This window comes from Isoptericola sp. NPDC019571 (genome assembly GCF_044389385.1).
Classification (GTDB): domain Bacteria; phylum Actinomycetota; class Actinomycetes; order Actinomycetales; family Cellulomonadaceae; genus Isoptericola; species Isoptericola nanjingensis.
Map to the genome: position 1 here is coordinate 110,908 of NZ_JBIRXZ010000006.1, position 55,184 is coordinate 166,091.

General features: G+C 73.6%; 55 protein-coding genes, 2 tRNA genes, 1 other RNA gene and 1 riboswitch (2 of these 59 only partly in view). Of the genes, 22 read left to right on the forward strand and 36 right to left on the reverse strand.

What is annotated here, in order from left to right; genetic code table 11:
• The 3 genes in view from ACH443_RS12460 to ACH443_RS12470 are tightly spaced (at most 50 nt apart) and all read right to left on the reverse strand, a layout consistent with a single transcriptional unit that may run on beyond the window.
• On the reverse strand, window positions 1-577 hold the beginning of the coding sequence (locus ACH443_RS12460; RefSeq protein WP_430590483.1) for a sensor histidine kinase. Its footprint begins 677 nt before the window's first position; the window shows 577 of its 1,254 coding nt (coding positions 1-577); its start codon is at window positions 575-577; its stop codon lies beyond the left edge, outside the window.
• A 50-nt stretch (window positions 578-627) separates the two neighbouring features.
• The gene (locus ACH443_RS12465; RefSeq protein ID WP_430590484.1) at window positions 628-1,458 is read right to left on the reverse strand and encodes an ABC transporter permease; all 831 of its coding nucleotides are present in this window, start codon (window positions 1,456-1,458) and stop codon (window positions 628-630) included.
• Window positions 1,455-2,432 carry an ABC transporter ATP-binding protein gene (locus tag ACH443_RS12470; protein ID WP_430590485.1) on the reverse strand — a complete coding sequence of 326 codons (978 nt, stop codon included), beginning with the start codon at window positions 2,430-2,432 and terminating at the stop codon, window positions 1,455-1,457. Before ACH443_RS12470 ends, ACH443_RS12465 begins: the two co-directional genes overlap by 4 nt.
• 123 nt (window positions 2,433-2,555) lie before the next feature.
• Between ACH443_RS12470 and ACH443_RS12475 the strand changes: the two genes are divergently transcribed.
• Complete coding sequence (locus ACH443_RS12475) at window positions 2,556-3,080, forward strand: NUDIX hydrolase (RefSeq protein ID WP_429766601.1); 525 nt, start codon at window positions 2,556-2,558, stop codon at window positions 3,078-3,080.
• Window positions 3,081-3,156: 76 nt separating this feature from the next.
• On the opposite strand, the gene ACH443_RS12480 is transcribed toward ACH443_RS12475, so the two are convergent.
• The 7 genes from ACH443_RS12480 to ffs form a co-directional block, all read right to left on the reverse strand.
• Complete coding sequence (locus ACH443_RS12480; protein WP_430590486.1) at window positions 3,157-3,561, reverse strand: VOC family protein; 405 nt, start codon at window positions 3,559-3,561, stop codon at window positions 3,157-3,159.
• Window positions 3,558-4,007, reverse strand: a complete 450-nt coding sequence (locus tag ACH443_RS12485; protein ID WP_430557302.1) for an NUDIX domain-containing protein — start codon at window positions 4,005-4,007, stop codon at window positions 3,558-3,560. Before ACH443_RS12485 ends, ACH443_RS12480 begins: the two co-directional genes overlap by 4 nt.
• Before the next feature lies 1 nt (window position 4,008).
• On the reverse strand, window positions 4,009-6,693 hold the full coding sequence (locus tag ACH443_RS12490; protein ID WP_430590487.1) for a DNA polymerase III subunit gamma and tau: 2,685 nt from the start codon (window positions 6,691-6,693) through the stop codon (window positions 4,009-4,011).
• A 130-nt stretch (window positions 6,694-6,823) separates the two neighbouring features.
• Entirely contained in the window at window positions 6,824-7,486 is a 663-nt protein-coding gene (locus ACH443_RS12495; RefSeq protein WP_430557304.1) for a methionine ABC transporter permease, read from the reverse strand.
• Window positions 7,483-8,697, reverse strand: coding sequence for a methionine ABC transporter ATP-binding protein (locus tag ACH443_RS12500; protein WP_430590488.1), 1,215 nt, complete (start codon window positions 8,695-8,697; stop codon window positions 7,483-7,485). The genes ACH443_RS12495 and ACH443_RS12500 overlap by 4 nt, the downstream gene beginning before the upstream one ends.
• Before the next feature lie 113 nt (window positions 8,698-8,810).
• On the reverse strand, window positions 8,811-9,701 hold the full coding sequence (locus ACH443_RS12505; protein WP_430557306.1) for a MetQ/NlpA family ABC transporter substrate-binding protein: 891 nt from the start codon (window positions 9,699-9,701) through the stop codon (window positions 8,811-8,813).
• Window positions 9,702-10,115: 414 nt separating this feature from the next.
• An RNA gene (gene ffs / locus ACH443_RS12510) (signal recognition particle sRNA small type) lies at window positions 10,116-10,212 on the reverse strand.
• A gap of 159 nt (window positions 10,213-10,371) precedes the next feature.
• On the opposite strand from ffs, the gene ACH443_RS12515 reads away from it, so the two are divergent.
• Together ACH443_RS12515 and ACH443_RS12520 are read left to right on the forward strand one after the other, a co-directional pair.
• A tRNA-Ser gene (locus tag ACH443_RS12515) sits at window positions 10,372-10,456 on the forward strand.
• A 150-nt stretch (window positions 10,457-10,606) separates the two neighbouring features.
• Window positions 10,607-11,374, forward strand: coding sequence for a class I SAM-dependent methyltransferase (locus tag ACH443_RS12520; RefSeq protein ID WP_430590489.1), 768 nt, complete (start codon window positions 10,607-10,609; stop codon window positions 11,372-11,374).
• A gap of 6 nt (window positions 11,375-11,380) precedes the next feature.
• On the opposite strand, the gene ACH443_RS12525 is transcribed toward ACH443_RS12520, so the two are convergent.
• Window positions 11,381-12,685, reverse strand: a complete 1,305-nt coding sequence (locus ACH443_RS12525; protein WP_430590490.1) for a glycoside hydrolase family 6 protein — start codon at window positions 12,683-12,685, stop codon at window positions 11,381-11,383.
• 216 nt (window positions 12,686-12,901) lie between these two features.
• Here ACH443_RS12525 and ACH443_RS12530 point away from each other — a divergent pair, with 216 nt between their 5' ends.
• Entirely contained in the window at window positions 12,902-13,198 is a 297-nt protein-coding gene (locus ACH443_RS12530; protein WP_380320948.1) for a type II toxin-antitoxin system VapB family antitoxin, read from the forward strand.
• Between the two features lie 61 nt (window positions 13,199-13,259).
• Window positions 13,260-13,895, forward strand: a complete 636-nt coding sequence (locus ACH443_RS12535; protein WP_430590491.1) for a LytR C-terminal domain-containing protein — start codon at window positions 13,260-13,262, stop codon at window positions 13,893-13,895.
• Between the two features lie 22 nt (window positions 13,896-13,917).
• On the opposite strand, the gene ACH443_RS12540 is transcribed toward ACH443_RS12535, so the two are convergent.
• The 13 genes from ACH443_RS12540 to ACH443_RS12600 form a co-directional block, all read right to left on the reverse strand.
• Window positions 13,918-15,276 (reverse strand): uracil-xanthine permease family protein, encoded by a 1,359-nt coding sequence (locus ACH443_RS12540; protein ID WP_429766585.1) that lies wholly within the window; start codon window positions 15,274-15,276, stop codon window positions 13,918-13,920.
• A gap of 115 nt (window positions 15,277-15,391) precedes the next feature.
• The gene (locus ACH443_RS12545) at window positions 15,392-18,112 is read right to left on the reverse strand and encodes a Tat pathway signal sequence domain protein (RefSeq protein ID WP_430590492.1); all 2,721 of its coding nucleotides are present in this window, start codon (window positions 18,110-18,112) and stop codon (window positions 15,392-15,394) included.
• Window positions 18,109-18,786, reverse strand: coding sequence for a DUF1961 family protein (locus ACH443_RS12550; protein WP_429766578.1), 678 nt, complete (start codon window positions 18,784-18,786; stop codon window positions 18,109-18,111). Before ACH443_RS12550 ends, ACH443_RS12545 begins: the two co-directional genes overlap by 4 nt.
• Entirely contained in the window at window positions 18,783-19,496 is a 714-nt protein-coding gene (locus ACH443_RS12555; protein WP_430590493.1) for a rhamnogalacturonan acetylesterase, read from the reverse strand. Before ACH443_RS12555 ends, ACH443_RS12550 begins: the two co-directional genes overlap by 4 nt.
• A gap of 1 nt (window position 19,497) precedes the next feature.
• On the reverse strand, window positions 19,498-20,445 hold the full coding sequence (locus tag ACH443_RS12560) for a carbohydrate ABC transporter permease (RefSeq protein ID WP_430590494.1): 948 nt from the start codon (window positions 20,443-20,445) through the stop codon (window positions 19,498-19,500).
• Complete coding sequence (locus ACH443_RS12565; protein WP_430590495.1) at window positions 20,445-21,419, reverse strand: ABC transporter permease; 975 nt, start codon at window positions 21,417-21,419, stop codon at window positions 20,445-20,447. The genes ACH443_RS12560 and ACH443_RS12565 overlap by 1 nt, the downstream gene beginning before the upstream one ends.
• A gap of 65 nt (window positions 21,420-21,484) precedes the next feature.
• Window positions 21,485-23,035 carry an extracellular solute-binding protein gene (locus ACH443_RS12570; protein WP_430590496.1) on the reverse strand — a complete coding sequence of 517 codons (1,551 nt, stop codon included), beginning with the start codon at window positions 23,033-23,035 and terminating at the stop codon, window positions 21,485-21,487.
• Window positions 23,036-23,067: 32 nt separating this feature from the next.
• Window positions 23,068-23,757, reverse strand: a complete 690-nt coding sequence (locus tag ACH443_RS12575; protein WP_430590497.1) for a DUF624 domain-containing protein — start codon at window positions 23,755-23,757, stop codon at window positions 23,068-23,070.
• Window positions 23,758-24,049: 292 nt separating this feature from the next.
• Window positions 24,050-26,161 carry a glycosyl hydrolase gene (locus ACH443_RS12580; RefSeq protein ID WP_430590498.1) on the reverse strand — a complete coding sequence of 704 codons (2,112 nt, stop codon included), beginning with the start codon at window positions 26,159-26,161 and terminating at the stop codon, window positions 24,050-24,052.
• Between the two features lie 41 nt (window positions 26,162-26,202).
• Window positions 26,203-26,934: an HlyD family efflux transporter periplasmic adaptor subunit gene (locus tag ACH443_RS12585; RefSeq protein WP_430590499.1), complete on the reverse strand. Its 732-nt coding sequence runs from the start codon at window positions 26,932-26,934 to the stop codon at window positions 26,203-26,205.
• A complete protein-coding gene (locus tag ACH443_RS12590) occupies window positions 26,931-28,628 on the reverse strand; it encodes a glycosyltransferase family 2 protein (RefSeq protein ID WP_429766565.1) in 1,698 nt (565 codons plus the stop codon). Before ACH443_RS12590 ends, ACH443_RS12585 begins: the two co-directional genes overlap by 4 nt.
• Before the next feature lie 279 nt (window positions 28,629-28,907).
• A complete protein-coding gene (locus tag ACH443_RS12595) occupies window positions 28,908-29,831 on the reverse strand; it encodes an LLM class F420-dependent oxidoreductase (RefSeq protein ID WP_429766563.1) in 924 nt (307 codons plus the stop codon).
• Window positions 29,832-29,882: 51 nt separating this feature from the next.
• A complete protein-coding gene (locus tag ACH443_RS12600) occupies window positions 29,883-30,539 on the reverse strand; it encodes a DsbA family protein (protein WP_429766561.1) in 657 nt (218 codons plus the stop codon).
• Window positions 30,540-30,603: 64 nt separating this feature from the next.
• Between ACH443_RS12600 and ACH443_RS12605 the strand changes: the two genes are divergently transcribed.
• The 4 genes from ACH443_RS12605 to pnuC all read left to right on the forward strand — a co-directional run bounded on the left by ACH443_RS12605 (window position 30,604) and on the right by pnuC (window position 34,041).
• On the forward strand, window positions 30,604-30,843 hold the full coding sequence (locus ACH443_RS12605) for a hypothetical protein (protein WP_430590500.1): 240 nt from the start codon (window positions 30,604-30,606) through the stop codon (window positions 30,841-30,843).
• A 121-nt stretch (window positions 30,844-30,964) separates the two neighbouring features.
• Window positions 30,965-32,125: a class I SAM-dependent methyltransferase gene (locus ACH443_RS12610; RefSeq protein WP_430590501.1), complete on the forward strand. Its 1,161-nt coding sequence runs from the start codon at window positions 30,965-30,967 to the stop codon at window positions 32,123-32,125.
• 10 nt (window positions 32,126-32,135) lie between these two features.
• Window positions 32,136-32,945, forward strand: coding sequence for a TetR family transcriptional regulator (locus ACH443_RS12615; RefSeq protein WP_430590502.1), 810 nt, complete (start codon window positions 32,136-32,138; stop codon window positions 32,943-32,945).
• Between the two features lie 107 nt (window positions 32,946-33,052).
• Window positions 33,053-33,196, forward strand: a riboswitch (FMN riboswitch).
• A gap of 125 nt (window positions 33,197-33,321) precedes the next feature.
• Window positions 33,322-34,041 (forward strand): nicotinamide riboside transporter PnuC, encoded by a 720-nt coding sequence (gene pnuC, locus ACH443_RS12620; protein WP_429766555.1) that lies wholly within the window; start codon window positions 33,322-33,324, stop codon window positions 34,039-34,041.
• A 78-nt stretch (window positions 34,042-34,119) separates the two neighbouring features.
• Here the strand turns inward: pnuC and ACH443_RS12625 are convergent, their stop codons facing one another.
• Window positions 34,120-34,806, reverse strand: coding sequence for a hypothetical protein (locus ACH443_RS12625; protein ID WP_430590503.1), 687 nt, complete (start codon window positions 34,804-34,806; stop codon window positions 34,120-34,122).
• Between the two features lie 50 nt (window positions 34,807-34,856).
• Here ACH443_RS12625 and ACH443_RS12630 point away from each other — a divergent pair, with 50 nt between their 5' ends.
• On the forward strand, window positions 34,857-35,450 hold the full coding sequence (locus ACH443_RS12630; RefSeq protein WP_430590504.1) for a histidine phosphatase family protein: 594 nt from the start codon (window positions 34,857-34,859) through the stop codon (window positions 35,448-35,450).
• Here the strand turns inward: ACH443_RS12630 and ACH443_RS12635 are convergent.
• A complete protein-coding gene (locus ACH443_RS12635) occupies window positions 35,425-36,669 on the reverse strand; it encodes an acyl-CoA dehydrogenase family protein (RefSeq protein ID WP_429766551.1) in 1,245 nt (414 codons plus the stop codon). The genes ACH443_RS12630 and ACH443_RS12635 overlap by 26 nt on opposite strands.
• Before the next feature lie 263 nt (window positions 36,670-36,932).
• Here ACH443_RS12635 and ACH443_RS12640 point away from each other — a divergent pair, with 263 nt between their 5' ends.
• Window positions 36,933-37,415 (forward strand): NUDIX domain-containing protein, encoded by a 483-nt coding sequence (locus tag ACH443_RS12640; RefSeq protein ID WP_430590505.1) that lies wholly within the window; start codon window positions 36,933-36,935, stop codon window positions 37,413-37,415.
• 197 nt (window positions 37,416-37,612) lie between these two features.
• On the opposite strand, the gene ACH443_RS12645 is transcribed toward ACH443_RS12640, so the two are convergent.
• A complete protein-coding gene (locus ACH443_RS12645; protein ID WP_430590506.1) occupies window positions 37,613-38,959 on the reverse strand; it encodes an Nramp family divalent metal transporter in 1,347 nt (448 codons plus the stop codon).
• Window positions 38,960-39,084: 125 nt separating this feature from the next.
• Here ACH443_RS12645 and ACH443_RS12650 point away from each other — a divergent pair, with 125 nt between their 5' ends.
• The 4 genes from ACH443_RS12650 (at window position 39,085) to ACH443_RS12665 (ending at window position 43,879) form a co-directional block, all read left to right on the forward strand.
• On the forward strand, window positions 39,085-40,392 hold the full coding sequence (locus tag ACH443_RS12650; RefSeq protein ID WP_430590507.1) for a glycosyltransferase 87 family protein: 1,308 nt from the start codon (window positions 39,085-39,087) through the stop codon (window positions 40,390-40,392).
• Window positions 40,393-40,510: 118 nt separating this feature from the next.
• Window positions 40,511-42,373: a choice-of-anchor I family protein gene (locus ACH443_RS12655; RefSeq protein WP_430590508.1), complete on the forward strand. Its 1,863-nt coding sequence runs from the start codon at window positions 40,511-40,513 to the stop codon at window positions 42,371-42,373.
• A gap of 56 nt (window positions 42,374-42,429) precedes the next feature.
• Window positions 42,430-43,101: an ANTAR domain-containing protein gene (locus ACH443_RS12660; RefSeq protein ID WP_429766542.1), complete on the forward strand. Its 672-nt coding sequence runs from the start codon at window positions 42,430-42,432 to the stop codon at window positions 43,099-43,101.
• A 73-nt stretch (window positions 43,102-43,174) separates the two neighbouring features.
• Entirely contained in the window at window positions 43,175-43,879 is a 705-nt protein-coding gene (locus tag ACH443_RS12665) for an ANTAR domain-containing protein (RefSeq protein WP_429766540.1), read from the forward strand.
• Between the two features lie 30 nt (window positions 43,880-43,909).
• Here ACH443_RS12665 and ACH443_RS12670 read toward each other — a convergent pair whose 3' ends face one another.
• Window positions 43,910-44,515 (reverse strand): PAS and ANTAR domain-containing protein, encoded by a 606-nt coding sequence (locus ACH443_RS12670; protein ID WP_430590509.1) that lies wholly within the window; start codon window positions 44,513-44,515, stop codon window positions 43,910-43,912.
• Between the two features lie 98 nt (window positions 44,516-44,613).
• Window positions 44,614-45,153, reverse strand: coding sequence for a PadR family transcriptional regulator (locus ACH443_RS12675; RefSeq protein ID WP_429766536.1), 540 nt, complete (start codon window positions 45,151-45,153; stop codon window positions 44,614-44,616).
• 78 nt (window positions 45,154-45,231) lie between these two features.
• Between ACH443_RS12675 and ACH443_RS12680 the strand changes: the two genes are divergently transcribed.
• On the forward strand, window positions 45,232-46,296 hold the full coding sequence (locus ACH443_RS12680) for a serine hydrolase domain-containing protein (RefSeq protein WP_430590510.1): 1,065 nt from the start codon (window positions 45,232-45,234) through the stop codon (window positions 46,294-46,296).
• Between the two features lie 6 nt (window positions 46,297-46,302).
• On the opposite strand, the gene ACH443_RS12685 is transcribed toward ACH443_RS12680, so the two are convergent.
• A complete protein-coding gene (locus ACH443_RS12685; protein WP_430557325.1) occupies window positions 46,303-46,848 on the reverse strand; it encodes a hypothetical protein in 546 nt (181 codons plus the stop codon).
• Between the two features lie 100 nt (window positions 46,849-46,948).
• Here ACH443_RS12685 and ACH443_RS12690 point away from each other — a divergent pair, with 100 nt between their 5' ends.
• Both ACH443_RS12690 and ACH443_RS12695 read left to right on the forward strand, forming a co-directional pair.
• Window positions 46,949-47,485, forward strand: a complete 537-nt coding sequence (locus ACH443_RS12690; RefSeq protein ID WP_430557326.1) for a toxin — start codon at window positions 46,949-46,951, stop codon at window positions 47,483-47,485.
• A gap of 44 nt (window positions 47,486-47,529) precedes the next feature.
• Window positions 47,530-48,129, forward strand: a complete 600-nt coding sequence (locus ACH443_RS12695; protein ID WP_430590511.1) for a dihydrofolate reductase family protein — start codon at window positions 47,530-47,532, stop codon at window positions 48,127-48,129.
• Here the strand turns inward: ACH443_RS12695 and ACH443_RS12700 are convergent.
• On the reverse strand, window positions 48,111-48,347 hold the full coding sequence (locus ACH443_RS12700) for a hypothetical protein (protein WP_430590512.1): 237 nt from the start codon (window positions 48,345-48,347) through the stop codon (window positions 48,111-48,113). The genes ACH443_RS12695 and ACH443_RS12700 overlap by 19 nt on opposite strands.
• Window positions 48,348-48,439: 92 nt before the next feature.
• On the opposite strand from ACH443_RS12700, the gene ACH443_RS12705 reads away from it, so the two are divergent.
• Window positions 48,440-49,063: a hypothetical protein gene (locus tag ACH443_RS12705; protein WP_430590513.1), complete on the forward strand. Its 624-nt coding sequence runs from the start codon at window positions 48,440-48,442 to the stop codon at window positions 49,061-49,063.
• Window positions 49,064-49,073: 10 nt separating this feature from the next.
• Here ACH443_RS12705 and ACH443_RS12710 read toward each other — a convergent pair whose 3' ends face one another.
• Window positions 49,074-49,397, reverse strand: a complete 324-nt coding sequence (locus ACH443_RS12710; RefSeq protein ID WP_429766524.1) for a hypothetical protein — start codon at window positions 49,395-49,397, stop codon at window positions 49,074-49,076.
• Window positions 49,398-49,482: 85 nt separating this feature from the next.
• Window positions 49,483-50,151, reverse strand: coding sequence for a Type 1 glutamine amidotransferase-like domain-containing protein (locus tag ACH443_RS12715; protein WP_430590514.1), 669 nt, complete (start codon window positions 50,149-50,151; stop codon window positions 49,483-49,485).
• Between the two features lie 126 nt (window positions 50,152-50,277).
• Here ACH443_RS12715 and ACH443_RS12720 point away from each other — a divergent pair, with 126 nt between their 5' ends.
• Window positions 50,278-50,841 carry a GNAT family N-acetyltransferase gene (locus ACH443_RS12720; protein WP_430557330.1) on the forward strand — a complete coding sequence of 188 codons (564 nt, stop codon included), beginning with the start codon at window positions 50,278-50,280 and terminating at the stop codon, window positions 50,839-50,841.
• Window positions 50,842-50,902: 61 nt separating this feature from the next.
• Window positions 50,903-51,145: a hypothetical protein gene (locus ACH443_RS12725; RefSeq protein ID WP_429766520.1), complete on the forward strand. Its 243-nt coding sequence runs from the start codon at window positions 50,903-50,905 to the stop codon at window positions 51,143-51,145.
• 84 nt (window positions 51,146-51,229) lie between these two features.
• On the opposite strand, the gene ACH443_RS12730 is transcribed toward ACH443_RS12725, so the two are convergent.
• Window positions 51,230-51,319 (reverse strand) — tRNA-Ser (locus ACH443_RS12730).
• A 145-nt stretch (window positions 51,320-51,464) separates the two neighbouring features.
• Here ACH443_RS12730 and ACH443_RS12735 point away from each other — a divergent pair.
• Complete coding sequence (locus ACH443_RS12735; RefSeq protein WP_430557332.1) at window positions 51,465-52,949, forward strand: glycerophosphodiester phosphodiesterase family protein; 1,485 nt, start codon at window positions 51,465-51,467, stop codon at window positions 52,947-52,949.
• A 60-nt stretch (window positions 52,950-53,009) separates the two neighbouring features.
• Here ACH443_RS12735 and ACH443_RS12740 read toward each other — a convergent pair whose 3' ends face one another.
• Window positions 53,010-54,818 (reverse strand): glycosyl hydrolase family 18 protein, encoded by a 1,809-nt coding sequence (locus ACH443_RS12740; protein WP_430590515.1) that lies wholly within the window; start codon window positions 54,816-54,818, stop codon window positions 53,010-53,012.
• Window positions 54,819-54,948: 130 nt separating this feature from the next.
• On the reverse strand, window positions 54,949-55,184 hold the 3' portion of the coding sequence (locus tag ACH443_RS12745) for a DUF6098 family protein (RefSeq protein ID WP_430590581.1). The gene runs 142 nt beyond the window's last position; the window shows 236 of its 378 coding nt (coding positions 143-378); its start codon lies off the right edge, out of view — the gene reads right to left on this strand; it ends in the stop codon at window positions 54,949-54,951.

Consider the following 55,184-nt stretch of genomic DNA (forward strand, 5'->3'; position numbering starts at 1 on the left):
TCGACGCCCAGAACAGGAGGAACACGTACGCGCCCAGGCCGGTGCCGAGCGCGGACGCGACCGTCCCGGCGGTCGGGTCGGAGGCGAGCCTGACGCCGATGACGACGACCGGCACAGCAAGTCCCACGGTCAGCACGCGCCGGATCGGGGTCGCGACGGCGAGCGCCCCGCACGTCGCCGCCCCGGCCACCGCGATCATCATGCTGCGCGGGTCGCCCATGAGGCCGTCCCCGACGGCCTCGGGCAGCACGACGACGGAGACGACCACGACGGCACCCGTCACCGCGAGCAGCGCAGCGACCACCGGGCGGGGGCGGCGCCGCCCGGTGGTCAGCGGCTCGTCGAACCCGACGTGGATGGTGCCGAGGCACAGCGCCACGTGCACGAGGCCCAGGGCCGCCAGGACCGCCGCCGGGCCGACCGCGGGGACCTCGTCAGTGCCGGCCAGCGCCGCCACCGCGTACAGGGAGAAGAAGGGCTCGAGGAGGACGAACGAGTAGAGGCTCACGCGGGTGTACGTCTCGACCCCGCGCGCACCACCTGCCAGGGCCGTGGCGGGCCGACGACGTGTTCTCACGCCGTCAGCCTGCCATGGTGCCAGGACCGGCCGCCCCGGTGGCAGGTGGGTCACCGACGCGGCTCCCAGCGCATCCACCGCCGGGCGGCGAGCACGCCCACGACGGTCCACGCGGCGAGCACGGCGGCAGGCAGCGCGGCGGCGCCGAACGTCTCGGCGAACGTCACCACGTGGCCGTCCCCGTCGATCCCGCCGGCGCCGAGCAGCATGAGGTCGGTGACCGGGCGCAGCGGGGTGAACGTACCGATCGTGTCGAGCACGCCGCTCGACGCACCGGGCGCTCCGAAGAGGCCGGCGAACGGGATCGCGACGACGAGCAGCGGCAGCGTGGTGAGCTGCGCGGACTCCACGGCGCGGGACAGGCCGGACGTCGCGGCGGCCAGCACCGTGAGCATCGCGGCCCCGCCGAGCACGGCCACGACCATCAGCAGCGGGTTGACGAACGCCGGCGGCGTGAGGAACACCGACACCGCGACGATCCCCAGCAGCGTCTGCGCCAGCGCCACCACGACCGCGGGCACCGCGGTGCCGACCAGGATCTCCGCCCGGGAGCACTCCCCCACGAGGTAGCGCTTGAGCACCAGCTCCTCGCGCCGGGCCACGAACGCGACGGTGAGGTTGTAGTAGACGACGAACGCGAGCGCCATGAACGTCAGCAGGTTCAGCAGGACGGCGCCCGCCGCGGCGGGCGTCCCGTCCCCGACGACGCCGAGCGCGGCGAACAGCCCGACCGTCATCGGCGGGAGGGCGAGCGCGTTGAACAGCGCGGTGCGGTTGCGCACGAGCAGGCGCAGCTCTGCGCGGGCGAGCGCCGCGACGCGGCGGGCGCCGCCGCCCGTGCCCGGTGTGGCCCGGGCGGGGGTGGTGGTCGTGGTGGTCATGCCGCTGCCTCCGTGTCGGTCGTGCGCTGCGCGCCGGGCGTGCCGGCGGTGTCGTCGAGGGCGAGGAACGCCTGCTCGAGCGACGCCGCCCGGGCGTCGAGGTCGTCGAGCCGCAGGCGCCGGGCGTCGGCCCACTGCAGCAGGGTGAGCAGGTCGTCCTGCAGGCGCGTGGTGCGCAGCCGCAGGCGGCCGGTGCGGTCGACGTCGGGTGCGCCGACGAGGCCGGCCAGCGCGGGCAGGTCCGCCACCGCGGGCGTGACGGCCCGGCCGCCGTCGTTGCGCACCACCGCCTCGACGCGGGCGGGCTCGGCGGCGACGACGTCGGCGACCGACCCCGTCCGCACCACGCGGCCGGCCTGCATGATCGCGATCCGGTCGGCGAGCTGCTCCGCCTCCTCGAGGTAGTGCGTGGTGAGCAGCACCGTGGTGCCCGCGTCGAGCATGCCCTGCACCAGCGCCCAGGTGGCGCGACGGCTCTCCGGGTCGAGGCCGGTCGTGGGCTCGTCGAGGAAGAGGAGCTCGGGGTCGCCCAGGGTGGCGAGCGCCAGGTCCAGGCGGCGCTTCTCCCCGCCCGAGAGGCTGGCGACGCGCACGTCGGCGCGGTGCTCCAGCCCGACCGCGCCGAGGACGTCGGCGACCGGTCGCGGGCGCGACAGGGTGCCGGCCCAGGTGCGCGCCGTCTCCGCGACCGTGAGGTCGCCGGAGAACCCGGCGCTCTGCAGCATGATCCCGAGGGATCCCACGACGCGCCGCCGCTCGCGGTACGGGTCGTGACCGAGCACGCGGACCGTGCCGCCGGAGGCAGGCGCGAGCCCCTCGACGAGCTCGACGAACGACGTCTTGCCCGCGCCGTTGGTGCCGAGCAGGGCGACGAGCTCCCCGCGGTGGACGTCGAGGTCGACCCCGCGGACGGCCTCGAACGTGCCGTACCGGCGGCGTGCCCCGCGGACGTGGACGATGGGTTCCGAAGTCATGCCTCCACCCTCGCGGCGGGGCGTCGTCGCAGGTAGTGCCGCCCGTCACCGGGTGACGTGAGCCGCGCACGGGCGGGCCGTGACATCTGTCATGCCGGCCGGCGGGTGCGGCAGGATGCTCGTATGGGCGAGGTCGCGGGGGCCGAGGTCGTGGCGCTGTACGACGAGGCGGGGCGCGAGTGCGGGACGGCGCCACGCGCGCAGGTGCGCGCGGAGAACCTGCGGCACGCGGCCACCGCCGTCGTCGTGCGCAACGCCGCCGGCGACGTCTACGTGCACCGCCGCACCGACACGAAGGACCTGTACCCCGGCCGGTACGACTTCTGCGCGGGCGGCGTGCTGCGCGCCGGCGAGGAGCCGCTCGACTCCGCGCGCCGCGAGCTGGCGGAGGAGCTCGGCGTGACCGGCGTGGAGCTGGCGCCGCTCGGCGTGGCCGACTACGCCGACGACCGCACCCGGATGCGCGAGTTCCTCTTCGAGTGCACCTACGACGGACCCGTCACGTGGCAGCCCGAGGAGGTCGCGTGGGGCGCGTGGGTGCCGGCCGCTCGGTTCCTGCGCATGCTCGACGAGGTGCCGTTCATGCCCGACTCCGTGGCCAACCTCGCCGGCTGGCTGGACGACCTGCGCGCCGCCCTGCCGAGGTAGTACAGGCTTCCGCGAGGTAGTACAGGCTCCCGCGAGGTAGTACAGGCTCCCGCGAGGTAGTACCGGTCCGGGGCGGTCAGCCCGCGACGAGCTCGGCCTCGAAGCCGTCCGCGTCCTCGAGATAGGCGGCGTAGTGGTCGGGGCCGCCGGCGCGCGGGTGCCGGTCCGGGAAGAGGAGCGTCCAGCCGTGCCGGGGTGCGGCGGCAGCCAGCGCGTCGACCTGTGCGCGCGACCCGGCGTGCAGGGCGAGGTGGTTGAGGCCCGGCCGACGCCGGTCGTGGGCTGCCGCGGTCAGCGCGGGGCTCTGCTCGACGACGACGTAGCCGTCGCCCAGCAGCCAGGACCGCCCGTGCTCCCACGACTGGTGCGGCCGGTAGCCGAGCTCGCCGAGGAGCCAGCCCCAGGAACGCACGGCGCGCGGCAGGTCGGGCACCCAGAGCTCGACGTGGTGGATCGCCCCGCGGCGCGGGACGTCGTTCATCCGGCCGGGCGGCGTGCGGCGACGTCGGTCATGAGGTCCGCGGACAGCGGCGCGAGCGGGTGCGGCGCGACCGGGGAAGCCGGGTCGACCCAGACGTGCTCGGCGAGCTCGGCGCGCGTCTCGACGGCGAACCCGGCGGGGAGCGCGACCTCGAAGACGTGCGCGTCGACCACGTGGTCCGGCTCGTTGGCGGCCACGGCGGTCCGGCGCCCGAGCGGGCCGACGGCGGCCGGGTCGACGACGAGGCCGATCTCCTCGGCGCACTCCCGCACGAGCGCGGCGACGGGCTCCTCGCCCGGCTCGATCTTGCCACCCACCTGCATGAACGCCGTCGTGCCGCGCTTGCGCACGAGCAGCGCGCGGCCGTCGTCGCGCACGATGACGGCCGCGACGATGTGCAGCGTGGTGGTGCGGGTCGTGCCGTCGGTGGTGGTGTGGCCGGTCATGTCAGGGCTGCTCCGCGATCTCCTCGATGACCTTCCCGTCGAGCACCTGCACCACGAGCTGCACGCCGACCAGCCCGGCGGACGCGATGTCGGGGTCGTCGGCGGACGGCTCGTCGTCCGCGGGGTTCCCTCCGGACGCGGACGCCCGGGACGACCGGCCCTCCGACTGCTGCGCCTCGCGCACCCGACGCTCGGCGGCCTGCCGCGGGGTCTCGCGCGCGGGCGGCACCGCGGGGGCGGGCGGGGACGACGACGCCGGGGCGGCCGCGGGCGCGCTCGCGACCGGCGGTGTCTCGGGCGCGGGTCGCGGCGGCGCGACGGGTCGGGCCACCGGGGCCGCGACCGGCTCGTCCAGCGGCGGCTCGGGGAGGTCGTCGGGCGGGGGCTCGTGCAGGGAGACGCCGGCGAGCCAGGCCGCGTCGGCCTCGTCGACCGAGGCGACCTGTCTCGCCTGCTGCTGCGGCTGCGGGGTCCGCGGGGCACCCTGCGTCGCGCGCGGAGCGGACGGCGCCGGCGGGTCGACGACGGCGACGGCGGTGGCCGGGCGCGACCCGGTCGCCGCCACCGTGGTGGCGGACGGGCGTGGGCCGGCTCCGGGGCCCGGGCCGCCGGCCGTGGCGCCGCCGCCCCCACCGGAGCGCCCCTCGCCGGGCGGGGGGACGTCGGGCCACGCGGGGTCGGCGGGCCGCCCGGAGTCGTCGGGTTCCTCGGCGGCGTCGGCGCCCGGGTCGGACGGGGCCGGAGCGCTGCCGGCCTCCCGCGGACGCCGGCCGGCCTCGTTCTCGACGATCTCGACCTGCACGGCGATACCCAGCGCCTGATAGACGGCGTCCGAGATGGTCTCCGGCCGTCCGCGGCGCGCCAGCCCGACGACGGCCGGCGCGAACCCGAGGCGCAGCACGTCGCCCTCCAGGCTCTTCACCTGGGCGTTCTCACCAAGGAACGCGGCGGCCTGTGGGCTCTGGATGGCGGTCAGGACCTCGCGCCACCGCCGCCGGACCACCTCGGTGGTGACGGCGCTCGCGGGAGCGGACGGCGCGGGCTCGGTGGACGGAGTGGCCTCGACCGGCTCGACCGGCGCGGGCGCTGCGGACTCGGCAGGCTCTTCGACCTCGTCGGGCCCGTCGGACTCGGCAGCCTCTGCGGCCTCGTCGGGCTCGTCGGGCTCGTCGGGCTCGTCGGGCTCTGCGGCCTCGTCCACCGCAGGCTCGGGCTCGACAGTCGCGGGGGCTTCGACGAGCTCGTCCACCGCGGGCCCGCGCTCGACGGTCGCGGAGGGCTCGACAGGCTCGACCACCGAGGGCTCGGGCTCGGCAACGGGCTGGGGCACCGTGGGCTCCGGCTCCGCGGCGCCCTCGGGCTCGGCGACCGGACGCCGGCTCGCCTGCAGGGCGGCCCGTGCGGCGGCAGCGCCGCTCAGCCCGCCGCCTCCGCCCGCGGACGGCTGCGGGGCGGGCGTCGGGGCCACGTCCCGGTCAGCGCGCGGCGCGGCCGGCACGGGCGTGTCGCCGGCGGCGATCCTGCCTCGCTCGAGCCGCTCGATGCGTGCGGCGAGCCCCTCCGTGCCGTCGTCGGCGCCGGGGAGCAGCAGCCGCGCGCAGAGCAGCTCGAGGTGCAGCCGGGGCGACGTGGCTCCGGTCATCTCGGTGAGCGCGGCGTTGACGAGGTCGGCCGCGCGCGACAGTTCGGACACGCCGAGGCGCCCCGCCTGGGCGCGCATGCGCTCCAGCTGGTCGGCGGGCAGGCCGCGCAGCACGGCCTCGGCCGCGTCGCCGGAGACGGCGATGACGATGAGGTCGCGCAGCCGCTCCAGCACGTCCTCGACGAACCGCCGCGGCTCGTGCCCGGTGGCGATCACCTGGTCGACCACACGGAAGATCGACGCGCCGTCGCCCGCGGCGAGGGCGTCGACGACGTCGTCGAGCAGGGTGGCGTGCGTGAAGCCGAGCAGGCCGACGGCCGTGTCGTACTCGACGACCCCGTCGGTCGCGCCGGCGATGAGCTGGTCGAGCACGGAGAGGCTGTCGCGCACGGAGCCGCCGCCCGCGCGGGTCACCAGCGGCACGACGCCGCCGCCCAGCTCGATCCCCTCGGCGGCGGTGAGCTGCTCGAGGTAGGGGCCCAGCACGTCCGGCGGCACGAGCCGGAACGGGTAGTGGTGGGTGCGCGACCGGATGGTGCCGATCACCTTGTCCGGCTCCGTCGTCGCGAAGACGAACTTCACGTGCGGCGGCGGCTCCTCGACGATCTTGAGCAGGGCGTTGAAGCCCTGCGGCGTCACCATGTGCGCCTCGTCGAGGATGAAGATCTTGTACCGGTCGCGGGCGGGCGCGAACGTGGCGCGCTCGCGGAGGTCGCGCGCGTCGTCGACGCCGTTGTGGCTGGCCGCGTCGATCTCGACGACGTCCAGAGAGCCGGGGCCGCCGCGCGCCAGCTCGACGCACGACGGGCACTCGCCGCACGGGGTGTCGAGCGGGGTCTCCGGGGTGTTGCGCGCGCAGTTCAGCGTGCGCGCGAGGATGCGGGCGGACGTCGTCTTGCCGCACCCGCGCGGCCCGGAGAACAGGTAGGCGTGGTTGACGCGCCCGCTGCGCAGGGCCTGCATGAGCGGTGCGGTGACGTGCTCCTGGCCGATCACCTCGGCGAACGTCTCGGGCCGGTAGCGGCGGTACAGGGCTGTCGTCACCCGCCCAACCCTAGACGCCGCAGCCGACACCGACGAGGCCGCTGCACAGGCCGGTCCGCGCGTGCTCTCGACGTAGCACCTGGTGACGATTCAGGCCGTCGAACCGCCACCAGGTGCTACGTCGAGGGCGTCAGCGGTGCAGCACCTTGCGCGCCAGGCGGTTCCCCACCCACTGCACGACCTGCACGATGACGATGATCACCGCGACGGTGACCAGCACGACCATCCAGTTGTAGCGCTGGTAGCCGTACCGCAGGGCGAAGTCACCGAGCCCGCCGCCGCCGATGAGGCCGGCGATCGCGGACATGTCGAGCACGGCGATGAACAGGAACGTGTAGCCGAGGATCAGCGGGGCGAGCGCCTCGGGCACGAGGACGGTCGTGATGATGCGCCACGACGACGCCCCCATCGCGCGGGCCGCCTCGACGACGCCCGGGTCGATCCCGACGAGGTTCTGCTCGACGATCCGCGACGTCCCGAACGCCGTCATGACCGACAGCGGGAAGATGAACGCCTCCGTGCCGAGCGTCGTGCCCACGACCTGCAGCGTCACCGGCCCGAGCAGCGTCACGAAGATGATGAACGGGATCGGGCGCACGATGTTGACGACCACGTTGAGGACGCCGAACACGGCCTTGTTCGCCAGCAGGTTGCCCGGCCGGGTCACGTAGAGCGCGAGCCCCAGCGCGAGGCCGGCGATGCCGCCCGTGAGCAGGGCGATGGTGACCATCTGCAGGGTCTGGCCGAACGCCTCCCACAGCAGCGGCCACAGGGTGGACCAGTCGCGGTTCATGAGCGACCTCCCAGGTTGCCGAAGAAGCCGTGGCGGGTGACCGCATCACGCGCCTCGCGGTAGGGATCTCCGAGCTCGTCGTCGGGCGCCGCGGAGGTGTCGCCCTGCGGGGCGCGGTCGGCGCGGATCGCACGCGGGTCGTCGACCGGCCGCGCAGCGGTGCCCAGGTCGACGACCTCGGCGCGCTCGCGCAGCGCGGCGAGGAACGCCGCGATGCGGTCGTCGGGCGCGACGAGCTCGACGGTGAGCGAGCCGAACGGCCGTTGGCCGACCTCGCTGATGCCGCCGAAGACGACGGAGCCGTCCACCTCGTGCTCGCGCAGCAGGCGGAAGAGCTCGGTGCCGGAGCTCGCGCCCTCCCGCACGCCGACGGTGACGAGGCGCCCGGGGTGGCGCTCGCGCAGTCGGGCGAGCGCGTCGGGCGAGGGCCGGTCGTGCATGGACGTGCCGACGAACCGCTGGGCGGCGTCGGCGCTGGGCGCGGAGAACACGTCGTACACGTCGCCGACCTCGACCACCTTGCCGTGCTCCATGACGGCGACGCGGTCGCACAGGGAGCGCACGACGTCCATCTCGTGCGTGATGACGACGATGGTGAGGCCGAGCTCCGCGTTGACGCGCCGCAGCAGGGCGAGCACGTCGCGGGTGGTCTCGGGGTCGAGGGCGGACGTCGCCTCGTCGGCGAGCAGGATGGTGGGCGACGTCGCGAGGGCACGGGCGATGCCCACGCGCTGCTTCTGCCCGCCGGAGAGCTGGCGCGGGTACGCGCGCGCCTTGTCGGACAGCCCGACGAACTCGAGCAGCTCGGCCACGCGGGCCGCACGCTTCTCCTTGGGCCAGCGCGCCACCTTGAGCGGGTAGGCGACGTTGCCCGCGACGGTGCGCGAGCTCAGCAGGTTGAACTGCTGGAAGATCATGCCGATCCGCGCGCGGATCCCGCGGACCTTGCGCTCCGGCAGTCCGGTGAGGTCGGTGCCCTCGACGAGCACGGTGCCCGCCGTGACGGTCTCCAGCGCGTTCACGAGGCGCACCAGCGTGGACTTGCCCGCGCCGGAGTAGCCGATGACGCCGAAGATCTCGCCCGCGCGGACCGTGAGGGACACGTCGTCGACGGCGTGCACCGCGCGGTCGCCCTCGCCGAACGTCTTCGACACCCCGCGCAGCTCGATCGCCGGCGTCCCGGGGGCCGGTCCGGCCGTGTTGTCGCTCACCTGTTCGTCCTCACTGGTCTGCCCGTCGCCCGCCCGACCGGTCTGCCGTCCATCGTGCCCGGCACGACGGCCGGGGCGCGCGGGCTGGCCCGCGTTCCCCGGCCGTCGTCGGGTCAGGAGGCGTTGCGGATGTCGTCCTCGAGGCCGGACAGGATCTCCTGCAGCTCCTCGGGCGAGTTGTCCTTGATGACAGCGGTGTTGCCGGACTGCTTCTGCTCGGCGGCGACGACCTCGTCGGAGTGCGAGATCTCGACCAGCTTCTTCAGGTCCGGGTCGTCCTTGTCCTCGGCGCGCGCGACCCACACGTTGATGTACGGGGCGGCGGCGTCGGAGTCGGGGTCGTCCTGGAACAGGGCCGACTCCGGGTCGAGGCCCGAGTCCGCGAGGAAGTCGTTGTTGACGATGGACGCGTCCACGGACTTCAGCTGGATCGGCGTCTGCTCGGCCGCGACCGGGGTGACGGTGACCTTGGAGCTGGGCAGCACGTCGGCCTCGGTGGAGACGGCGCTGCCGCCGTCCTTGAGCTCGATGAGGCCGGCGTCCTGCAGCACGAGGAGCGCGCGGGCCAGGTTGGTCGGGTCGTTCGGCACGGCGACCTCGCCGCCGGCGGGGATCTCCTCGAGGGAGGTGTGCTTCTCCGAGTACAGGCCCAGCGGGTAGACGGCGGTGGCGCCGATCGGCGTCAGGTCGTCGTCGGCGTCGACGTTGTAGCCGGCGAGGAACTGCAGGTGCTGGAACTGGTTCGCGTCCAGCTCGCCCTGCGAGAGGGAGGGGTTGGCCTGCGTGTAGTCCTGCAGGTCGACGAGCTCGATGTCGAGGCCCTCCTCCTTCGCCTTGTCGGTGAAGACGGCCCACTTGTCGTCGGACGCGCCGACGACGCCGATGCGGAGCGTGCCGTCGCCCTCCGCGTTGCCCGAGCCGCCGCCGCAGGCGGACAGCGTGAACGTGGCGGCCGCGGCGATCGCGGTGACGGTGAGGAGGCGGTTGCGGGTGGTACGGGACACGGGTGGGTCCTTCCGGGCGGGCGCCGGGTACGGCGCCGGTGAGAGAGCGGGGTGGGTGCGGCGGCCACGGCCATCAGCTCGAGGCGGCAGAGAACGGGGTTCCCCGGCAGGCCGGGGAGGGGCGACGACGACGTCGTCGGGCGATGCCGGGGAGGCGTCAGCCGAGCTCGCACATTCGGCAGGTGGTCATGCGGCCCGTCGTCATCACGACGCGGCACATCTCGCCGCGACGGCGTGTGCGCGCGGTCGAGGTGGCTGCGGGAGCGATGCGGGGCATGCCCTCAGAGTGACCACCCGCTGCCCGGTTCACCAAGCCGACCGCCGGGAAATCTCATGCAGTGGACGATTCTCCGTCCGCATGGTGGATTCTGTGACCCGCGGCACTCTCGCGACGCTGCGAGGGCCGGGTCTGACGTGAAGGACCCCTCGCACACCCACCAGAGCTCACTTACCCTTGCTGCCTTCCGGCCCTGGGGGAGTTCGGCGAGATGGTGCCGCACGAGGGGTCTGCACGACAGCCTAACCGAGACCCCGCCCCGTCCCGAAACCGGCGGCAGCGACACGGCGGAGACAGGGTAGAGACCGCCGTCACCCCGGCAGGATTCGGAGCCACGGCAGGGTGTCGGCTATTCTTCTGGGGCTGCCCGCGCAGGATGCGGGTCGCGCTCCAGGAGGATTCGCCTAGCGGCCTATGGCGCACGCTTGGAAAGCGTGTTGGGTTCACGCCCTCGGGGGTTCGAATCCCCCATCCTCCGCCGGACCGACGGGCCCGGGACCACGAGAGTGGTCCCGGGCCCGTCGTCGTCGAGGCCGGCCCGCGCCGACCACGCGGTTGCCACCGGTATCCGCCCTCGTCGCGGGCTATTTCGGTAGCAACCGCCTGGTCGGCGTCCGAGGATGGCGGGATGGACCGCACGTTCGACGAGCTCGTCGCCGAGGCCGACGCCGCACCGATGTCCGGCTGGGACTTCTCCTGGCTGGAGGGCCGCGCCACGGAGGAACGCCCGAGCTGGCGCTTCTCCCAGCTGCTGCACGAGCGGCTCGGCACGGTCGACGCCGCGCTCGACCTGCAGACGGGCGGGGGCGAGGTGCTCGCCGCCGCGCCGACGCTCCCCCGCCTGCTGGTCGCCACCGAAGGTTGGCCGCCCAACGTCGCGGCCGCCACCCGCCTGCTGCACCCGCGCGGCGTGGCCGTCGTCGCGCACGACGACGGCGGACCGGGCTCGCCGCCCCTGCCCTTCGCGGACGGCGCGTTCGACCTCGTCACGAGCCGGCACCCGGTCGTGCCCCGCTGGGCGGAGATCGCGCGCGTGCTGCGTCCGGGCGGGACGTACCTGGCGCAGCACGTCGGGCCGGCGAGCGTCTTCGAGCTCGTCGCGCTCTTCCTCGGCCCCCAGCCCGAGGAGGTCCGGCGCGGCCGCGACCCGGAGGACGAGATGGCCGCCGCCCGCGCCGCCGGGCTCGAGCTCGTCGACCTGCGGGCCGAGCGCCTGCGGATCGAGTTCCACGACGTCGGCGCCGTCGTCTGGTTCCTGCGCAAGGTGGTGTGGATGGTGCCGGGATTCACGGTCGACGCGTACCGGACCGAGCTGCGCGACCTGCACGAACGGATCCGGGCCGACGGCCCGTTCGTCGCGCACTCGGCCCGGCACCTGGTGGAGCTGCGCCGGTAGCGGCGGTCAGGACAGGGCGGGCACCGCGAGCTCGACCAGCTCGTCCGCCTGCTCGACGAACCACTGCCCGGCGGGCGGGTCCACCATGCCTCGCTCGGGGTCGAGCGGCCCGCCGGTGCCGCGGAAGCACTGGCCGTCGGACTCCCCCGGCACCTTGATCCAGAGGTAGGCGTCGACCAGCGGCTCGCCGGTGTCCAGCGTGGGTCGCAGGCCCAGCCCGCGGCCGGGCGGGTTGCACCAGTCCTCGGCGTCGGAGTACACGTTCTCGGACGTCGCCGGGTCCCACGGCCCCTGCCCGTTGCGCGAGCTGTCGACGACGAACGACGTCGTGGCGCGCACGTCACCGAGCTGCTCGGCGTACCGCGAGTCCACCCCCGCCGTGCTCAGCGCCGGGTCGGAGGCGTCCGCGGACCAGCGCCCGTACGGCGACATCTCCACGCCCGACCACCCGTTCGCCGGGCCGCCGTTCCAGTACTGGTTCCCGCAGTCGCCGAACGCCCCGCCCGCCTGGGTGACGAGCGCGAGGCACGACGAGACCCACCGCCCGTACGCGACCGAGTTCTCGGTGTACTGGTAGTTCGAGGCGTTGAGGAAGAACCCGTCCGCCCGGTCGACGCCCGCCTTGAGGAGGCGGTCGGCGTTGTCTCCGACGTTGAGCCACTTGCTGTTGCCGGCGTCGAGGTAGACCTTCGTTCCTGGCAGCGCGCCGAGGGTGTCGACGGCGTGGTTGAGCATGGCGAACCGTTCCGCGGCGGCCGTGGCCGGGTCCGCCTCCGCCGGCCGGCACCACTCCTGGTTGCCGTCGACGGTCGTGTACCAGGGGATGATGCCGAGCCCGTCGGGCTCGAGGACCACGATCGCCTGCTTGTTCCCGATCCCGCGCGCGAACCCGTCGATCCACGCGGTGTACTCCGCGAGCGACGTGGCACCGCCCGCGGAGTACTGCGCGCAGTCGCGGAAGGGCAGGTTGTAGGCGACCAGCACGGGGACCGCCTTGTCGGCGTGCGCGTGCACGACGACGTCCTTGACGTCCTGCTTCACCTCGCGCGGCGTACCGCCGGTGAACCAGCTCGCGGAGGGCACGCCCGCGAGCGCGAGCGCGTCGTCGCGCGCGTCCCCCGTCAGGCCGAGCTCCTCGACGTGACCGATCGTCGAGCTGTCCGGGTCAACCCACAGCTGCGGGTCCGGGGGCGGTGGCGGCGCCGCCGACGCCGAGAGCCCGCCGAGGGCGAGGCCCGCGGCCGCGGCGAGGACGACGACCGACCGGACCGCCGTCGGGGTGGAGGGACGACGAGAGGAACCGAGGACCACGGCGATCTCCTTTGATCGGCGCCCGCATGATGAGAGCGCTCCCACGCTGCTGTCGGTCCCAGCGTGCCACAGCGCCCCGGCCGTGACCAGGCCCGTCCTCCCGGGCACGGCACGGGCCCCCACGGGGCCCGCCCGTGACGGGATCGTGACGGGATCGTGTCCGTATCGCGAGGCAACGAGGCGGCCGGTCACAGGCCCGCCCCTACGATGGCAGCCATGATCTTCAAGGCCGTGGGGGACGGCCGTCCCTACCCCGACCACGGGCACGTCACCGCCAAGGACTGGGTGGACGTGCCGCCTCGCCAGGTGCGTCTCGACGAGCTCGTCACCACGAAGCGCACGCTGGACCTCGACCACCTGCTCGCGGAGGACTCGACGTTCTTCGGCGACCTCTTCGCCCACGTCGTCGAGTACCAGGGCGTGCTGTACCTCGAGGACGGTCTGCACCGCGCCGTGCGGGCCGCCCTCCAGCAGCGGCCCGTGCTGCACGCCCGGGTCCTCGTGCTCCGGTGACTCCCGCCACGACCGGCGGCGCTCCCGCGAACGATCCCTCGAACTCGGGTAGTTTCTTCGCGTGACATCACCTGCCTCTGACCCGGTCCGCGAGACGCGCCGCAAGCGCGAGCACGAGCGGCAGGCCGTGGTCTTCGGGCTCCTCATCGCGTTCCTGCTGCTCGCGGGCCTGGCGGCCGCGGCGATGTACTCGGGCGCGTTCAGCTCGCCGTTCTCGCGACCCATCTACACGCCGGTCGCCGAGGCGCCGCAGCCCGAGCCCTGCCTGCCGCAGGTCAAGGGCCAGCCCGACGGCGCCCTGCCCGTGCCGTACTCGAAGGTCAAGGTGCGGGTCTACAACGCCGCCGACGGCAGCGAGCCGCTCGCGGGCGCGAACGAGGACGTCCTCAGCGAGCGCGGGTTCAAGATCGTCGACACCGGCAACTGGGTGGAGAAGCTGGGCCAGTCGGAGGTGCGGTTCGGCACCAAGGGCATCACCCGCGCCTACACCCTCGCGGCCCAGTACCCCGACGTCCGCCTCGTGCTCGACGACCGCAAGGGCGACACCGTCGACCTGCTGGTCGGCGAGGAGTACAGCCCGCCGCTCAGCGAGGACAGCGTGCTGCTGAACGCCGAGACCCCGATGGAGGACGTCGAGGGGTGCGTGCCCGCCGACGAGATCACGCCGATCCCCCAGGTGACCCTGTCCAAGAAGTAGGACCGGGCCACCCGGGCTGGCGTCAGTCCGTCGTCCCGGCCGCCGCGGGAGCCGACGCCGGCGATGCGGGCTCCTGGCCGGTGCCGCGCCACCGCGCGATCGCCCGCATGCCGTGGTAGATCACCAGCGCGGACGCGGTGCCGATCGCGATGCCCTCGAAGGTGAGGTCGCCGGCGGAGAACGTGAAGTTCGCGATGCCGATGATCAGCGGGACGGCGGCGGTGGTGAGATTCACCGGGTTGCCGAAGTCCACCTTGCCCTGCACCCAGATGCGGGCGCCCAGGATGCCGATCATGCCGTAGAGCATCGTCGTCGCCCCGCCGAGCACGCCCGCCGGGATGGTGGCGATGAGCTCGCCGAACTTCGGCGACATCGACAGCAGCAGGGCCGTCGCGGCGGCCACCCAGTACGCGGCCGTCGAGTAGACGCGGGTCGCGGCCATGACGCCGATGTTCTCCGCGTACGTCGTGGTGCCGGAGCCGCCGCCGACGCCCGCGAGCGTCGTCGCGAGGCCGTCGCTGAACAGGGCCTTGCCGGCGACGTCGTCGAGGTTCTTGCCCGTCATCGCCGCGACCGACTTCACGTGGCCGACGTTCTCCGCGACCAGCACGAGCACCACGGGGACGAACAGGCCCAGCACCGCCGGCTCGAACGACGGGGTGACGAAGTGCGGGAAGCCGAACCAGTCGGCCGCCTCGACCTTGGCGAAGCTCACCTCGCCCAGGAGCAGCGCAGCGATGTAGCCGACCAGCACGCCGACCAGGATCGACAGCCGCCCGAGGATGCCCTTGAACAGCACCGTCGCGAGGATGATCGCGACCAGGGTGACCGTCGCCGTCAGGGGTGCCGCGCGGAACCCGTTGTCGCAGGTCTGGACGATCGCGCCGTCGACGACCTTCTCCTTGCAGGTTCCCCACGCGGCCGGAGCCAGGTTGAGGCCGATGAGCGCGACAATCGTGCCCGTGACGACCGGCGGCATGACGACGTCGATCCACTGGGCGCCGGCGAAGTGCACCAGGACGCCAACCGCGGCCAGCACAATGCCGGTCACGAGGATCCCGCCCACCGCCACGGACTGCCCGTGGGACGCCGTCGCTGCGAGGATCGGGGCGATGAACGCGAAGCTGGACCCCAGGTAGCTGGGCAGCCGGTTGCGCGTGATCAGCAGGAACAGCGCCGTGCCGATCGCCGAGAAGAACAGCGTCGTGGCAGGCGAGAACCCCGTCATCAGCGGCACGATGAACGTGGAGCCGAACATCGCCACCACGTGCTGCATGCCGATGCCGATGGTGCGCGGCCAGCTCAGCCGCTCGTCGGGGGCGACGACGTCGCCGGGTCCGACGTGCCTTCCGTCGCCGTGCTTGGTCCAGCCGAGGCTCATGGTGCTCCGTCCGTCGGGCCCGCGTGCGGGCCGCCGTGCTCACCGCTGTCGCTCGCCCGTGAACGTCCGGTGAAGATTGCCGCCGCACAGCGTACTGGCCCGCACCGCCCCCGGTTCACCCCCGCGGCAGCCGGTGCCCCACCAGCGCGAGGTTCTGGATCGTGGCGAGGCTGCACTGGGCGGCGTCGTTCGTGGACAGCGTCCGCGCCTCGTCGATCCGCACCAGGGTCTCGGGCGGCAGCACCGGCACGGGGTGGAAGGCCTCCTCGCCCATGAACTCCCCGCCGCGGAAGTACGCGCGCCACGCGACGTCGGCCAGGCCGTCGTCGCCGAGCCGTGCCGCGGCGTACGCGGCGAGGCGGGAGTGCGCCTGCTCGAGGTTCGTGCCGGACGGCGCGACGCCGAGCTCGGCCTCCTGCTCCGCCGGCGTCGCGAGGTAGAGGCGGCAGTACTGCAGCCACGCCTCCGTGAAGCCGGGTGCGTCGACGAGGCCCGCGTCGACCAGCGACACCAGCTCCGAGCAGATCTCCACCAGCCCGAAGACGGCGGACAGGTGCGAGACGGTGACGCGGTCGCGGTCGGTGGCGAACCGGCCGGTGCCCAGGTCGTACAGAGCCTCGCCGGTGAAGAAGCCGTGCTTCAGCGCGCCGATGTCGGTCATGGTGCCGACCAGCCGGTCGCGCGACCGCTCGTTCCCCGTCGCCTCCCAGTCCGCGAGCCACGTGGCGGCCAGGGCGCTCCAGTCCGTGCCGAGCCCGACCGCCAGCGCCTCGGGCCGCGGGCGGTACGTGGCGGCGTCGGGCCGCACCTTGCGGGTCGGGTCGAGCCCGAGGAAGTTCCGGTCGGAGTCCCGCAGCTCGAGCATGAGGTCCCGGGTGTGCTCGTCGCCGGTGAGGAAGTAGTGCGGCCGCCGGTACGCCGGCGTCGAGATGCGCACCTGCTTCGCGCTGCACCCCCAGTGCTGCACGTTGTGCCGGCTGCCCAGCCCCTGCCAGGGGCCGGCGTGGTAGACGTCCACGTCACCCGTGTGGCGGGTCATGCGCTCGGCGAGCCGGAAGACGTCGGCCCGGCCGGTGCGCAGGAACGACGTCCACAGCCACAGGTCCGGGGAGAGCTCGGAGTTGTCCCAGGCGTAGCCGCCGACGTCGTAGCGCCACACGTGCCGGTCGGGGTCGTAGGCGTGCATGACGTCGCCGTAGCTCCAGAACCCGTACCAGGAGCGCTGGTCCACCTGACCGACGTAGAAGTCGAGCATCGTGGCGAGCCGGTCCTCCAGCGCCGCCCGCCCGGGGGTGCTGCGGTCGACGAGGTCCCAGTCGCCGAGCACGCGCGCCGCGTGCAGCGCCTCGGGGACGGGCACGAGCTGGGGCCGGACGGCGGTGCCCGCGGCGAGGCGCGCGAGCGCGTCGGCGTCGGGCGTGCCGGCGAACGCGGTGACGGTGAGCTCGTGCGTGCGGCCGATGCCGTGCGCGTTCCCGAACCCCGGCTCGTAGTCCTCGTACGTGATCTCGAGGGCGTCGAGCTGGTCGTCGTACGTGTCCTGGCCGAGGCCGTCGTGGTAGAAGCGCAGGTCCATCGGCACGGCGTCGGGCGACCAGAGCCAGGTCGTGAGCGACCCGACATCGGACGTCGCGCGCTCGACGTCGATCCCGGTCGGGTGCGACTGCCAGAACCCGGTCAGCCCGACGGCGAGGCCGCCGCCCGTGTCCCCCAGGTAGCCCAGACCCTCGGACCGCGTGCCCTGCGCCACGTCGATCCACGGCCGGTCGGGGGCCGTCCGCTTGTGCACGGTGAAACCGTTCGCGCTCAGCTGCCGCAGCGACCAGGCCTCCCAGGTCGGCACCCACCGCAGCCGGCCGGAGACCCGCTCGTCCCACTCCACCAGCGGCGGCGTCGCGCGGCCCGCCACCTGGGCCGCGCGCACCTCCTCGCCGGGGTCCCGGCGCAGCCCGGTGACGCCCTGCACCGCCTCGCGCACGAGGCCGCCGTCCGCCCCCGCGAGGCGCACGTGCCGGTCGTGGTGCGCGGCGCGCAGCGGGACGTCGAATCGCAGGCCGAGCGACGAGAGGAAGTCGCGCTCGGGGTCGCCGTCCCACACGAACGAGTGCACGAGCCGGAACGTGGGCGCCCCGGCCGCGAGCACCAGGCGCAGCGTGAACGGCAGCCAGGCGGGCGCGCCGTCCTCGTGGGCCCGGTCGACGTCGCGGTGCGCGCCCGTCACCCGCACGACGGCGCGCACCGGTCCGGCCTGCTCCACGACGACGTCGCGCACCACGCCCACCGACTCGCGCCGCGCCCGGTGGTCGGGCTCCGGGCGGTCCTGCCGGCTGGACACCAGCCGCCCCGCGCGCGCCACCTCCACGCCGCGCACCCGCACGGACCGCACGACGTCCGGGCCGGAACGCCCCACGACCACCGTGCACGCGCCCGTGTCCACGACCACCTCGTCCGCGTGCTCGACGACCGTCACCCCGTCGGTCGAGCCCGTCGGGACGACGTCCTGGGTCCCCACCGGCTCGACCAGCGGGGCGGCGACCACGCGGTACGACGCGCTGGGCGGCGTCGCCGCGCCGAGCGCGACGCCGGACCACTTCACGCTGCCGTCGGGCCATGTCGCGAGCGGCCACGTCTGCGCGGGGACGGCGCGGCCCCAGGCGTCCACGACGGCGAGCGCCGCGGCGTCGCGCACCACGCCCGGGCGGAACGGGACGCCGCAGGTGACGCCGCCGACCGTGAGGTCGGGCGCGACGTCGTCGAGCCAGCGCAGCGGGACGTCGACCCCGTCCGGGGTCTCGACGGACTCGGTCAGCGGGGATGCGGCGGGGGCGGTGGTCATGACAGCGGGGTCACCTCGAGGTTGCGGTAGTGGGCGACGAGCGGGGCCATCTGCCGGAAGCCGATCCGGCCGGCGCCCAGCGGCGCGTCGTCGTGGAACGTGAAGAGGGTGAGGTCGTCGATCGCGAAGGAGACGTCGGCGCCGCGCTTGGTGACGCGCACGCGGTAGTGGCCGTCGGCGTCGTCGGGCCCGGGCAGCGGGTCGGCCCCCTGCGCGACGAGGCGGAAGCCGGGGCTCTTGCGCAGGTTGCAGGTGCGGAACCGCTTCTCGGCCGCCCACTTGCGGCGCAGGTAGGACACGTGGAGCGTCGACACGTCCCCCGAGTGGTACTGCGGGTAGAACCCGGTGCGCTCGGCCAGCGACGGGTCGAAGAGGTCGCGGCCGTCGGTGCCCGTGGCGGCGAAGAACAGCATCGCCAGGCCGTCGCCGGCCAGCGGGCGGAAGTCCCACGCGACCTCGACGTCCGCCGGGAAGACGTCCGGGCACCAGTAGGTGAAGTGCGCGTGGTCCCCGCGGCCGTCGGCGTCGAGCGCTGCCTCGTCGGCCGTGCTGCGCAGCACCAGGCCGTCGTCGCGGTGCTCGACGCCGACCGGGCCTTCCGCGACCCACCCGGCGAGGTCGCCGGGACCGGCCAGGGCGTTGCGGTAGGTCCCCGCCACCACGGGCGTTGTCACGGCTGCATCACCCACGCCCCGAGCGGCTCCTCGGCGTCGTGCACGCCGTCGAGCGACGCCAGGGCCTCGCCGACGTAGCGGGCGACGGCGCGCGCCCCCGCCGTCGTGAAGTGGGTGTTGTCCGTGGCCAGCTTCTCGTCGACGGGCAGGCCCGCCGCCGCGGCGGCGCCGTGCGGGAAGAGGGCGGCCGAGGCGTCGCGGCCCAGCCACCCGTACAGCCAGCGCGTGAACGCGGTGAGGTCGAGCACCGGCACGTCGAGCTCGTGGCCGAGCGTCCGCACCGCCGCCGGGTAGGGGCCGTGCGACCAGCGCAGCGGGCCGTCGGGGCCGTCGCCGTCGAACAGGCGGCGCTCGACGCTCGTGGCCAGCACGGGCCGCGCCCCGTTCGCGCGCGCTTCCGCGACGAACTGCGCGAGCCGGTCCGTGTACCCGCCCTCGGCGGCGAGCTCGTCGGGCTCCTTCTGGTCGTTGTGCCCGAACTGGATCACCACCGTGTCGCCGGGCCGCAGCTCCGCGAGCAGCTTCTCCCAGCGTCCCTCGGCCCGGAACGACGCCGTGGTGGCGCCGCCGATCGCGTGGTTGCGCACGACGTCGCCGGTGAACGTCGCGAGCTCGTCGCCCCAGCCCAGCAGCGGGATCTCCGGGTACCCCGAGGTGCGGCCGTGGTCGGTGGGGGCGACGGTCGAGTCGCCCGCGAGGTGGATGGTCATGTCAGCCCTTCACGCTCCCGATGAGCATTCCCTTGGCGAAGTGCTTCTGGAGGAACGGGTAGGCCAGGAGCACGGGGATGGTGGCCACGATGACCACCGCGAACTTGATGCCCTGCGCGGGCGGGGGCAGCTCGGCGCCCATGTCCTGCGCGGACAGCGACGCCGACGCGGTGACCTGCCGCAGGAACATCTGCAGGGTCCACATGTCCTGGTCGTTCAGGTACAGCAGCGGGGACATGTAGTCGTTCCAGATGCCGACGGCGTAGAACAGCGCGAACGTCGCGAGCACCGGCTTGGACAGCGGGATCACGACGTGCCGCAGGATCTGCAGCTCGTGGGCGCCGTCGATCTTGGCGGACTCCTCCAGCTCCTGGGGCAGCTGCTGGAAGAAGTTCTTGATGATGATCAGGCTGAACGGGTTGATCGCCATCGGCAGGATCAGCGCCCAGTACGAGTCGAGCAGGCCGAGCTGCTTGACCACCAGGAACGTGGGGATCATGCCCGCGGAGAACACCATCGTGAACACGACGACGGTCATGATGGTGCGCCGCCCGGGCAGGTCGACCTTCGACAGCGGGTAGGCCATCAGCGCCGTCAGCGCGAGCTGGACGAGCGTGCCGACCAGGGTCACGACGACGGTGGTGACGAAGGCCCGCACGAACGCGTCCGAGGACAGGATCGAGGCGTAGGAGTCGGTCGTGAAGTCCCGCGGCCACAGGAAGAACGGCCGCGTGGTGATCTCCAGCTCGGTCGCGAACGAGCCCGCGAGCACGTACAGGAACGGCAGCAGCGCCAGCAGGCCGACGGCGACGAGCAGCACGACGTTGACGACGTCGAACGCGCGCCCCGCACGGGTGTTGAACCGCTGGTGCTGCGTGGAGGGCCTGGACGCGCGCCGGGAGGCGCGGCCGGGCGGCACGGTGGGCACGGTAGTGAGCGGTGCGGCCATCAGAAGATCCCCTGCTGGTTGAAGCGCTTGGCGAGCCAGTTGGTGCCGAAGATCAGCACCAGCCCGACGATCGCCTTCGACAGGCCCACCGCGGTGGAGTAGGAGTACGCGCCCTGCTGGATGCCGGTGAAGTACACGTACGTGTCGAAGACGTCCGCGACGGTGCGGTTGAGCGCGTTGGACATGAGGTAGATCTGCTCGAACCCGGTGTTGAGGATCTCCCCGGTCTGCAGGATGAGCATCACGATGATCGTGGGCCGGATGGCGGGCAGCGTGAAGTGCCAGGTGCGCTGCCAGCGGCCCGCGCCGTCGATGACGGCGGCCTCGTACTGCTCCTGGTCCACGCTGGCCAGGGCGGCGAGGAAGATGATCGTGCCCCAGCCGGTGGACTTCCAGATCGTCTGCAGCAGGATCAGCGGACGGAACCAGTCCGGGTCGGCCAGGTAGTTGGTCTCCGTGCCGGTGAGCCCGTCCAGGAAGGACGACAGCGGGCCCGTGCCGATCGCGAACAGCAGCGCGGTCAGCGACACCACGACCGTCCAGGACAGGAAGTGCGGGATGTAGACCAGCGTCTGCACCGTGCGCTTGAGCACCGACAGGCGGACCTCGTTGAGCAGCAGCGCCAGCACGATCGTCAGCGGGAACGCCACGAACAGGCTCAGCGCGGCCAGGATCAGCGTGTTGCCCAGCAGCCGCGGGAAGTCGGGGTTGGAGAAGAACTCCTGGAAGTGGTGCCAGCCCACCCACTCCGAGCCCTGGATCCCCAGGAACGGCACGTAGTTCTTGAACGCGATCTGCGCGCCCCACATCGGCCAGATGCGGAACAGCAGGAAGTACAGGATGCCCGGCAGCATCATCACCAGCAGCCACCGGTAGCGCACCACCCGGGCCCAGCCGCGGTGCGGCCGGCGGGGCGCGGGAGGGGCGGCGGGCGCGGGCGTGCCGGCCTGCTCGACGTCGACGACGGCGGTCATCGCAGCCTCCTTCTCGGACGGGGTGCGGGGCCGGGCACCGAGGCCCGGCCCCGCACCGGAGGGGATCAGCCGAGCTGGCCGTAGAGCTCGTTCATCTCGGCCGTGACCGCGTCACCGCCGCTGGACTTCCACTGCGCGATCGCCGCGTCGAGCCCCGCCTCGTCGATCTGCCCGCTGATGTACTGGATGCGGGCGTCGGCGATGACCTGGTCGAGCTGGACGCCGTTGGTCATGTAGGTCTCGGAGACGAGCGCCGCCCCGGGGTTGAAGACCGCCTTCTCGAGGTCCTTGGCCTGCAGGTCCACGCGCTCCTGCTCGAGCTCGGCGTCGTACTCCGTCTCCGGCTTCGGCTTGTAGGCCTCGTAGCCGGCCACGTTGGTGCCGATCTGGGCCCACGAGCCGCTGACCAGGTCCGTGTAGTCCTGCTTCGACTCGTCGTTGACCGCGAAGCCGTCCTCGACCGTGAAGTTGTCGCCCTCGATGCCGTTGTTCTCCAGCACCTGGCCCTCGGTGCTGCTCAGCTCGTTCAGCGCGGTGAGCACCTGCTTGAGCTGCTCCTCCGTCTGCACCGACGCCTTCGGCACGGCGAGGAAGCCGCTGTAGCCCGGCGTCGGGAGCGCGAAGTCACCGTTCGGCCCGGCGATGTTGCCCTGGAGCGCGACGAACTGGTCGTACGTCTTGGGGTCCTTCTCCTTGAACAGGCCCGCCAGCTGCGACGCGCGCGACTGGACGTCGATGATGATGCCGCCCTTGCCGTTGAGGAACGGCTCGTTCCACTGGGTGGAGCCGTCCATCGTGGCGTAGTCCTTGTTGACGTAGCCGTTCTCGATGAGCTGCTTCTCGTAGTCGAGCGCCTGCTTCCACTCCGGGGTCGTGAACGACGGGATCAGCTGGCCGCCCTCGTCCTTCCACACGTTGCCCGCGCCGAACCAGGTCTCGATGGCGTCGTAGGGGCTGCCCGTGCCGATCGACGCACCCCAGGCGGGGATGATCATCCCGTAGGTGTCGTCCTTGCCGTTGCCGTCGGGGTCGTCCTCGGTGAACGCCTTGGCGAGCGCCATGAGCTCGTCGGTGTTCGTGGGCTCCTCGAGGCCGAGGTTCTTCAGCCAGTCCTTGCGGATGGTGATGGACGTGCGCACGACGTCGCGGGCCCGGTACACGCCGTAGACCTTGCCGTTGACGCTCGAGGCCTCCTGGACGTCGGGGTTCTCCGTGACGAGGTTCGGGTAGTCGCCCGAGGCCAGGTACTCGGTGAGGTCCCAGAAGCCGCCGGCCTCCGCCGTCTGCACGAAGCCCTGGCTCTTCTGCTGGATGACCATGACGTCGGGGATCTCGTCGCCGGCCAGCACCACGTTGGTCCGGTCGCCGTACTCCGCGTTGGGCACCCACTGCATGTCGAGGTCCAGCCCCGCCAGCTCGGACAGCTTCGCGCCCACCGGGTCGTCGTCCTCCGGCGGCGTCGCGGAGAAGTACGGCGCCATGATCGAGAGCGAGTCGAGCGCCTCGCCACCGCCGCCACCGCCGCCGCCGTCGCCGCCACCGCCGCTGCCGCAGGCCGCGAGCGCGAGGCTCCCGACCGCGAGGAGGGCCAGGGGGGCCAGCCGTCGTGTGCGCATGCTGTTCCTTTCGTCGGAGTGCACGTCGTCGTTCACTCGTCGAGGGGGTCGGTCGCCGCCCGGTCGCCGAGCCGGCGGTCGTTGGCGGCGTAGAAGGACAGGCAGAGGGCCGTGCACAGGTACGCCCACGCGCCGATCGAGACGACGGGCAGGAGTCCGGGCACGAACGCGGTGACGACGCCGACCAGCGCCGTCGTCGCCGCGAGCAGGAGGGGCGCCCCGGGGGCGCGCAGCAGGAACGTCCAGGCCAGGCGCGGCACGTCGCCGCGACGCAGGTCGTAGTGGGCGTCCATCGTCAGGGCGAGCAGCAGGTGCACGACGCCGAGGCCCGCGACGACGGCGAGCGCGACGCGGAGCACCGCGGGCGCGTCGTCGAGCAGGAGCAGGCTCGTCCCGGTGAGGGCGAGTGCCAGCAGGCCCGGCGCGGCGAGGAGGTTGGCGCGGGCGAGTCCGGAGGCCCAGGCGCGGACGAAGACGCGCACGGCGCGCTGGGTGTCGCCCCGCAGCCGCGTGCGGCTGACGACGGTCGCCGCGGCGAGCGCGGGCGCGACGCCGAGCACCACTCCCCCGGCCAGCGTGCCCGCGAGGACGAGGAGGTTGAGCAGGCCCAGGAACGCCAGCGTGTCGACCCAGCCGAACCATCGCTCGAGCCGGGCGCCGCCGTCGGCGGGGGCCGCCGTGCGTGCCGCCGCCACCTCCGCGCGCGCGCCCTCGTGTGCCATGGCCCGGTCCCATCTCCGTCGATGCCCGGGCCGTCGTCGGCCCGGTCAGCCTCCGGGACGGCGACGTCGCCGACCCGCTGCAGGAAAGCGATTCCCCGCGTTGAATGGATTCACCGTAGGGGCCGGGACTTCACCCGTCAACATGCGTCTGCAACGTTGAGGTCACGATCGCGCCGAGGTAGCCCAGAACTCGCCGAGGGAGCAAGAGGCCTCGAGGCCGTCTCGGCCGGAACTCCCTCGCGAAGGATCCGACCACCTCGCGGGCCCCAGGACGACCTTGCGGAGGTTCGCACTACCTCGGCGGTCGGGACGCGTGCTCCAGGAGCCAGGCGAGGAGGTATGCGCGGGTGTTCCCGTCGTCGATGCGCTCCTCGGGCAGGTCGCGGGCGACGCCGAGCGCCGCGGCGGCGTCCTCCGGCCCGGCCAGCGCGGCGTACATGAGCAGCTGGTCGCCGAACATCACGTCCCACGACGCGGGGACGTCGCGCGGTCCGGAGAGCGCCTCGTCGAGGTTGGCACGGATGCGGTCCGGGTCCCCGCCGAGGTACGTCGCGACCGGCTGTGCCGGCAGCACGAGGATCCCGAGCATCGCGCTCGGCTCGGCGCTGAACCACGTGGCCCAGTCCCGCTTGCCGCCCCACACGAGCGACGTCACCTGGTGGCCGAAGCCCTCCACGGCGGGGTCGTCCCGGTCGACGTCGGTCCAGTAGGCGCGCGCCGACGCGGCCTCCGCGCCGAGCATCCAGCGCGCCTGCTCCTCGAGCTCGGCGTCCCCCGTCGCCTGCGCCCACAGGGCCAGCCCGTTCCAGGCCGAGACGGCCTCGGACGCCGACTCCTGGTTGTTGCCGTCGGCGAACGGCGCGTACCCGGACGCCCACGAGTGCCCGGCGTAGACGTCGAACACGCGCAGCGCGGGCATGCCGCCCACCCCCGTGCCCGAGGCGACGTCCGCGGCGAGCAGGTCCAGCACGGGCGCGAGGTCGGCGGCGAGCGCCGGGTCGTCGGCCGCCACGACGCCCGCCGCGTACAAGAAGTACCCGTAGTGGAAGTGGTGGTCGTTTGCCTCCTCCGAACCGAAGCCCGGCACCTTCCCGACCACGGTCGCCAGCACCGGGTCGTGCACGAAACAGCGCTCCGCGCGGTGCTCGCAGCCGTCGGGCTCGGCCCACTCCCGAAGTCGTTCCTCGAGTCCCGACCGCAGCGGCTCGGCCACACCGTCCAGCCCGAGCCCCTCCGCCAGACCGAGCAGGTTGGCGTCCCGGGCCAGGGCCTTGCCCCCGAAGTACGTGTCGGACGGCGCCTCCAGGGCCCCCGTCCCCACAGCGGCCGCGTCGGCACGCACCTGGTCGGCGAGCTCCGCGCGCGCGTCGTCGTCCAGGCCCGACAGGTCGAGCCCGCCGGCCGGCTCCACCGCGGGGCTCGACCACCCCAGGGTCGACGCCGTGCAGACGTCGACCGTCCCGTGCACGGTCGCGTACGAGCCGAGGCCGCAGGTGGCCCCCGTGGAGTCCGCCTGGTGGGGCATGCGCACGACGGCCGTGGGGCCCCCGTCCGCGGTCGCGTAGGTCAGCGCGGTGCTCACACCGTCGTCGCCGGCGCCGTACGACGCGGTCACCGCGGCCACCGGGCGCGAGGCGGCCTCGACGAGGGTGTCGACCGACGCGCCCGACGCCCCGTCCGGCACCGGGAACCAGGCGACGGACTCGCCCGCGGCGAGCGTGAGCACCCGCCCGTCGTCGGAGAGCCCGGCACCGGGGTCGTCGGTGCCGCCCGGACCCACGAGGACGTGCTCACGGTCGAGCACCTCGGTCGACGCTCGGCCGTCGGCGACGGTGAACGCCGAGGTCATCGCCACGTCCTGGTCGGTCGCCGCGACGTACCGCAGCACGGGAGACCCCTCCACGATCCGCAGGTGCCCGAGCGCCGCCCCGGCGCCGTCGCGCAGCTCGACCGTCACGGACGCGACGTCGTACTCCGACACCACCGCCGACGCGGCGCCGACGTCCGCGCCCACCTGCGGGTCGAACGGACCCAGGATCGAGGTCTCGGTCACCTGCACCTGCGGCAGCCCGTAGGCGAACCCGCCCCCGGTCAGCGCGACCGCGAGCGGCACCGGGAACACGGGCTGCGGCGCGTCGCCGAGCGCCAGGCTGGAGAACCACCGGTTCGTGGGCGGCGCCAGGCCGTCGGCGAGTCGCGTCGTCGGCGTGGCCGCGACCTGCTCCCGGGGCAGCAGCGACACGTCGACGTCGGGCGCCGCGAGGCTCTCCTCCGGCGCCGGGGCGTCGACGGCGCCCGGAGCGTCCTCCTCGGCGGGTGCCGTCCCGCGGAGGACGCCGCAGCCCGACGACGCCAGGACCACGGCCAGGACCGCCGCCAGCGCACCGGCGACCGGCGGCGGCACGCTCCTCGTCCGCGCCCCGGCGCCGCGCCGCGCGGGCGTCGTCACAGGCCCACCCGGCGCAGGAACTGGCTGAACGCGGCGTCCACGCCGGCGAGCGGGCCGTCGTCGTGCAGGTCGATCACCGCGGTGACCGGGGTTCCGGCCATGACGAGCCCGTGCTCGGCGCCGCGCACCAGGCCTGCGCTGGAGACGCGCACCGTCGCCTCCGCCTGGTTCTTCGTGTTCTGCACGGCCACCGCGTCCACGACGCCGTCCACCTCGGCCTGGTTGGGCAGCACCACCGTGACCGTGGCGCCGTCGCGGATGCGGGCGAAGTCCGCCGGGTCGAGCACGAGCCTCGCGTCGACGAACAGCGAGCCCTGGCGCTCGACGGTGGCGAGCACCTCCCCCGACCGGGCGAACGCCCCCTGGTCCACGGCCACGTCCGTGACGACGCCGTCGGCGGGGGCGACCACGGTCATCGTGCCGTCCTCGGCCACCTCGTAGGCGCCGCCCTCCCGGCTGACGAGGCCGACGGCGAGGTCGTGCTGCAGCGTGAGGCTGCGCAGCACCAGCAGGGGGTCGCCGGCGCGCACCTCGTCACCCTCCTCGACGAGCGCCTTGGCGACCGTCCCGGCGTAGTCCGTGCCGACGTCGAGCGTCTCGGCGGAGATGGTCGCGGCCGACGACGTGGCCTGCGACTCGCGACGGTTCATGACCAGGGTGAGCGCGACGCACAGCAGCACCACGCCGAGCAGGCCTCCCACGAGGCGCAGGCGGTTGGTCCAGGTCATGCGGCACCTCCGGCGGACGGGACGGCGGCGCGGGCGCGGCGCGACTCGCGCAGCGCGGTGACGACGAACGCGCCGAGGATGAACGTGTTGGTGAGGTTCCAGGCCAGCGCCAGGCTCGGCAGCGGGTCGTCGCCCCACTCCTTCCAGACGCCGACGGCGGACGTCAGCAGCAGGAAGGCGAAGCAGAGCACCTGCGGCAGCATGAAGTTGAACGGCGACTCGGCCCGGCCGGCACGACCCGTGACGTGCCAGGCCTGCTCCTTGCCGGTGAGGGCGTTCCACAGCGCCTTCGTGTAGATCGGGAACGACACCGACGCGAGCATCAGCACCTCCCACCGGAACGACCCGAGGGTGAAGAACGCGATCGCGATCTGCATCCCGTAGAAGCCCAGGTAGTACAGCAACCAGGTGCTCGGCGAGATCGTCAGGTCCATCGGCGTGAGGTCCAGGTAGATCTGCAGCGGCGGGACCAGGAGCAGCACGAGGGGCGCGATGCCCGAGAGGTAGTGCGTGGCCGTGACCGTGTACTGCAGGCGCTGGTCGAGGGTGAGCCGTCGCCTGGGGCTCAGCGGGTTGTGCTGGAGCATGATCTCGAAGCCGCCGGTGGCCCAGCGCAGCTGCTGCTTGGTGTACGCCTCGACGGTCTCGGGGGTGTCGCCCACCGCGAGGACGGTCGGGATGTAGACGGTGCGCCAGCCGCGCTCGTGCAGCAGGAGCGACGTCCACACGTCCTCCGACTTGGAGTCCGTGTACATGCCGCCGATGTCGTCGACCGCCGCCCGGCGGAAGATCACGTTGGTGCCGACGCAGAACGCCGCGTTGAAACGGTTCCGGCCGGGCTGCACGAAGCGGTAGAACACGGCCTGCATGTAGCCGGCGCCGCGGGAGATGAGGGTGTCGAGGTTGCCGTACGTCTGCGGGGTCTGCACGAAGGCGACGTCGTCGGACACGAAGAACGGGACCGTCTCGACCAGGAGCTCCGGCCGGGCGACGAAGTCTGCGTCAAGGATGACGAAGTAGTCCCCCTTCGCGATCGTCAGCGCGTGGTTGACGTTGCCGGCCTTGGCGCCGTGGCTCGACAGCCGGCGCACGTAGCGGGCGCCGAGCGTGGCGGCGAGGTCGCGCACGTCGTCCGAGCGGCCGTCGTCGAGCACCCAGGTCCGGTGGCGGCCGCGCAGGGCGACGGCGGCGCGCACCGTGCGCGCGATCGTGTCGAGGCTCTCGCCGTACGTCGTGATGAAGACGTCGACGGTCACGGGTCTGTCGTGCAGGTACAGGGTCCAGCGCGTGGGGTCGTCCTCGGCCTCGTCCCGCACGATCTCGGGCAGGTCGAACAGACGGTCCTGCGCGTGGTGGAAGGAGAAGCCGCGCGGGTCGTAGCCGCTGGAGAGCACGGTCCACATCGCGAGGAGCGCCTGCACGACGAGGATGGTCTCGGCCGTGATCACCATGACGTACGGCAGCGCGTCCCCGCGGTTGGCGGGGTTGAGCAGGAAGACGGCGTAGGCCACGACGCCGAGCGTCGCGAGCAGCATGATCAGGGCGAGGGACGGCGACCGCGAGGCGGCGTTCTCGTCCCTCGGCGGGGCGGTGGGGCGCGGCGGCTCCGCGCTGAGCGGGCCGTGGGGGCGCGACCGGACGTGCTCGGTGCGGCGCGGGGTGACGACAAGACGGTCGAACTCGGAGACGGACATGGCGTGTCCTCCGGGCATGGGCGCGGTCGTGCGGCGGGGAGCGTGGACCACGTCGTCCGGGCGACGGCAGCGTCGTGACGGTGCTGCGGGCCTGCGGCGGGCGCGACCTCCGCCCTGAACGGGTCGAGGTGACCCGCTCCGGAGAGCGGGCCACCTCGTCGTCTGTCGCGAACTTAGCCCCGCCGTGCCCCCGTGTCACGAGTTCGGCGGGGTGAGTTCAGCAGGCGAGACCGTCGCCCTGGCCGACTGTCGCCGCAGGTCACAGGCCTGCGGCTCGCCTCAGAGCTGCGTCGCGACCTCGCGCGCCACCAGGTCCAGGTGGTCGAGGTCGTGCAGGTCGAGCGCCTGCAGGTACACGCGCTGGATCCCCTGGTCCCGCAACGAGCCGAGCAGGTCGACGGCCTCGGAGACGGTGCCCGCGACGCCGTGCTCGCGCAGCTCGGCCGGCTCGCGGCCGATCGCCGCCGCGCGCCGGGTGAACTCCGCCTCGTCCTTGCCGACCGCGAGCACCAGGGCGACGGACTGCACGATGGAGTCCGGCGTGCGCCCCGCCGCCTCCAGCGCCTCGTTGATCACGCCGATGCGCGGCGCGACCGTGTCCAGCTCGGGGAACGCCTGGTTGTACTCGTCGCCGAACCGGGCGGCCAGCGCCGGCGTGCGCTTCGGCCCGCCTCCGCCCACAATGACGGGGATCTTCGCCTGGGCAGGCTTGGGCAGGGCCGGGGAGTCGACGAGCGTGTAGTGCTCGCCGTCGAACGAGTACGACCCGCCGACGGGCGTGCCCCACAGCCCGGTGAGGATCTCCAGCTGCTCCTCGAGGAGCCCGAACCGCTTGGCCGGGAACGGGATCCCGTACGCCTCGTGCTCGCGCGCGAACCAGCCGGCGCCGAGCCCGATCTCGACACGGCCGCCGGACATCTGGTCCACCTGCGCCACCTGGATCGCCAGCACGCCGGGGTGGCGGAACGTGGCCGACGTGACGAGGGTGCCGAGGCGCACGGTGGAGGTGTCGCGGGCCAGGCCGGCCAGCGTCGTCCAGGCGTCGGTGGGGCCCGGTAGGCCGTCGCCGCCCATCGTCAGGTAGTGGTCGGAGCGGAAGAACGCGCTGTAGCCGAGGTCCTCGGTCGCCTTCGCGACGGCGAGCAGGTCGTCGTACGACGCACCCTGCTGGGGCTCGGTGAAGACACGCAGGTCGAGGGTCATGGTTCGCCTCTCGGGGTGCGGGGGGTGTGGTGCGGGGATGTGGTGCGGGGATCAGTCGAAGGACGGCGAGCTGGTCCGCGACCGCTTGAGCTCGAAGAAGTCCGGGAACGACGCGAGCGCGACGGCGCCGTCGAAGATCCGCACCGCGTCCTCGCCGCGCGGGATGCGCGTGAGGACCGGGCCGAAGAACGCGACGCCGTCGACGTGGATCGTCGGCGTGCCGACGTCCTCGCCCACCGGCTTCATGCCCTCCTCGTGCGAGACGGCGAGGGCGGCGTCGTAGGCGTCCGACGACGCGGCGGAGGCCAGCGACGCGGGCAGGCCGGCCTCGGCCAGGGCCTCCACGGCGACGGCGTCGAGGTCGTCCCGGCGGCCGCCCGGGTGGATGCGTGTGCCGGCCGCGGTGTAGAAGGCGCTGAACGCCTCGGGGCCGTGCTCGGTCTGCACCGCCGCGGCGACGCGGCCGATGCCGCGCGACGCCTCGATCTTCGCCCGGTAGTCCGCCGGGATGTCCCGGTCCTTGTTCAGCAGGTACAGGCTCATCAGCCGGAACGTGAGCTCCACGTCCCGGTGCTCCGCCACCTCGAGGGCCCAGCGGGACGTGATCCACGCGAACGGACACAGCGGGTCGACGTAGACGTCCACGACGGGGACGGTGGTGGTGGGGGCGGTGGTGGTCTCAGGCGCGGTCGTGGTCCCGGAAGTCACGACCGCCACCCTACCCATGCCGGGGGCACGTGTTCCGCGGGAGGGGCAGCGGTAGCCTCGGCCCGTGCGCAAGGTGCGGTGGGCGAGCGTGTGGACCGTGGTCGGGGCGTGCGCCGTCGCGCTCGCAATGCTGTGGGTCGTGCTGCGCGGCAGGGTCTGGGCGTGGATCCCGTTCTTCCTCGCCGCAGGGGTCGCGGTGCGGGAGATCCGGTACCTGCAGCGCGGCCGGCGCCCCGCCGAGGCGGGCTTCGACGAGCGTCGTCGCGGGGAGCCGGACGACGACCGCAGGCGCCGTCGCGGCTGACGCGGATCACCCGCCCGGGCGGTCGACGCGCCGGACTCCCGCGAGCTAGCGTCGAGACGGGCGCCGCCTCCCGACGACGCCGCGGGCCCGCACGTCCGGGCCACGGCACGGAGGTGCCGCCATGACCGACCCGACCGACACCGCCGACGCGTTCGCCGACCGGCTGTTCGCCGCCACGCTCGGCGCCATCGACGTCCTGGCCGTGCACGTGGGCGACCGGCTCGGCTGGTACCAGGCGCTCGCGTCGTCCGGCCCCCTGACGTCCACGGGGCTCGCGGAGGCCACCGGCACGGCCGAGCGGTACGCGCGCGAGTGGCTGGAGCAGCAGGCGGCCTCCGGTGTCCTCGTCGCGGAGGACGCCGGCGCGGCACCCGCGCTCCACGCGGACCCGCAGGCCGTCGCCCGGACCCGCCTCTACGCGCTGCCCGCGGCGCACGCGGAGGTGCTGACCGACACGTCCTCGCTGTCGTACCTGGCGCCCCTGGCCCGGTTCGTCGGCGCGATCGGGCCGCAGCTGCCCCGTCTGCTCGAGTCGTACCGGGACGGCGGCGGGGTGTCGTGGGACCAGCTCGGCGACGACGCCCGCCAGGCGCAGTCCGACGTCAACCGCCCGTGGTTCGAGCGCCGCCTGGCACCGACGCTCGCGGCGCTGCCCGCCGTCCACGAGGCGCTCTCCCGGCCCGGGGCCCGCGTCGTCGACGTCGGCTGCGGCTTCGGCTGGTCGACGCTCGCGCTCGCCGAGGCGTACCCGCTCGCCGAGGTCCACGGCATCGACGTCGACCGTCCGTCCGTGGCCGCCGCACGGGCGGCCGCCGCGGAGGCGGGCCTCGAACGGCGAGCCTTCTTCCACCTCGCAGACGCCGCAGAGCTCGCCGTCGCCCAGCCCTACGACGCGGCGTTCGCCTTCGAGTGCGTGCACGACATGCCGCGCCCGGTCGCCGTGCTCGAGGGCGTGCGCCGCGCGATGCGGCCCGACGGCGTCGTGGTGGTCATGGACGAGGCCGTCGCCGACGAGTTCCGCGCCCCGGCCGACGACGTCGACCGGATCATGTACGGCTACAGCCTGTTCGTGTGCCTGCCGGACGGCCTGTCCACGAGCCCGTCGGCCGGCACGGGCACCGTGATGCGCCCGGCCACGCTGCGGCGCTACGCGCGTGCGGCGGGCTACTCCGGCGTCGAGGTGCTGCCGGTCGACGACTTCGGCTTCTTCCGGTTCTACCGGCTGCAGCTGGGGTCCACGGACGAGCGGACGCCGGAAGGACGACCGGCGGTGCCGGAGTAATCTCCCAGGCATGACCGCCGTCCGGACGCACACCCACGCCCAGGCCGTCGACGCCGCGATCGACCTCTTCTCCCGGCAGGGCTACGAGCAGACCACCGTCGAGGAGATCGCCGACGCCGCCCGCGTCAGCCGTGCGACGTTCTTCCGCCGCTTCCGCTCCAAGGAGGACGTGGTCTTCGCGGACCACGAGCTGCTCCTGGAGGAGGTCGTCGTCATGCTCGCGGAGACCCGGCCCGAGGCGCGGGCCAGCGAGGAGTCGGGCCGCGCGCCCGAGCGGGCGTGGGACCCGACCACCGACCCGTACCTCGAGGTCTGCCGCGCGGCGCGGCTCGTCTTCGACCACCACGTGGGCCAGCGCGAGACGTCGATCGCCCGGCACCAGCTGCTGCAGCAGGTGCCCGCGCTGCGCGACCGCGAGCTGGTCACGACGCACCGCTACGAGCGCGCGTTCACCGCCTACCTGCGTGACACGCTGCCGCCCGACCGGTCCACCACGACGATGTCGATCGCGTTCGCGGCGTCCGTCGTCGCGGTGCACAACGCGATCCTGCGGCGCTGGCTGCGCAACCCCCACCTCGACCTGCGGCCGGAGCTGGAGGAGGCGTTCGCCGACCTGCGGCGCGCCGCCGTCTCCCCGTTCCCGCACGACGACGACTCCGCGCCGTCGTCCGCCCCTGCCGTCGACACCGACGTCGCCTCCGCCGGCGAGGTCCGGACGGTCGCGACGGGCGGCGACGGGAAGCGCGTCGTGGTCACGGTGCTGGAGCCCGGGGCGGGGCCGGACGACGTCGCGCGCGCCGTCCGCGACGCGCTGGCCTGACCGCCGGTCGAGACGGCCGGACACGACGCTGCCGCCGGGAATGCCGCTGTGGCATCCTGAGTTGTGCAGGACGCCGCCGGGACCTCCGGCGGTGGAAAGACACGCACGTACGTGCTCCGGGGTCGGTGAAATTCCGAGCCGGCGGTGACAGCCCGCGACCCGGCCTCCACCCGCAGACGCGGGGAGAGGCCGGCTGACCTGGTGAGATTCCAGGGCCGACGGTCAAAGTCCGGATGGGAGGAAGCACGTGCGGCACGCACCCGTCAGGGTGGGTGCCGCCGGGTGTCGTGCCGCCGACGACGGCCCTACGGGGCCCGACGCGGCGAGCGCCGACCCCTCACCCCGGACGCCGCACCTCGGACCGGGAGAGTGAACGATGGACGCGATCGACGCGTTCTTCAACGCCACGCTGACCATCGGCGACCAGCACATGTCGTGGCGCGAGATCGTCGGCAACCTGTTCGGCCTCGCCTCCGCGCTCGGCGGCATGCGCCGCAAGGTGTGGGCGTGGCCCGTCGGCATCGTCGGCAACCTGGTGCTGTTCACGGTCTTCATGGGCTCGTGGTTCGGCGACTCGAGCCGCGCCGACATGCTCGGCCAGGCGGGCCGGCAGGTGATGTTCCTGATCGTGTCGATCTACGGCTGGGTGCAGTGGCGGCGCACCGAGCGTGCCGCCCTGGAGGTCCGCGCCGACGGCAGGATCCCCGCCGACGGCGGCGCCGCGGTGCACCCCCACTGGGCGACCTGGCGGGAGCGCGTCGGCATCGTCGTCGTGATGGTCGGCGGCACCCTGCTGCTCACCCCGCTGTTCCGCGCCCTCGGCTCCTACGAGCCGGTGTGGTCGGACGCGTGGATCTTCATGGGCTCGCTGGTCGCCACGTACGGCATGGCGAAGGGCTGGGTCGAGTTCTGGCTGGTCTGGGTGGCAGTGGACGTCGTGGGAGTGCCCCTGCTCTGGTCGGCGGGCTACTACGCCACGGCGCTGATGTACGTGTTCTACGGCGTCTTCACCCTGACCGGGTTCTTCGTGTGGTGGCGCGTGCACCGGCGTGAGCAGGCCCAGGCGGGGGCGACGACGCCCGCGGTCGCGCCCTGACGGCGCTCACCGCGGCAGTTCGGGCTCGGCGCGGCAGCTCGAGCTGCCGCGCCGAGGACGAGATGCCGCGCTGAGCTCTCAGTCGTCGATGTCGAGCTCGGTGCCCGGCCCCGCGGCGCGGGCGCCGAGGCGCGCGTCGGCGAGGACGGCGGACACCAGGTCCGCGGGTCCGCCGAGCGCCGCCTCGGCGGTGTAGATCGGCATCCCGAGGAACCATTCCCGGTGCTCGGGCCAGACGTGCGAGGGCAGGTCGACCAGGCCCATGAGCGCGGCGACCGACCGGGGCTCCCCCGTCCACACGTGGTAGCCCCGGTGGGGCAGCAGGAGCCGGTCGGCGGACGGCCGCGCAACGAGACGGGCGAGCAGGTCCTCGTCCGCGGCGCGCCGCGCCTCGGCGATTTCCTCAGCGGCGGGCTCGGGCCCGTCCGGGTCCCATGCGAGCATGATGGCGGTGCCCGACGACCCCACCCCGCCTCCGCGGTCGTACAGAGACGGCCACCCCTCCCACAGGGTGCCGTGCAGCGGCGACTCCGCCGTCCACGGCGCGAGCGTGTCGACCAGGGCGTCGAGGCGCGCCGGGACGGCGTCCAGGTCGACGTTGCCCTCGTCGTCCCGGGGCAGGGGCACCACGGCGTACGCGGCATACGCCTGCGGGACGGCGTGGCCGAGGGTCGGGCCGAACTCGCCGAGGAGCGGCAGGATCCACTCCCCCGCGCTCGGGTCGTCGTCCCAGCGTGCGCCCGCGCGGGCGAGGTCGTCGGTCACGCCGCCACTCTAGGGACGCTCCGCCCGCGAGACCCGGGCAGACTGGCCCCGTGCGCGTCACCGTCGTCCGTCATGCAGCCCCGCACGTGACCGATGACGTCCCTCCGCACGTCTGGCCGCTGTCCCGCGCCGGCCGTGTCGCGGCCCGCGGGCTCCGCCTCCCGGTGGGCGCACGTGCCGTCGCGAGCGACGAGCGCAAGGCGGTGGAGACGCTCTCCCTCGCGCTCGGCGTCGCCGACGTCCCCACGGACCCGCGGTTCGGGGAGATCCGGCGACCGCCCGAGCCCGTCTCCCCGGAGTTCCGGGAGGCGCGGCGCGCCTGGGTCGAGGGCGCGCCCGACACGCGGCACGACGGGTGGGAGTCCGCGGAGGGCGCGGCCCGCCGGTTCGACGACGCCGTGCGCGACCACGCCGGCCGAGGCGACCTGGTGGTCGGGACGCACGGCATGGTGCTCACGGCATGGCTGGTCGCGACCGGCCACGTCGCCCCTGGTCCATCGGCAGGGGCGTTCTGGCTCGGGCTGCGCCTCCCCGACGTCGTCACCGTGGACCTGGCCGGGGACGACGACGGGGACCCGCGCGGCTGCGCGGGTCCCCGTCGTGCGAAGGCTGCAGTGCTCAGGCGAAGGCCGAGACCCCGGTGATGTCACGACCGACGATGAGCGCCTGCATCGACTCGGTGCCCTCGTAGGTGTGCAGGGCCTCGAGGTCGGCGAAGTGCCGCGCGACGCGGTTGCCGAGGAGGATGCCGTTGCCGCCGAGCATGTCGCGGGCGATCGACGCGACCTCGCGGGCCTGCCGCGTCGTCGTGTACTTCGCGAGCGAGGCCTGCTCGCCGGTGAGCGTGCCGGCATCCGCCAGGCGCGTGATCTGCGCGACGAGCAGCTGCATCTGCGTGACGAGCGAGAGCATGCGGGTGAGCCGCTCCTGCACCATCTGGTTCTTGGCCAGCGGTCGGCCGAACTGGATGCGCTGGGTCGAGTACGCGGCGGCCGCCTCGTAGCAGGCGACGGCGTGCCCCACGGCGGACCAGGCGACGGCGAGGCGGGTGGCGAAGAGGACGGCGGCGGTCGCCTTGAACGACGTCGCGCCGGGCAACGCCGCGCTCGCGGGGACGAAGACGTCGTCGAGCACGATGTGCGCCTGCCAGATGGCGCGCAGCGAGACCTTGCCCTCGATCGTGGTGGCGGTGTAGCCGGGCGCGTCCTGCGGGACGATGAAGCCGTGCACCTGGTTGTCGCCGTCGTCGCCGACGAGGCGGGCCCAGACGACGGTGATGTCGCCGCACGAGCCGAAGCCGATCCACTTCTTCTCGCCGTCCAGGACGTATCCCTCGACGCCGTCGCGGGTCTCCCTGCGGGCGGTGGTCTCGAGCGAGACGGAGTCCGAGCCGTGCGTGGGCTCGGTGAGCGCGAACGCGCCGAGGATCTCCCCGCGCGCCATCGGCTCGGCGTACTGCTCGATCTGCTCGGGCGAGCCGTGCATGACGATCGACCGCAGCGCGAGGCCGCCCTGGACGCCGCAGATCGTGGCGACGGAGCCGTCGCCGCGCGACATCTCCATGCTGGCCAGGCCCTCGGCCATGAACGAGACCGACGGGCGGCCGGGGACGTCGACGCCGTCGCGCAGGAAGTCGCGCTCGGCGAGCTTCTTCACCAGGTCGAACGGCACCTCGGCGCGCTCCCAGTAGCCGTCGATGACCGGCAGCACGTCCTCCTGCACGAACTCGCGGACGGCGAGCTGGTGGGCGCGCTCCTCGGGCGTCACGTCGGCGAAGGCGCCCACGTAGTCGAGGTCCAGCGGCTGCGAGACGTCGTAGTCGGGGGCTGTCACGCCGGGCATGACGGGGGCGTTGCGGGTCATCGACGACCTCTCTCTGCGCGGGGGTCCGTTCCGGGCCCGGTGAGGAGTGCGGACCGGCGCCGTCCGAGGCTGGTGGTGGCCGGCGCCGGTCCTCCTCCATCGTCACCCGCGACCGGGTCTCACGTCAAGCGATACTCCGTCTCACCGTCTTTGCCGAGGTAGTACAGCCCCCGGCGAGGTAGTCAGTGACCTGGCGAGGTAGTACCGGACCGGGCGAGGTAGTCCACTGCTCCGCGAGGGACCGCCCGGGTCACACTGTGACCATGGCGACGACCAGCGCAGGCCTTCTGCTCTATCGCACCTCGGACGACGGCGGCCTCGAGGTGCTGCTCGGGCACATGGGCGGCCCGTTCTGGGCGCGCAAGGACGAGGGCGCGTGGACGGTGCTCAAGGGCGAGCTCGAGCCGGACGAGGAGCCGCACGCCGCCGCGCTGCGCGAGGCGGGGGAGGAGCTCGGGCTGCCGCTCCCCGCGCCGTCGTCCCCCGACGTCGACCTCGGCGAGGTGCGGCAGCGGTCCGGCAAGCGCGTCCTCGCCTGGGCGCGCGAGTGGCCTCCGCCGGGGCCGGACCTGGACCAGGTCCGCAGCAACACCGTCGAGATCGAGTGGCCCCCGCGGTCGGGGAAGCGGATCGAGGTGCCGGAGATCGACCGGGTCGCCTGGCTCTCACCCGACGACGCCCGCCGCCTCGTCGTCAGCGCGCAGGCCGCGCTCGTCGACCGGCTGGAGTCCGCGCTCGGCCGCTGACCCGTACTACCTCGCCGGGCCCGGTACTACCTCGCAGGATCCCGTACTACCTCGCGGGACCCGGTACTACCTCGCGGGACCCGGTACTACCTCGCGGGACCCGGTACTACCTCGCGGGACCCGGTACTACCTCGCGGGACCCGGTACTACCTCGCGAGATCCGGTACTACCTCGCCGGTTCCGTTCTGTCGCGACGGTCAGCCGGTGAACGTCAGCCAGAGCAGCGCGACGTTCAGCGCCACGATGACCGCGGCCACGGCCCACGCCGCGACCTGGGTGGCGAGGCCGTTGCGGAACCCGCCGAGCAGGCCGGCGTCGCGCGTGATCCGCACCAGCGGGACCATCGCGAACGGGATGCCGAAGCTGAGCACCACCTGGCTCACGACCAGCAGCCACGTGGGCGACACCCCCGTCGCGAGCAGCACGATCGCGGGCACGAGGGTGACCAGCCGCCGGGCGAGCAGCGAGACGCGCACATGCAGGAGTCCGGACATGATCTCGGCGCCGGCGTAGGCGCCCACCGACGTGGACGCCAGCCCCGACGCGAGCAGCCCCACCCCGAACAGCACCGCGACCGCGGGGCCCAGCGACGACTCGATGGCGGCGTGCGCGCCCTCGATCGAGTCGGTCCCCGTGCGGCCGGGCAGGTTGGCCGCCGCGAGGAGGAGCATCGCGATGTTCACGCTGCCGGCGAGCACCAGCGCGGCGACGACGTCCCAGCGCGTGGCGGTGAGCAGGCGGCGGACCGCCGACGGCGACGGCGGGCGGGGCACGGTGACGTCGTCGTCCCCGACCCCGCCGTCCCCCAGGTCGTCGCGTCCCTCGGCCCCGGCGGCGAGGGCGTGCCGCCGCTGCACCCGGGCGTCGTGCCGCACCCGGTCGCGGGCGAGGGAGGAGTGCAGGTAGATCGCGTGCGGCATCACGGTGGCGCCGAGCATCGACGCGGCGAGCAGCACCGACTCCGGGCCGTCGAGGCGCGGCACCAGCCCGCCGAGCACCGCGCCCAGGTCCGGCGGCGAGAAGAACAGGCCCGCGCAGAACCCGACGGTGAGGACCGCGAGCATCGACGTCACGACCGTCTCGAAGACGCGCTGGCCGCGGCGCTGCTGCACGGTGAGCACCAGCATCGACACGACCCCGGTGATGATCCCGCCCAGCACCAGAGGGACGCCGAACAGCAGGTGCAGGGCGATGGCGCCGCCGATCACCTCGGCGACGTCGGTGGCCATCGCGACCACCTCCGCCTGCGCCCAGTAGGCGATCCGGCCGCGCCGGGAGAGGCGCTCGCCCAGCACCTCGGGCAGCGAGCGCCCGGTGACCACGCCGAGCTTGGCCGACAGGTACTGCACCAGCACCGCCATGACGTTGGCGACGACCAGCACCCACACCAGCAGGTACCCGAACCGCGCCCCCGCCGTGAGGTTCGCCGCGACGTTCCCCGGGTCGACGTACGCGATCGCCGCGACGAACGCCGGCCCGAGCAGGGTCACCAGGCGCGCGGGACGCACCCCCTGGGCGGGTCGGTCGAGGGTCGGTCGGCTCATGCGGTCCTCCGTGGGCCAGGCGTCGAAGTTTTCGGGTTTCCGAAACCTTAGACGTCCGGAGCCGCATCACGCATCCCCCAGGCGGCTCCGGGCGGCGACGAGCCCGGTCTGTCACCATGTCGGGCGTGCCATCCACGCAGACCGCTGCCGCGCGGAACACCCCCGGTCCCCTCGGCGCCGTGCTGAGGTCCCGGTGGCTGCTGGCGCTCGGCTTCGTGGCCGTGCACGCCTGGGTGATCGGGCAGGCCATCACCTGGGGCTACACGATCTACGGCGACGTCACGCTGTACGAGTGGTGGGCCCGCCACGGGCTCGACGCCGGGCAGTGGCCGGTCCTCGACTACGACTGGGTGTACCCCGCGGGGGCGCTCGTGCCGGTCACGCTGCCCGCGCTCGTGACCGACGGCCTGCTGGGCTACGAGATCGTCTGGACGGCGATGGTCGTGGCGCTGAACGCCGTCGCCACGGTGGTGCTGGTGCGCTGCGCGCCGCGCGGGGTGCTGGGCGCCTGGTGGTGGCTCGCGTTCCTGCTCGCCCTCGGCCCGATCTTCCTGGGCCGGCTGGACGGCGTCGTCGCGCCGCTCATCCTGATCTCCCTGGCGGTCGCGGCACGCCGCCCGACGCTCGCGACGGCGGTCGCCACGGCGGGCGCGTGGATCAAGATCGCCCCGGGGGCCGTGGTCGTGGCGCTGGCCGCGACCCGCGCCCGCTGGAGCGACCTGCTGCGGCAGGTGGTGGTGCCGGGCGCCGCGGTGAGCCTCGTCGTCGTCGGGCTCGCCCTCGCGGGCGGGGCCGGGGAGCGCGCGTTCAGCGTGTTCGGCCAGCAGGAGGCGCGCACGCTCCAGGCGGAGTCGGTCTTCGCCACCTGGTTCAGCGTGGCGCGGCTGTGGGACCCGTCGGTGCGGATCGAGTACAACGACGTGATCTTCACCTACGAGGTGCAGGGCGACGCCGCCCGCCAGGTCGCGTCCCTGCTCGACTGGCTGCTGCCCGTCGCGGTGCTGCTGATCGCCGCGCTCACGTGGTGGACGGCGCGTCGCCGCCCCGACCACGCGGCCGACGTCCTGCTGCTCAGCACCGCCGCCCTGCTCCTGTCGCTCATCGTGTTCAACAAGGTGGGCTCGCCGCAGTTCGTGGCGTGGATCGGGCCGCCGCTGGCCGCCGCGATCGCCCTGGCCGGGCCCGGCACGCGGCGGCTGTGGGGGCCGCCCGCCGTCGGCGTGCTCCTGGCGGCGCTGGGCACGCAGATCGTCTACCCGGTGGCGTACGGCGAGTTCCTCGGCGGGCAGCCCGCGATGGTCGTCGTCGAAGGGCTGCGGAACCTCGCGCTCGTCGTGCTGCTCGTCGGCGCGGTGTGGCGGATCGTGCAGCTCGGGCTCGACGGCGTGCGGGACGGCGTGCAGAGCGGCGCCGACCACGACGCGCCCGCCTGAGCGAGGCGTTCACCGGCGGGCCGGCACCCGTTCACCCCCGGCTCCCCCGGCGGCCATCCGTCCTCCCTACGGTCACCCCGACGGCGCGCTCCGCGCGCCCCCGGCCCCGGAGGACCCCTTGCGCACACCGCTCCCCCGCACCCCGCGACTCGCACCCGCCCCGCGTCGCGCCGTCGTCGCCGGCTGCGCCACCGCCCTCGCCTGCGCGCTGGCCGCGCCCGTCGCGCTCACCGCGTCGGCACTGGGCGGCACGGGAAGCGGCGGCACGGGAAGCGGCGGCACAGGGAGCGGGGACGCGACGCCGGGCGCCGGCGTCGTCGCCGACCCTGCCGTGCTGTCGGCCGACGACGCCCGCCTCGCCCTGTCCCCCCTCGGCTCCTACGCCACGGGCATGTTCGACGAGTCGGCGGCGGAGATCGTCGCGTACCACGCCCGCTCGGAGCGCCTCTTCTCGGTGAACGCGCAGGCGGGCGAGGTGACCGTGCTCGACGTCGCGCGCCCGTCGTCGCCCCGCAAGCTCTTCGCGCTCGAGACGACGGATGTGCGCGCTGCGGACGGCTCGACCGTGCCGGACGGGGCGGTCGCGAACTCGGTCGCCGTGCGCCCGGACGGGCTCGGCGTCGTCGCGGTCGAGTCGCCCGACAAGGTCTCCGACGGCTGGCTGGTGCTGTTCGACGCCGCCGGCGACGGCGAGGCGCTCGGCGCGTGGCGCGTGGGCGCGCTGCCCGACATGGTGACGATCACGCCCGACGGCCGCAGCGCCGTCGTCGCGAACGAGGGCGAGCCCGCCGACGACTTCAGCGTGGACCCCGAGGGCTCGGTGTCCGTCGTCGACCTCCCCCGCCGGTTCACCGGCAAGCACGCGGGCCCCGTCGCGCAGTCCGCCGTGCGCACGGCGATGTTCCACGCCTTCGAGGGCGACGCGCTGCCGGACGGCGTGCGCGTCTTCGGGCCCGACGTCGCCGGCCCCGACGGGTCGCTCGCCCACCGCGTCTCACGCAACCTCGAGCCGGAGTACGTGACCGTGTCGAAGGACTCCCGCACCGCGTACGTCGCGCTGCAGGAGGCGAACGCCGTCGCGGAGGTCGACCTGCGCAGCGCCCGCACCACCGACCTGTGGTCGCTCGGCAGCAAGGACCACTCGCTGCCCGGCCAGGGCATCGACCCGTCGGACAAGGACGGCGTCGCCGCCGCGCGCGAGGTCCCCGTCCGAGGGCTGTACATGCCCGACGGGATCGCGTCGTACACCTCGCGCGGCCAGACGTACCTCGTCACCGCGAACGAGGGCGACGCCCGCGAGTGGGGCGACTACGTCGAGCCGGCGCGGGTCAAGGACCTGGGCGACGACGGCCTCGCCCCGGTGTGCGAGGACTCCCCCGCCGCCGGCCTGCTCGGCGACGCCGACCTCGGGCGCCTCAACGTCACCACGGCCTCCGGCCTGCGCGCCGACGGCTCCTGCTACGAGGAGCTGTACGCCTTCGGCGGCCGGTCGTTCTCGATCTGGGGCACCGACGGCGAGCTCGTCTTCGACTCGGGCGACGAGTTCGAGCGGGTCACCGCCGACGCGCTCGGCGACGCCTTCAACACCAACCACACCGAGACGAAGGGCGACGGCCGCAGCGACGACAAGGGCCCCGAGCCGGAGAACCTCGCCATCGGCGAGGTGGCGGGCCGCACGTACGCCTTCGTCGGCCTGGAGCGCGCGGGCGGCGTCATGGTCTACGACATCACGCGCCCCGAGCGGACCGCGTTCGTCACCTACGTCTCGAACCGCGACTACGCCGTGTCCGTCGAGGACGCGATCGACGACGGCGCCGACCCGGCCGCCGCGCTCGCCGGCGCCGGCGACCTCGGCCCCGAGGGGCTCACGTTCGTCCCGGCGTCCGACTCCCCCACGCACCGGCCGCTGCTCGCCGTGGCGAACGAGGTGTCCGGCACGACGACGCTCTTCCAGGTGGACCGGCTCGTCGGCCGCCGCTGAGGGTGTCGCCGGGGAGACCGCGGGACGGGGTCCGGGAGCGCGGGTACCGTGACGCCATGACCCTGTCCCGCTACCTCGACGAGTGCGCGATCCGCGCCGCGGCCGTGCTCGGCCACGGCGTCGAGGCGAGCATCAGCCTGCGCGAGCACGGCATCTCTCTGCGCGCCGGAAGCAGCACCCCCGGCGCGGGCCGCTGCGACCAGGCCGAGGCGCGCGCCGACACCGGGCCCTGCATCGACGCGATGCGGCGGGGCACGGTGCTGACCACGAGGCTCGCCGACATGGTGCCCGGCTGGGAGGCCTGGCAGGCGGCCGCTGACGCCGAGGGCTTCGTCCAGGCGCTCGCCGTCCCGGCCGAGGTGGGGCCCGGCGTCCGGGTGGCGATCAACGTGTACAGCCGCACGCCCGGGGACTGGCCCGCCGGCCTGGTCGACGCCGCCGTGGGGCATGCCGCGCTCGCGGCCGACGCCGTGCGCCTCCAGCTCCAGTTCGCCGACCTCGGCGACGCCGTCGCGGGCCTGTACCGCACCCTGTCCGACCGGGCGACGGTCGAGCAGGCGGTAGGCGCGATCATGGCGTCGAACGACTGCCCCGAGGACGAGGCACGCATCACGCTGCGGGCGGCGGCGGACCGCCGCAGGCTCAGCGAACGGGAGGTCGCCGAGGCGATCGTGCGGACCCTGGTCCTCGGCGGCGAGGGCGACACCATCGGCGGCCTCGACCGCTGAGCCGGGCGTCGCGCTCCGTGTGCATCGGCAATCGGTGCCACACTGGCCGGGAGGCGACAGGACGGAGCGATCGGTGAACACCTCCGAGCTGCTGGGTCTGCTCGCGCGGACCCTGGCCGGCCTCGACCCCGAATCCACGGTCGCGGCGCGGATGTGCCAGGCGTGCACCACGATCCTCGGCGCGCAGGGCGGCAGTCTCACGCTCGCCACCCTCGCCGGCGAACAGGTCACGGTGACCACCACGGACGCCGTCGCGGCGCGGGTCGAGAGCATCCAGGAGGTGCTCGGCGAGGGGCCCGGGCGGCGAGCCTTCGAGGACGACGCGATCGTCTCGGCCTCCCTCGGCGGTGCGCCGGACGACGGCTCGTTCCCCGTGTTCTCGCAGCTCGCCGGCGAGGCGTCCGTCGACGGCACGTGGTTCGGCATCCCCATGCGGGTCGGCGGACAGCCGGTCGGCGTGCTGGGGCTCGTCGTCGGGCCGGGCCACGCGCTGGCCCGGGACACCGAGGACGCGCAGTTCCTCGCGGACGCCATCGGCACGGCCGTGCTCGGCGAGATCGACCAGGTCGGCTGGGCCGCGCGAGCGAGGGTCGACCAGGCCACGGGCATGGTGTCCGCGCAGCTCCGCGTCCAGCCGCACGACGCCCTCGCCGTCCTGCGGGCGCACGCGTTCGGGCGGGGCAGCACGCTCGAGGACGTCGCGGAGGACGTCGTGGCGCGGCGGCTCAGCTTCGCCGACGAGGCCGGGCCCGTCGAGACGCGCCGCACCGACGACTGAGCCGGCCCGAGAGCCGACCGGCGCGGGAGGTCAGTCGCGGCGCAGCACGCGGTCGAGCGCCACGCGGCGGTCGACGTCGCGGCGGTGGGCGACGTCGACGACGGCCCGCGCCAGGTCCCGCACCGCCACGTTGTGGTCGTTGGAGGCCCTGCGCATCAGGTCGAAGGCGCCGTCGATCTCGACGTCGTAGACGACGGCGAGCACGCCCTTCGCCTGCTCGATGACGCCGCGGGTCGTCGCGGCCGCCCGGATGTCCTCGGAGGCCCGCGCGCCGGCCCGCTCCGCGACGTCGGAGGTCAGGTCGAGAAAGTAGCCCGCCGCCTCGTCGCGGCGCTCGTCGTCCTCCGCGCTGCCCACGACGGCGACCGTGAGCTCGCGGCGCCGGGCCGTCACGATCCGGTGCACGCTCGAGAACGCCCCCGTCGCGCGCGCCGTCCCGAGGGCGGCGCGGACGTCGTCGCGGTCCTCCGGGTGGGTGTGGGCGAGGACGAGGCCGGTGGTGGGCACCACCTCGTGCGGCTCGAAGCCGTGCAGGCGGAAGACCGCCTCCGACCAGGTCCAACGGTCGGAGGACAGGTCGAGACGGAAGGAGCCCACCAGGCGTGGGGCACGGAGGCCCGAGGGCTCACCGGTCACGGTGGTGTCTACGGGCACAGTCGCCTCCGACACTGCTCAGAGCGGACCGGCCACGGCTTGACCGGCGGCACGACTGTAGCAAGTGGACCACCCCCCGCTCACGGCGTGAGCGCATCGTGCTCCCGCGCGTAGCGGCGGAACCAGTCGCGCGCGAACCGGCCCGAGGCGAGGCCGTAGTCGAGGGTGGCGCGCTGGAACGCGAACACGTCGGCGAGCTCGTCGGGGACCTCCTGCCCGGCGAGCTGCTCCTCGAGCGCCTCCAGCCGCGCGACGTCCTGCTCGACCCGCGCCGTGAGCCGAGGCAGCACGGCGGCTCGCTCGTCCGGCTCGAGCAGGCCGAGGAAGAACAGGCGCGGCAGGACGGCGGCCTCCGTGTCGGGCCCGCTCACCGGGCCGGTCAGCCAGGCGCGGAAGTCCGCGCTGCCGGCGTCCGTGACGCGGTAGGTCTTGCGGCCCCGCGCCCCCGGAGCGACGTCGGCGACCTCGATGAGACCCCCGGTCAGCAGCGTCTCCAGGGCGCGCCGGATGCTGCCTGAGCTGGCGCTGTAGAACAGCGAGACCGACGCCTCGAAGTGCTTCACCAGGTCGTACAGGCTGGCCGGCCGCAGCAGGAGCAGCCCGAGGATCACGTGCGCCATGGTTCGACCCTAGACCGTTGACCCTCATAGACCTGTCTAGTAGACATGTCTATGAGACTTATCGACGGAGGAGAGGCCATGAGCACGTCACGCGAGATCGACCGCCTGAGGGCGAGGCTGGACCGGATCGCCCGACGGCGCCCGTCGATGCCGGCGCCCCAGGTGCTGGTCGTCGCGCCGGGGCTCGAGCTCGAGTCGGGCGGGTCGCAGCCGTTCCACGCGGCCAGCATCGGCAAAGTCATGACCGCCACGCTCGTCGCGCTGCTCGTCGAGCAGGGCCGGCTCGGGTTCGACACCCCGGTGGGGAAGGTGCTCCCGGGGAGCGACCTCGACGACCTCCCTGCCGCCCCCGGCGTCGACGTCGGCGCCGACGTCACCGTGGAGCACCTGCTCACCCACACCAGCGGGCTGCCCGACCTGTTCGAGCCGTCGGGCGTCCGCGAGACGGCATACTCCGTCGAGGTCACGGCGGTGCGTCCCGACCGGCGGTGGACCCCCACGACGCTGCTCGACGAGGTGCGCGGCCACGCCGCCGTCGGGCGTCCGGGCGAGCGGTTCCGCTACGGCGACCCGGGCTTCGTCCTGCTCGGCCGGATCGTCGAGGAGGTCACCGGGGGCCGGTTCAACGACGTCCTGCGCGAGCGGGTCCTCGCCCCCGCCGGGATGGAGCGCAGCTCCACCCCGTACACCGACGCGCGCACACCCGACGACCTTGCAGGCCTCGACGTCGCGCCGTTCTGGATCGGCGACCACGAGCTCAGCCGCGCCCTGAGCATGAGCCTCGACTGGGCCGGGGGCGGCATCGTCTCCCCGCCGTCGGACCTCGTCGCCTTCCAGCGCGCCCTGCACGGCGGCCGCCTCGTCTCCCCCGCGACCCTGGCCTGGATGAACCGGCCGCGGCACCGCCTGCGCCGCGGGATCCACTACGGGGCGGGCACCGTCACCATCCGGTTCGGCGAGTTCACACCGCCGTTCCTCCGGGGGCTGCCCGAGCCCGTCGGCGGCCTCGGGCACTTCGCCACCCACCTGTTCTTCTACCCGCGGCAGGACGCCCACGTGGTGCTGAACTTCCACGCCTACCGGCGCATGAACCAGTCGTTCATGACGCACGCCCGGATCGCCAGACTCCTCGCCCGTCGCTGAGCGCGGTCAGCCGCGCCGGGCGCGCACCCACCGCACCGCGCGCGGCACCTGCAGCGCGACCAGCGCCGCGAGCGCCCCGCCGCTGACGGCGTACAGGACCGACGGGACGGCGGAGTGGTCGCCGCCGGTGATCATGAAGGTGTCGGCGAGGTCCATGCCCATGCCGAAGCCGCCCCAGAAGTACGCCGGCGCGCCCAGCGCGAGCACGGCGAGCTGCCACGCCACAGCGGTGTCGGGGGCCACCCGCCGCCGGAGCGCGACGGCGCACCCCGCGACCGACAGCCCGACCCCGAACGCGGCCCACGCCACCAGGAACGGCACGCTGCCGGCCACCGTCCACCCCGCCGCCGCCAAGGCCCCGTAGATCTCCGCCTGAGTCATGCCGGGCATCGCCGCCAACGGCTCCAGCACCAGGATCGTCAGCACCATCACCGTCGCGTAGCACGCCACCACTGCCGGGCCGAGCGGGAGCCACCACTTGCCCCACCGTGTCCAGGCGGCGTCGTCCGACCGCGGTGCAGGGACGAGGACCGGCGACGGTCGTGGGCTCATCGGTCTCCTTCGTCCTGTCCGCGCCTCTCGCGTGCTCGCAGCCTAGATCCGCGGCGGGCATGCCGGCCGACGCCGCCGCGACCGGTGCTAGGTTTCCGCGATGCGCAGGGTGTCGGTGGTCGGGGCGGCCGGGTCGGGGAAGTCCACGGTCGGGAGGCGCCTGGCGGCCGGGCTCGGGGTGCGGCACGTCGAGCTGGACGCCCTGTTCTGGGGTCCCGACTGGACGCCACGTCCCCGCGACGACTTCGAGGCCGACGCACGTGCCGAGATCGCCGCGGACAGCTGGGTGATCGATGGGAACTACTCCCACCTGCAGGCAGAGGTCTGGGCGCGCGCCGACGCCGTCGTCTGGCTCGACCCGCCGCGGTCGGTCGTCATGGCACAGGTGTATCGGCGCACGCTGTTGCGTGCCCTCGACCGGACGGAGCTGTGGACGGGCACCGGAAATCGGCAGCGCTGGCGCGACGTCCTCGCGCCGTGGCGCAAGAGCTCCATCGTCCGCTGGTCGTGGGAGCAGCTGGACCGGTACCCCGAACGGTACGGCGCAGCGATGGCCGACCCCGCGCACTCGCACGTGGAGTTTCACCGGTTGCGGTCGCGCGACGAGGTCGACGCGTTCGTCGCCGCCGTCCGCTGACGTCGCGGGCGATGACTCCTCGCCGCCGCGACGGTCCACCACCCATGACCAGAGTGGTGGGCGACATCTCGATCTCGTTGGACGGGTTCGTCACCGGACCGAACCCGGGACCCGAGAACGGCCTCGGCGACGGCGGCGAGGCCCTGCACACGTGGGCGTTCAGCGACGACCCGGTGGACCGGGAGCAGCTGCGCTCCGCCACGGCGAGCAGCGGCGCCGTCGTGCTGGGGCGCAACCTGTTCGACGTCGTCGACGGGCCGCAGGGCTGGGACGACGAGGTGGGATACGGCGCCCGCGAGGTCGGCCGGCCGCCGTTCTTCGTCGTCACGAGCGACCCGCCCGTACGCACGCGGCTCGCGTTCTGGACGTTCGTCACCACCGGCCTGCGCGACGCCGTCGCGCAGGCCCGTGAGGCGGCGGAGGCTGGCGACGGGGACCGGGACGTCGTCCTCATGGGCGGCGGCGCGACCGTCGGCTCCGCCCTGGACGCCGGGCTGCTCGACGTGCTCGTCCTGCACCTCTCCCCCGTCGTCCTCGGCGACGGGACGCCGCTCTTCGTGGGCGGCCACGGCCACACCCTCGTGCAGCGCAGTGCGACGCCGTCGACGACGGCGGTGCACGTGGTCTACGACGTCGTGCGCTGATCGTCTCCCAGCGTCAGCCCGTCCAGGGCGCGGCGCAGCGCGTCCGTGTCCGGTCCGGGCGCGAAGGCGGGGGTGTGAAGGAAGTCCTCGAGGTCCGCGCGGGAGAAGTCGGCGAGGAGGTCCTCGATCCGGCGGCGCAGGGAGACGACGTCGGGTGGCGGAGCGGGACGACGTCGTCCACCCGCACCAGGAACGGGTTCGGCGGCCCGGCGAGGCACGAGTCCGCGAACCTCCGGAAGGCCGGGTCGAACGGCGTGACGCGCGCGGCGAGCGCGCCCTCCGTGTTTCCGCCGCGCCCTATGATCTCGCCGTGGACGACCGAGTCGACATGGCCCGCACGACGGCGCGCACCGGCCGTCCCTTTCCTCGCCATCGCCTGCCGATCACTGTCGCGGTCGTCGTCGCCCTCGCCTGCGGGGTCGGCGGCTGGGCGCACTACCGGGCCGTCGGTTCCTCGCTGGTCCACGGCGACGACCTGCGCGCGCCCGGCGCCGGCAGCTGCGTGCCGTGGGACGGCCCGCTCCAGGTGAACGAAGCCCCCACGCTGTCGAACACGACCGGCGCCACCGTGCACGTGAGCAAGGTCGAGCCCGCCGCGACACCCGGCCTCCGCGTGCACGAGGTGCGCGTCGTGCCACCCTCGCCGGACGTCGTCTTCGGCACCGCGTACGACCCGGAGGACCCCGGCTGGGAGGAGACCTCCGTGGTCGGCCCGGAGGGGATCACGCTGAAGCCCGGTGAGACGGTGCGGCTCGCGTACGTGCTGGAGGTCGACAGGGACGGCGGCTCGTTCCCGTACAGCACGGTCGCCTACGAGGTCGGCCCGTACTCCTACCGCGCGACCTACCCGCAGGCGGTCATGGTGCTCCCCACGACGACGGCGGAGTGCTCCCAGGAGGCGATGAACCAGCTCGCCGCGGAACCCATCCCCTGACCGGGTCCGGTCAGCGGGGCGCGAGGACCTCGAGCAGGAGCACCCCGACGGTCGCGACCGCCGCGACCGCCACCACCAGCAGCGGCGACCGGCGCCCCCGCAGCAGCCCGCGGACCTCCGCCGCGACGACCCACACGAACAGCACCGCCGACAGCAGCCGGAACAGCACCGGCACGACCTCCGGCGACTCGACGAGCGTCTGGACGTGCCGCCACCACGTCGTCACGAACAGCCCGGCGAGCCCCGCCTGGATGAGCGCGACACCGACCACCGCGGCAGCGCGGAGCGGGCTGGGGCCCTGCTCGTCCGGGTATCCGTCGTGGTGCGTCGTCATGCGGTGGTGGTCTCCTGGTGAGGGGCCGATCGGTGCGGGCCGGCCGGTGCCCGGCCGCCGCAGGCCAAGGTACAGCGACCGCCGGTCAGGCCAGCTTCCGCCAGGTCCCCTCGGACACGACCTCGACGGCGCCGTCGTCGACCACGAACGCCGTCTCGTCGTCGACGGCGTAGGCGGGGCCGCCGAGTGCCGCCGCCCAGCGCTCGGCCGCGGCCTCCGTATTGTCGGGTAGGTCGGGGTGGCCGAGGTGGGGGAACATCGAGAAGTCGACGACGCCGAGCGTGGCGGCGTCCTCGCCGTCGGGCGGCAGCCAGCCGACGAACTCCTCCCCGATGGCCGGCGTCATCACCATGCTCCCGCCGCTCATCCCGACCCACACGGCGTCGTCGAGCTCGGGCAGCAGGTCGGCCAGGCCGGAACGTCGCATCCAGTAGGCGAGGTAGCCGGCGTCGCCGCCCGCGGCCAGCAGGACGTCGGTCTCCCGCACCAGCGGCACCCAGCGCTCCTCGGGGATGCTCGGCAGCGCGGTCAGCTCGAGCACGCCGACCGACTTCCAGCCGAGGCCGGTCATGTGGTCCGTGGTGCCGGCGATGAAGTTCCAGGCGTTCCGCCCCGGGCCCACCCACGGGTGCCCGTACAGCGCGGTGGGGATGGCGAGGGCGGTGCAGTCCGCGACCGGTCGCGGGAGCAGGTCCTCCAGCGCGGCGCGGATCGCCGCGTTCCGCACGCCTGCGGATGTCAGCAGCAGCTTCATCGTGTGTCCCTCGGGTCGACGGTCGTTCTGCAGACGGCGCGACGGCGGCGGACTCATCGGCTCGACGCCGCACGGTGGGCGGGTATTTGCCGTGACGGCCGCACGGCGAACGCTGACGATGGGCGCATGCCGCCGCACCCAACCCCGACGCTGACCACCGACCGTCTGCGGCTGCGGCCGGTCGCCGACGACGACGCCGATGCACTCTTCGCGATGCACAGCGACGCCCACGTGCTGCGTTACTGGGACTCCCCGCCGTGGACCGACCGGGCGCGCGCCGACCGCTTCGTCGCCATGTCCCGGACGATCGAGGAGGAAGGGACCGGCGCCCGGGTGGCCATCGACCGCGCCTCCGACGGCGCCTTCGTCGGCTGGTGCGGCCTTTTCGAGTGGAACCCCGACTTCCGCAGCGCGACGCTGGGTTATTGCCTCGGCGAGCAGATGTGGGGCCACGGCTACGCGACCGAGGCAGCCCGCGCCCTGCTGGGGTGGGCCTTCGACACGCTGCCCCTCAATCGCGTCCAGTCCGAGACGGACACCCGTAACGCGGCGTCCGCCCGCATCCTGGAGAAGCTGGGGTTCGTGCACGAGGGAACCCTGCGCGAAGACTGCGTCGTCAACGGCGACGTCTCCGACTCGTGGGTCTTCGGGCTGCTCCGGAGGGACTGGGACGCGCTCGACCAGGCGTAGTCCCGGGTGAAGTTCTTGTCCGGCGCCGAGTCCGAGGCCCGCCGTTCCCTACTCTCGCCGGATGAGGACTCGTGCGTCGACTTTCATGCTTGTCGGCGGCATTTTGCTGGCCGTACTGGGTGCCGTCGTGTCCGTCGTCTTCTTCATGCAGCCGTGGCGCACCTGCCCCGACGACGACGTGCCTGCCGCTTGCCCGATGCTTCCCCTCGATGCGTCCATCATGACGACGGCGACGGTCGTGACCCTGTTCGCGACGGCGGTCGCCATCGCCGGAGCCGCGGGTAAGAGACGCATCATGCACTGAGTGCGAGTCCATGCGCCGTGGCGAGGTGCGGGGAACGACGAAGGACCCCACAGCCGCAGAAACTCGCGGGTGGGGCCCTTCGGGTGGCGGTAGCGGTGGGATTTGAACCCACGGTGGACTTTCACCCACACACGCTTTCGAGGCGTGCTCCTTAGGCCGCTCGGACACGCTACCTCGCCGGACGAACCGGCCCACCGAGGATACCCAACGAACCGGCAGACCCGAAATCGTCGCGCTGCCACCTCGTTCGCCGAGTCTTCATCCTGCCGTCGCCGGGCGGTCCACCGCACGGCTTCCCGGGGCACCTAGCGTCGCGCGCATGGCCAACCCACGACTTCGACGCACCACCACGTCCGCCCTCGCCGTCGCGCTCACCGCCGCCGCGGCGGTCGGAGGAACGACGGCGGCCACCTCGACCAGCGGCGCCGACACCGCCGCGACGTCGTCCGCCGCGTCGTCGCCCGCGCTCGCCTACGGCGGCAAGGGTCACGGCGGCCGGACCGACGCCCACCGGGCGTACCGCGACCTGCTGGACCACTCCGACGACGCGAAGATCCTCACCGCTGCGCACCGCGGCCAGTGGCGCGACGCCCCGGAGAACTCGCTGCCCGCGATCGAGGCGGCGTTCGACGACGGCGCGGAGATCGTCGAGCTGGACGTGCGCCTCACCTCCGACGGCGTGCCCGTGCTCATGCACGACGAGACCGTGGACCGGACGACGAACGGCACCGGCAAGGTCTCGTCGTTCACGCTGGCGGAGATCCGCGAGCTGCGGCTGAAGGAACACCTCGGCGGCGCGCAGACCTCCCTCACCGACGAACGCATCCCGACGCTCGCGGAGGCCATGAAGGTCGCCGCCGACCGCGGCCTGGTCAACCTCGACAAGGGCTGGCCGGCGCGGGAGGAGATCTGGGACGTCCTCGTCGACACGGGCACAGTCCGCAACGGGCTGTTCAAGTCGAACGCCCCGGTCAGCGAGGTCCAGCAGTTCCGCGACGCCCACCCCGGCGCCCTGTACCTGCACATGATCAGCGACGACAACCTCGCGTCCTTCGACGAGTTCGGCGACGACCAGCCCCTCGGATACGAGGTCGTGTTCGGTACCGAGCAGGACGCCGTCGCGCGGGCGCCGTTCCTCGCGCGACTGGCCAAGGAGTCACGGGTGTGGGTCAACTCGATGTGGAACGGCCTGGCCGACCACCTCACCGACGAGGCGTCGCTGGTCGACCCGAGCCGCGGCTGGGAACGGATCGTCTCCACCTACCGCGCGTCCATGATCCAGACCGACGACGTCCAGGCCCTCGAGCGCTGGCTCCGCACGGGCGAGGGCGACCCGGTCCCCCGCGGCAGCGTGCGCGTCCAGGCAGAGGACTACGCGCCCGGCGGGGAGGGCGTCGCGTACCACGACGTCGACGCCGGCAACCGTGGCGGCCTCGACATGCGGCCGGGCGACGACGTCGACATCTCCGACGCCGACGGCAACGTGCGCGTCTCCTGGATGCGCGGCGGCGAGTGGCTGACGTACGAGGTCGACGTGCCCCGCACCGGCACCTACGCACTGTCCGCACGGGTCTCGTCCCCGTACACGCCCGCGGGCGCCTACACCGTGTCGTTCGACGGCGGCGCGGAGAGCGAGCGCGTCGCCGTGCTCAGCACCACCAGCCACAACAAGCAGGCGCTGCAGCCCAGCGGCGTCGTGCAGCGCCTGACCCGGGGTACCCACACCGTCCGGATCAGCCTGCCCGGGGACGCCTACCAGAACTGGAACCTCGACTACCTCCAGCTCGACCCGGTGAAGGGCTGACACGGACGACGACGCCCGCCGCCGGGGTACCGGGGCGGGCGTCGTCGTGCGGCGGAGACGTCAGACGCAGGGCGCGCCGGCATCCCAGGAACCCTTGACGTCGCTGCCGGGCAGCTCGCCGCGGGTCCACCACTGGGCGGTGTGGTTCACGCCGGCGCGGGAGACGACGTCGCCCGACGTGTAGGTGGCGGCGGCGTCGAACGCCGGGCCGCAGTCCTCGGCGGCGACGGGGTGGTCGCCGTGCTGGCCGACGACCTTCCACGGGTCCTTCGTGGCCGCGACCGACGCGGGGGCGACGCCGCGCGTCCACCACTTCGCGGCGTACTCGACGCCGTCGTGCGAGACGACGTCGCCGGTCCGGTAGACGCCGGTCGGGTACCAAGGGGCGGCGCCGTCGCCCTCGACGAGCGGGCCGGGCGTCGCGGCCTGGAAGGTGCGGACCAGCGCGGAGCTGAGGTCGCGGTCGGCGTCGCCGGCGATGTCCCACAGGTAGGCGCCGCCGAAGCCGTTCTCCGCGAGCCACTCGGCCTTGGCCGTCACGGAGCGCGGGGTGTCGAGCGTCCACCACTCGTCGCCGTTGGAGTAGTAGCTCTGCCCGGCCTGCTCGTCGTAGTGCTCGGTGAAGCCGCCCTCGGCGAACCGGTCCTGCAGCTGCGCGTAGTACGTGAACGGCAGCGATCCGCCGCTGGCGGGCGCGCCGGGCGTCGGGTCGTCGACGCCCTTCCACCCGTATCCGTACGCGGCCAGGCCGAGCACGAGCTGGTCGCCGCGGTACCCGGCGTTCTTGTAGGCGTTCATGAGGCCGTCGGCGGCGAGGCCCCAGTTCGCCGACTGGTCCGGGTCCCCGTACGAGGGGTACTCGTGCAGGTTGCCCTGGTGGCCGGTGCTGCCCGCCTGCCACGGCCCCACGTAGTCGTAGCCCTGGATGTTGAGGAAGTCGACGACGGCGGCGAGCCGCGGGTCGACCCACCCGCCCTCGGTGCGGCCCGCCCACGACGCCGGGGCGAAGCCGGTGATGAGGTAGTCCTCGCCGGTGGTGGCGCCGCGCGCGTCGAGCTCGGCGCGCAGCAGCTCCGCGAAGGCCAGGAAGTTCTCCTTGTCCGCCTCCGGGTGGTCGCTCGGGTGCTCCCCACCCACGACGGGCCACTCCCAGTCGATGTCGAACCCGTCGAAGATGCCGGCCGCGGCGCCGTCGCCGCCCTTGGTGCCGTGCTCCGGGTCGTCGACGACGGGCAGGTTCCCGTCGAGGTACAGGTCGATGCACGAGTCGACGAGCCGCTGCCGGCTCTCCGGGCTGCTCACCGCCTCGGAGAAGTTGTCCGACCAGGTCCAGCCGCCCAGGGAGATCAGCACCTTGAGGCCGGGGTTCGCCGCCTTGAGCTTCTTCAGCTGGTTGAAGTTGCCCGCCAGCGCCTGGTCCGCGTCGTCGGCCACGCCGTCCACGGCCTGGCCGGCGCCCTTGAGCTGCACGTAGTCGTTCAGCGGGTCGCCCTCCATGTGCCCCTCGGGCAGCCCGGTCTCGGGGTCGATCGCCCCCTCGTCGGGGTCGACGCGGTCGGTGATGTCGCAGACGAGGTCCGTCGTGACGTTGCCGAAGGCGTAGTTGAGGTGGGTCAGGTCCTCGACCGCCCCGGAGCGCTGGAGGTCGGCGACCTCGAACCCGACGTCCTGCGGGCCCCAGCCCGGGAAGTAGGCGGGCGTCTTGAAGCCGTTGACGCCGTCGGCGTCGTGCACGGACGCGGCGCCGGGCAGGGGCGGGGTCGACGGCGCGGGGGCGGCGGAGGCGCCGCCGGCGGTCAGCCCGACGACGGCGGCGGCCGCGGCGAGCGTGAGGGCGCCGTGGCGGCGCGGGGACGGTCGGTGTCTCATCGGGAGCCTCGTTGCTTCCTCCGGGCGCACCCGGATCAGGATTTGTTCGGGCTCCTGCACAATAGCGTGGACGGCACGGCGTGACCAGGCCGCGCACAGCTCGTCCCCAGGTCAGACGCGGTGGGACGGCTCAGGTGCCGTCGTTGCCCGGGTCGAAGACTCGGGCGTAGAGCTCCGCCGCCTCGTCCACGACGGCGCGGTCGATCGACGCGGCCGGCACGGCGGCGACCAGCAGCGGCTCGCAGTCCGGCCCGCGCCCGGCGACCTCGCCGGTGAGCGCCCACGGGAACCGCTGCGGCGTCATGAGGTGCGCGTACTGGCACAGCTGCCGCGCCACCCAGTGCTCCACGGGGCGGTCCCACCACG

Bases quoted from the DNA above. Each gene is read 5' to 3' on its own strand.
- ACH443_RS12465 (WP_430590484.1), bottom strand. From the start codon at position 1,458: ATGACCACCACGACCACCACCCCCGCCCGGGCCACACCGGGCACGGGC.
- ACH443_RS12470 (WP_430590485.1), bottom strand. From the start codon at position 2,432: ATGACTTCGGAACCCATCGTCCACGTCCGCGGGGCACGCCGCCGGTAC.
- ACH443_RS12475 (WP_429766601.1), top strand. From the start codon at position 2,556: ATGGGCGAGGTCGCGGGGGCCGAGGTCGTGGCGCTGTACGACGAGGCG.
- ACH443_RS12480 (WP_430590486.1), bottom strand. From the start codon at position 3,561: ATGAACGACGTCCCGCGCCGCGGGGCGATCCACCACGTCGAGCTCTGG.
- ACH443_RS12485 (WP_430557302.1), bottom strand. From the start codon at position 4,007: ATGACCGGCCACACCACCACCGACGGCACGACCCGCACCACCACGCTG.
- ACH443_RS12495 (WP_430557304.1), bottom strand. From the start codon at position 7,486: ATGAACCGCGACTGGTCCACCCTGTGGCCGCTGCTGTGGGAGGCGTTC.
- ACH443_RS12520 (WP_430590489.1), top strand. From the start codon at position 10,607: ATGGACCGCACGTTCGACGAGCTCGTCGCCGAGGCCGACGCCGCACCG.
- ACH443_RS12530 (WP_380320948.1), top strand. From the start codon at position 12,902: ATGATCTTCAAGGCCGTGGGGGACGGCCGTCCCTACCCCGACCACGGG.
- ACH443_RS12540 (WP_429766585.1), bottom strand. From the start codon at position 15,276: ATGAGCCTCGGCTGGACCAAGCACGGCGACGGAAGGCACGTCGGACCC.
- ACH443_RS12545 (WP_430590492.1), bottom strand. From the start codon at position 18,112: ATGACCACCGCCCCCGCCGCATCCCCGCTGACCGAGTCCGTCGAGACC.
- ACH443_RS12555 (WP_430590493.1), bottom strand. From the start codon at position 19,496: ATGACCATCCACCTCGCGGGCGACTCGACCGTCGCCCCCACCGACCAC.
- ACH443_RS12560 (WP_430590494.1), bottom strand. From the start codon at position 20,445: ATGGCCGCACCGCTCACTACCGTGCCCACCGTGCCGCCCGGCCGCGCC.
- ACH443_RS12565 (WP_430590495.1), bottom strand. From the start codon at position 21,419: ATGACCGCCGTCGTCGACGTCGAGCAGGCCGGCACGCCCGCGCCCGCC.
- ACH443_RS12570 (WP_430590496.1), bottom strand. From the start codon at position 23,035: ATGCGCACACGACGGCTGGCCCCCCTGGCCCTCCTCGCGGTCGGGAGC.
- ACH443_RS12575 (WP_430590497.1), bottom strand. From the start codon at position 23,757: ATGGCACACGAGGGCGCGCGCGCGGAGGTGGCGGCGGCACGCACGGCG.
- ACH443_RS12585 (WP_430590499.1), bottom strand. From the start codon at position 26,934: ATGACCTGGACCAACCGCCTGCGCCTCGTGGGAGGCCTGCTCGGCGTG.
- ACH443_RS12590 (WP_429766565.1), bottom strand. From the start codon at position 28,628: ATGTCCGTCTCCGAGTTCGACCGTCTTGTCGTCACCCCGCGCCGCACC.
- ACH443_RS12595 (WP_429766563.1), bottom strand. From the start codon at position 29,831: ATGACCCTCGACCTGCGTGTCTTCACCGAGCCCCAGCAGGGTGCGTCG.
- ACH443_RS12610 (WP_430590501.1), top strand. From the start codon at position 30,965: ATGACCGACCCGACCGACACCGCCGACGCGTTCGCCGACCGGCTGTTC.
- ACH443_RS12615 (WP_430590502.1), top strand. From the start codon at position 32,136: ATGACCGCCGTCCGGACGCACACCCACGCCCAGGCCGTCGACGCCGCG.
- pnuC (WP_429766555.1), top strand. From the start codon at position 33,322: ATGGACGCGATCGACGCGTTCTTCAACGCCACGCTGACCATCGGCGAC.
- ACH443_RS12635 (WP_429766551.1), bottom strand. From the start codon at position 36,669: ATGACCCGCAACGCCCCCGTCATGCCCGGCGTGACAGCCCCCGACTAC.
- ACH443_RS12640 (WP_430590505.1), top strand. From the start codon at position 36,933: ATGGCGACGACCAGCGCAGGCCTTCTGCTCTATCGCACCTCGGACGAC.
- ACH443_RS12645 (WP_430590506.1), bottom strand. From the start codon at position 38,959: ATGAGCCGACCGACCCTCGACCGACCCGCCCAGGGGGTGCGTCCCGCG.
- ACH443_RS12660 (WP_429766542.1), top strand. From the start codon at position 42,430: ATGACCCTGTCCCGCTACCTCGACGAGTGCGCGATCCGCGCCGCGGCC.
- ACH443_RS12675 (WP_429766536.1), bottom strand. From the start codon at position 45,153: ATGGCGCACGTGATCCTCGGGCTGCTCCTGCTGCGGCCGGCCAGCCTG.
- ACH443_RS12680 (WP_430590510.1), top strand. From the start codon at position 45,232: ATGAGCACGTCACGCGAGATCGACCGCCTGAGGGCGAGGCTGGACCGG.
- ACH443_RS12685 (WP_430557325.1), bottom strand. From the start codon at position 46,848: ATGAGCCCACGACCGTCGCCGGTCCTCGTCCCTGCACCGCGGTCGGAC.
- ACH443_RS12690 (WP_430557326.1), top strand. From the start codon at position 46,949: ATGCGCAGGGTGTCGGTGGTCGGGGCGGCCGGGTCGGGGAAGTCCACG.
- ACH443_RS12695 (WP_430590511.1), top strand. From the start codon at position 47,530: ATGACCAGAGTGGTGGGCGACATCTCGATCTCGTTGGACGGGTTCGTC.
- ACH443_RS12710 (WP_429766524.1), bottom strand. From the start codon at position 49,397: ATGACGACGCACCACGACGGATACCCGGACGAGCAGGGCCCCAGCCCG.
- ACH443_RS12715 (WP_430590514.1), bottom strand. From the start codon at position 50,151: ATGAAGCTGCTGCTGACATCCGCAGGCGTGCGGAACGCGGCGATCCGC.
- ACH443_RS12720 (WP_430557330.1), top strand. From the start codon at position 50,278: ATGCCGCCGCACCCAACCCCGACGCTGACCACCGACCGTCTGCGGCTG.
- ACH443_RS12725 (WP_429766520.1), top strand. From the start codon at position 50,903: ATGAGGACTCGTGCGTCGACTTTCATGCTTGTCGGCGGCATTTTGCTG.
- ACH443_RS12735 (WP_430557332.1), top strand. From the start codon at position 51,465: ATGGCCAACCCACGACTTCGACGCACCACCACGTCCGCCCTCGCCGTC.
- ACH443_RS12740 (WP_430590515.1), bottom strand. From the start codon at position 54,818: ATGAGACACCGACCGTCCCCGCGCCGCCACGGCGCCCTCACGCTCGCC.